This window comes from Psychrobacter phenylpyruvicus DSM 7000 = NBRC 102152 (genome assembly GCF_000685805.1).
In the GTDB taxonomy this organism is placed as follows: Bacteria; Pseudomonadota; Gammaproteobacteria; order Pseudomonadales; family Moraxellaceae; genus Psychrobacter; species Psychrobacter phenylpyruvicus.
On the sequence record NZ_JMKP01000023.1, the window covers coordinates 1 to 47695 of the forward strand.

Genomic DNA, 47695 nt, shown 5'->3' on the forward strand with positions numbered 1-47695 from the left:
TCTGGGGGTGGATATCTCAAGATCGCCTGTGTCGCTGCGTACTGTCTTTTTGGTGTGACCGTTACGTTTGTTTGGCTTATCCGCCTTCTCATGCTTGGGGTAGCCAAGATGTTCTTCCATCTCGGCTTCTAAGGCAGTGTCAATAAATGACTGCATAAGCTGTTTTTGAAATGCTTTGATATCTTCAAAGCTGCCAACGTGTTTGGCCATTTGTTCGGCTAGTTTTTTTAGTTCTGTTTGTTTTGTCATTGCTTATTCTCCTTTACTATGGATTATAAGCAGTTACACAAAGTTTAGGAAAGTCTCGCTTTTTGCTCTCTGCCTTTTTTATCGAACAACTAGTTATTTTCCAACCAATACCTGCCCTCTTGAAAAGCTAATACAGGCCTCACAAAACCAAGAAGTCTTTGAACGCATATAAGGAATATCAGCAGGTACCTCTATTGGACAGCAACTACCACAGTATTGGCAACGTACATCATCAATATAAACATGACAAGTGCTTATAGCTACGAAAAGCTCATTAGGCGAAACATTATATTCCTGACATAGCTTTTTGACATAGGCAATATAACCGCCATTATTATCAAAAGACCAGTAATCCTAACATAGCTGTTTGACAGCTTCACACGTCATAGGACTATAGATAAGTTTCAAGCTCATACCTCTTCTCCTTATCGATAGTCAGTCTGTGGAATAAGCTGATAAAGTCGACTTTGCAACTCTAAAAGCAGCTCATCGGTTATATAATCTTCTTGAGTCTCTAATTGTTTTTGGACCCAGACCCTAAGAGCCGTATGATCGTCAAAACAACTATCCACATCTAAAAAGCGAGCTAGTCCATTATCTTTTTGAATACAATATTCATGTATCAATATATTGGCAAGCCTATTGGCTTCATCACTGAAATAACCTTTTGGTTTGTGATCTGCAAGAAGCTCATCATAATTAATTATTTTCATGGGTCTGCTCCTCGCCTTTCTGGTCAAAATTAACTGACTTATCTTGTTCGGTGGCAACCCTATTTAAGTAATAAAAAGGCCTAAAGTTATTCGTCACATCAGAACCTGTAAATCCAGTGTCGATTGTGTCTATCTTTGCATCTTCCTCTGATTCAGATTCTAAACTTACTTCTACCTCAGTAATGTCGCCAGATATATGATTATCATTAGAGTTTATCTCGTCACTATCTAACTGATTACCATTTATAACTTTTGTGTCGCTATTCGTTGTATGTGGGCTGACAAGCCTCTCCTTACTGGCAAGTAGCAAATTATCTATTGCAGAGCCATCCTGACGGGTAATATCTGGCACATAACGGCTATACACCCTAAATAACATTTCTGTACTACTATGTCCCATTTGCCGTGCTATCCATTCAGGATTTTCACCAGCAGCAAGCCAAAGCGTTGCTGCTGTATGTCTAGTTTGATAAGCCCGTCTGTGTTTAAGACCTAATAACTCAAGAGTTGGCTTCCACACTCTTCGATTAACATTGCGATACTCAAGAGGATTGCCTTGACTATTACAAAAAACAAAATCAGATTTACCATAAGTACGTCTTTTTTGTTCTTGCAGAGCATCATAGACAATTTGCGACATAATGATTTCACGTTGCGATCCAACGGTCTTAGTTGGTCCAAGCTCTCCATCTACAAGAGCCTGTTTAATTGAAATCTCTCTTCTATGAAAATCAACGCAATCCCATGTCAGTCCATCAATCTCACTGGTACGCATTCCTGTAAAGAATCTTATAGTGTAATAAGGCTTAAATTCTTTACGTACAACATTAATAATCCGCCATACTTCATTTAACGTGAAAGGATTAACTGTTGGACGATACTGTTTTAGATTTTTAATATTTTTAAAAGGCATCTCAAACTCGTAGCGTTCTGACGCTTCTTCTAGTATCATACGAAGAGGTATCATGATCTCGTTGATCCGTGTTACCGACAGACTTGATTGGCCATCTTTACCGTAACGAACTTTGGCGAGAGAGCTACGGAAGGCCATCAAGTCTGGCTTCTTTATAACGTGTATTGCTTTATTACCAAAACTGGGTATCAAGTACTTATTAAGAATAATCTTGACCTTTTTTCGATAAGAAGGCCGCCATTCAATCATCTTTTCTTCAAACCAAATATCGGAAAATTCTCTAAAACTTGGATTACGACTGATACAAGCCTCTGACCTATCAGATAACTTCCGCATCTCTTCTGCTTTTTCACTTTTAGGAAAATAGGCAGCATAATCGAATATTCCAAGCGTTATTTCTGCTTCCATCTTTTTAAGTATTTTATCTAGTTTTTTGCGATTAGCAGGGGTATCTGCAAAAGCTGTCTTTTCTCTACAGCGTACCCCCATATATCTAAAATCAACAACTAACTTGCCAAAGCGTGCTCTCATAGTAGCCATAGTTTATCTCCTTAAAATTATTGAAGAGCCATTCCATTAATAGTACTCATTACTGGCTTGCACATATCCTCCTCGATACGCTCCCAAACATACAAAATCTTTCTACCGCCAAACGGACGTATGTAATGAATATTTTCAATTAATACGCTGTCTTTTAGTTGATTACGTATTGTGCGTGGATCGTATTTGATACGTTCTGCAAGCTCATCTGTTGTTAAATATGTATTACTCATAATTTTTACCTTTTTTCAGTTAATAAATACCTGCATTAAGTGCTAGAATGTAAAATGAATTTAAACTTTAAGAAAGTATAAATTCTTCTATTCGAATAATTATTACCTGTTTAATGGTAATAATTACTCTATTTACGTACTATACAATCTTTTTACCCCAATGTAAAGCATTTTTACCCGAAAAGAGGTAATTTTATGATCAAAAATAATTTCCCCGTCATTCTTGCTGAAAAAAGGCTTCGAGTAGCAGATGTCGTGAGAGCAACAGGCATGAGTAAATCAACTCTTCATAAACTATATAATGACGAGTCTTCTAGGATTGATTTCAATACCATAAATCAATTGTGTGAGTTTTTAGATGTCCAGGTAGGTGACTTATTTGTTTATGAGCCAGACTCTAAGGAAGTTGATAAAGGAGAGGTATCGAATGAGGATTAAAAGGGGAGAGTTGGTTAATTTTAACTGAAGTCCAATAACGTTATAACTATTTGATTTTTAATAAAAAAATTATTTATCTGGTCACGTTTTGGTCACGCTTTTTTTGATAGCTACGTATCTAATCTACCAAAATATGAAGTCATATTTGGAAAAACATTTTTATTAATATAATATTTGATTCCAATCTATAAAATAGAAAGGTCGGGGTCAATTTTACGGTTGGAGTTTTACTACTTGGGCACGAAAGGGTCACGTTTTGGTCACGTCTCCATCGACTAAGGTTTTTAATGTTAAGATATGATTAATAAATTCCTTTATACCTGATAGAAAATTCCCTATTAATCTACTGATTTTAAAGACAAAAAAAAGCCTCACTATGAAGTGAGGCTTCTTTAGAATATGGAGCGGGAAACGAGATTCGAACTCGCGACCCCGACCTTGGCAAGGTCGTGCTCTACCAGCTGAGCTATTCCCGCATTTGGTACGTAGTGCTTATTAGCTAGACAATTATAGATTAAAAATACTCTGTGTCAATAGCCGGGTTTTACTAGGGCTATATAATAGCCTTTAAAACAAATTTGGAGCGGGAAACGAGATTCGAACTCGCGACCCCGACCTTGGCAAGGTCGTGCTCTACCAGCTGAGCTATTCCCGCATCGATCGAGTGCATAAGCTAGTATTAATTACTAAAGCTACTGCCTCTTGATAGGTGGGCTATTATAGATTATATTTTTATTCTGTCAACCCCTTTTTTTATATTTTTTTATTAGGGCTGTTGTTTTTTTAATGAGGGCTATTGTTTTAGCCACATTCGCTAATTAACAATGTTTCTTTAACGTATAAAACATATAAATTACAATAAATAGCTGTTTTACTAAGCTGTATTCGCTAAACTTTAGGCCATAATCAGAATTCATACGCCCTAACTCTCTATCTGCCTTAGCAACTATCACAGGGACTTTGATTGAGACAGGGAGGTGACGTAGACCGATCAATGAGGAAAGGAATGAAAAAATTTTTAGTTAAAACTACTTTGGTGGCTTCAGTATCAGCTATGGCATTGACTGGGTGTAGCTCGACCACCAACTCCGGCGTTATTGGCAGTGACAGACAGCAGCTATTATTGGTCTCTAACGATCAAGTTCTGCAGATGTCAGCGCAAAGCTATAATCAGCTGCTTCAACAGGCGCGTAAACAAGGAGTGTTAGACACCAACGCCGCTCAACTGAATCGTCTAAATGGGATTGCCCGTAGACTGATAAACCAAGCAGAGGTTTATCGGGGTGATGCCAAAAACTGGCAATGGGAAGTTCATACCATTAAGTCCAATGAACTAAATGCCTTCGTTTTACCGGGTGGTAAAATCATGTTTTATTCAGGTATTATCGACCGCTTGAATCTAACTGATGCCGAAATTGCCGCTATTATGGGTCACGAAATGGCACACGCTATACGTGAGCACGCCCGCGAGCGCATCTCAAGTCAGTATGCCACTCAGACTGGTATTGGTATTGCCGCTAGCATCTTTGGTCTATCTCAAGGTCAAGCGCAGTTAGCAAACATTGCTGGCGATTTAGGAATTGCCCGCCCCAATAGCCGTACTCAAGAAGCTGAAGCAGATAAGATTGGCTTGGTACTTATGGCCAGAGCAGGCTATGATCCCAATGCTGCGGTTAGCTTATGGAAAAAAATGCAAAATGCCAGCCAAGGTGAGCCACCTCAGTTCTTAAGCACTCACCCTTCTAGCTCTAACCGTATCGCTTCTCTACAAGCTTTAATTCCTGAAGTGATGCCTTACTATAATAAGAGCAAGTAGTAGGTTGTTGCTATTGAAAGACCTGTTATTCAAAAAATCAGCCTGCTGCCTTGCACAGGCTGTTTTTTTATAGCTACGACCTAAGCAGTGACTCAGTGCAAATAAGCCATCTAATTAATGAGCTAAATAACAGTCTAGCTCAGCAGCAATCTCCCTGCTGTTGCAGACGCCCACTAGAGCAAGCCTACTGTTAACTGTTAATATAGAGGTCCCCTTATTTAGTACATTAGCAGTTTAATTAATCAGCTATCTAATTATTTAGCTATCAATAGCAGTCATATCGACCATTAGGAGAAAGGGCATGCAAGTCCATAACGAGATATTAAAGCGCGTCGAAGCTCTTAACCCTACTCACACTGAGTTAGTTAATGAGTCTATCAATCATGCCGGTTATTTTGAGGGCAAAGAAAGCCACTTTAAGTTGACTGTGGTTAGCCCTGAATTTGAGGGAAAAAGACACGTTGCTCGGCATCAACTTATCTATGGGTTAATGAATGAATTAATGACCAGCCAAGGTGGTAGTATTCATGCCTTAGCCATCCACGCTTATAGCCCAGATGAGTGGCAACAACAAGCCCAAACAGTGCCTGCCAGCCCCCTTTGCGCTGGTCAAAACAAAAACTAATAATAAAAATCTCTAAACTTATTGACCAGACAGCTGGCTCGAGGAAACTATGAAACACTTACATATGTTAATGGCGGTAATTACCGTAGTGCTTTTTTTATGGCAAAGCTATTTAGTGATAGCCAAAGGTACTCGCTTGGATAAAAAGGGCAAAATTGCTAGCCATGTGGTCTATACCCTGTTAATTATCTCAGGGGTATTAAACGTCATGCCGCTACTGTCAGCCAATGCCCCACTACAATGGGTGGCTGCCAAAATTATATTACTCATAGCCGCAATAAGTGCTAGTATTAAAGCTTTTAGAGCGACGGCCACACCGGCACAGAGTAAGTCTGGAATTTTTATCGCTTTCATTGCTTACGTGGCAATTTTTATCTTAGCTTTTGTTAAGCCTGGCAACTTTATGTAGCCTAGCAACTCTAAATAGCTGGTAACACCACTCTTAACCAAAAACAGGTAATAATTCTATATATAAGTGAAGCCCCTATTCACTGTATAATCTTAATTAAAGTAATTATGAACTTAGGAGCTCCTATGCCAAAACTTAGCGTAAAATCTTTAATGACTTCTGCTGCAGTGGTTGGTAGCATCCTGGTTGTCAGTGGCTGTGCCAGCACTGGTAATGTCTCACCGCAGTACATTCCCCCAAGCACCTATCAGAACTATAACTGTGCCTCGTTGTCTCAAGAATACCAGCGTATTCAATCCTATATTAATACCGAAAGTAGAAACTACTCAGGATTGACCACAACAGGTATTGGGGTTGGTGTGTCTGCTGGCCGCTGGGGCATCTCTCCCAACATTAATATTGGTGTTGGCAAAAGCACAAATAATAGCGCACGCGATGCCAAGCTATCGCGCCTATTCGGTGAGCGCGATGCAGTGATACAATCAGCGCGTATGAAGCAGTGTGCATTTGCCGCTAAACTAAAAATTTATGGCGAATCTTAGTTATTAAAATCAACAGCTTGACGACCCTTTCAAGTCTAGCTTAGCAACAAGGACCGGCTAAGGAATAAGGCAATAACATCATGAGTCAGCCCACAACACATACAAACCAAACTTTAAATAGCGCCGCAGTTGGCAGTAAGCCGGCTCATTTTAATCGGGCTGATCATCAGCGCGTAGTGATTACCGGTATGGGTGCGGTCACTCCTCTCGGCTTAGACGTGGACACCACTTGGCAATGCTTAATCCAAGGCAAATCTGGTATTAAGCCGATTACCCACTTTGATGCCTCCACCTACCGTGCGCAATTTGCAGGCACCGTAGAAGGCTTTGATGCCAGTCAATTTATGGCGGCCAAAGAAGCCCGACGTTATGATGCCTTTATTCATTATGGAGTGGCTGCTGCTAGTATGGCCCTAAAGCAAGCTGGCTTCATTGAAGAGGTATCGGCTGATCCGGCTCCGGTCCAAAACGTAGACTCGGATCGCTTCGGTGTCATTATCGGAGCAGGTATTGGCGGGCTACAAACTTTAGAAGACAATCGAGATGCCTTAGCCAATCAGGGGATACGCCGCGTCTCTCCTTTTTCACTGCCGGGCTCTATTATTAATATGGCCGCTGGTATGGTGGCCATTAAACATAATTTACGCGGCCCCAATTTAGCGACCGCAACAGCCTGTACTTCTGCCGCTCATGCTATTGGACTAGCAGCTCGTTTAATCGCTTATGGTGACTGTGATGTTATGTTGGCCGGGGGCAGCGAAAAAGGCTCTAGCCCTCTGGGTATGGCAGGCTTTGCTGCCATGGGCGCTTTATCTACTCGCAATGACGACCCCACTCGTGCCAGCCGCCCATTTGACAAAGACCGTGATGGCTTTGTATTAGGAGACGGCTCGGGAGTATTGGTACTAGAAAGCCTAGCCCATGCCAAGGCCCGCGGTGCCACTATCTTAGCGGAGCTAGCAGGCTTTGGTATGAGTGACGATGCGCATCATATTACTGCCCCGCCAACCGACGGTGAAGGCGCCGCCAGAGCGATGGTTATGGCCATTAAAGATGCGGGGATTAACCCTTGTAAAATTGGCTATATCAACGCGCATGGTACCAGCACTCCAGCCGGAGATGTGGCTGAATCCAAAGCCATTGAGGGTATATTTGAGGCGTGCAAAGACCGTCTGTTAGTTAGCTCAACTAAATCTATGACTGGACATTTGTTAGGCGCGGCCGGCGCGATCGAAGCTATTTTTAGTATTCAAGCGTTACTGGATCAGAGAGTACCGCCTACCATCAACCTAGACAATGTCGATGAAGACTGTCATCTAGATTATGTGGCCAATGCAGCCCGTTCAGTGACTAATCTTAACTATACGATGTCTAACAGCTTTGGTTTTGGTGGCACCAATGGCTCTTTGATTTTCGCGCGCTGGGTAGATTAATTGGTCTAATGCGCAAGTTCTACCAAATAAGTTCTATCGCATAATTACTTTTATTTTTTACTATCAAACTCTGCTGGAGACACATTAATATGGCACAAGTTGCGTTCTCACACCAATTCTCTCATCGCTGGAGCAATGCCCCACAAGCGGTTAAAGACGCCTTGCTACAAGAGTTTGAAGACATTATGCAACTGCTTGACGCGGACACTGACTTAGAGAGCTTCGAATTTACAGTACCAGATTTGCATGCTCATATTGACGCTATTAATGCCGAGGTGGCTGCTGAAAAAGAAGCAGCTCGCCTTGAAGCTGAGAAGATAGAGGCGGATCGCTTAGAGGCAGAAAGAGCCGAATTTGAAGCATTAGAGGCGGAGCGCTTATTAAATGAAGAGCAACATACAGAGCAGCAAGCTCAAGCAGAAGAGACTATAGATCTTGATCAACAAGTGGTGCCAGCAGCAGATACCGATCTGGTAGAGGACAGCATAGAGGCAGAAGTGGATAATAACAGTGCTATAGATACTGATACCACTGCCGATACTGAAGAGTCTGATACACAGGCCTCTGACACCACAATTGATACCTCAGAGTCACAGCCTGCGACCGTAGTGGACGAGACTGAAGCAGAAATTTCTGCCTCAGCGTCCTTTGCCTTCGATAATAGCACTCCCAAGGCTGAGCTAGATGCTGACTTCATTAAAGAGCTAGAAAGTCGTATTGATGATTATCTCAGCGAACAGCTGGCCAATATGTCAGAAGACTTAAAGTCTTGGCTGCGTGAGCAAGTGGCCAACCGTTTTGATAACAAATAGCTTTTTAATTAAATAAGTAGCTTTTAATTAGATAAGTAGCATCTGATAACACAAATAGCCCTTAATACTCAGTATGCCCAATTAGCATCTAGCTATTAAATAGCATCAAGCTGTTACAGGCTATTCATGCAGTACTTTATAAATGGTATTGGCCAAGACTTTACCGATACCATTTACTCCCTCCAGCTCTTGCTGCGATGCCCCTAGCAGCTGCTGTAAGCCTCCGAAGTGATTTAACAAGTCACGACGACGCTTCTCACCGAGTCCAGGAATGGCTTCTAATACCGAAGAAGAACGACGTCTATCCCGCTTTTTGCGGTGTGCAGTAATGGCAAAACGGTGCGCCTCATCACGAATATTCATAATTAAATGCAGCGCTTTTGAGTCCATAGGCAAGTCTAACGGCTCATGATCAATGAAGTGTAGCACTTCAAGACCTGCTTTACGCCCCTCGCCCTTGGCTACCCCAATCAGCAACGTATCGTTTAGGATACCCAGCTCAGTTAGCACATTTTTGGCCATATTCAGCTGACCTTTACCGCCATCAATCAATAGAATGTCGGGCAAAGGATGCTTCTTATAACGACGGGTCAAAGCCTGAGCCATGGCCGCATAATCATCGCCGTCTTGTACCCCATGAATGGCGTATTGGCGATAATCCCGCTTACGTGCTCCGCCTTGATCAAATACTACGCAGCTGGCGATAGTCGCCTCACCCATGGTATGCGAAATATCAAAGCACTCAATTCTATCGATATTGGCTTGGGTGACCGGCTGTAGCACTTCTTTTAGCGCCCCAAAGCGCGCGTGTAGCTCTAGGTAGTCGCCAAGTTTGGTTTTCAAGGCATTATTGGCGTTCAATTTCGCCAACTCTAGCCACTCTGCTCGGTGCTCACGCACATTGGTCTTAATCAGTGTCTTACTCTCAAAATGAGTACTTAATGCTTCTTGTAGCGCCTGCTGATCAGGTAGCTCGTGACTGATGATAATCTCTGGTGGCAAGTCATCGGTCACTTGGAAATAAAATGAGGTAATAAACGCCGATAAATTATTGCTAATAGGCTCACTGCTATCAACATCAGGGAAGTAGTTTTTACCACCCAATACCCGCCCACCACTCACCGTCAGCACGTTAACGCAGGTCATTCCCGCTTGACTGGCAATTGAGATAACATCCGCCTCACCTTTCACAGTATAGACCGCTTGCCGTGACTGCACCTCACGCAGCATAGATAATTGATCGCGGTAGAAAGCGGCTTTTTCAAACTCTAGCTCTTCAGCAGCCGCTTCCATTTTGTCAATTAAAGCAGAATGGATATCACTAGAGTCGCCTTTTAAAAAGCGAATGGTGTTTTGTACATCCTCGGCATACTCTTCAGGCGATACCAAACCCACACAGGGCGCTCGACAACGCTTGATCTGATACTCCAGACAAGGACGCTTGCGCTGGCGAAAGAAGGTATTGGTACACTGGCGCATCTGAAACATCTTTTGCATTAAGGTTAAGGTTTCTTTGGCCGCATGTGCTGAAGGAAAGGGGCCAAAGAACTTACCTTTTTGATGCTTAGCTTTACCGCGTCCATACGCCAACCTAGGATAAGGCTGATCGGCTGAGATGAAGACATACAAATACGACTTATCATCACGTAGCAGAACGTTATAAGGCGGGCGGTGCTCTTTAATGAGGTTTTGTTCTAGCAGTAAGGCTTCGGTCTCACTGCGGGTAATAATGGTTTCGATATCATGGATGCGTGAGACTAGCGCCCGAGTTTTGGGGTGATCAATGGTTTTGGCAAAATAGCTATTGACTCGATTTTTTAGCGATTTTGCTTTACCCACATATAAGATATCGCCATTTTTACCCAGCATCTTATACACGCCTGGCAGATTGGGCATGCGCTTAATAAGGTGCTTGAGACGAACTTGTTTATCATCTTCAGCTATCGTTGTCGACTTATTCACCATAACTCACAAAACCAAAAATTATTAAATATACCCCTATTTATGGGGCTTTGAGACCCTTATTGCAAGCATAGTGCTGGTTGAGTCACTTTCCTCGCCCTATATTTTTATAACATTCTCCGGCTATCTATATCCACTGCTGTTTAAATCATTAATTTCAAAAAAAGACACTTATTGTATAGGCTAGTTAAGATTGTGAATATTACTCATAAAAAAAGCCGGCTCTAAGCCGACTTTTCTACTGATAGCTCAAATCTCACTTAATAGCTATCTTATCTGACAACAGAGATTAGTGTCTAAAACTTGACATAAGGGCAGGAATACCTGGCAACATACCAACCATAGCCATTACTACGGTTAGTAGCACAAACATACCGGCCGGGATAATCCAGCGACTCATTTTACTTAGACCCGCACTACGCTCTTTTGAGCCAATCAGACCCATGTTGTCTAATAACATAGTCAGTGACCAACCAAAAGCTGGATTCACAAGCGCTGAAGCGAATACCACGATGGCCGCTGACTGTGTGGTTTTACCTTCACGAGTCATCTCCATGCCTGCTTCAAGTAGAGGAATAAACACCCCCACAATGAGCGCCACACACATCACAGGCTCCCAAATGGCCAAATCCATAGGATAGCCCCAGACAGCTGCAATTATACACAGTAGTGCAGTTAAGATAGCACCAGCAGGGATAGGACGCTTAGCAATAGCCGCTGGAACAATATAAGTTCCCCATGACGAGGTGAAGTTTGCGCCGCCCAGTACAGAGCCCACAACCTGGCGAATTGAAGCACTGGTCATGGTATCGTCAATATCCATAATTACCTTCTCAGTGCGCTTTGGGTAACTGATTTTTTGGAAAACTTGATGCCCTAAGAAGTCTGGTGACCACATAGCCACAGCCAATACCGCAAAGGGTAACACCACCATAAAGCTTTCTAAGTTTGGCAGACCCAGCATCCAACCAGTGTTCTCACCCCACCAATACATAGGGCTCATGTGTGGCATACCTGGCGCTGTTTCAAACGCAAAAGGTGCGCCTAGCAAGTAGGCTGTTGCCCCGCCTAAGAAGCAGCTCAATGGCACTGCTAACCAGCGCTTATTGTAGTTCTCTAAAATGGCGTATAACACAATAGTACCCAAGATCACAATAAAAGCGATGTGTGGCATATTGATGTCTTGCGACCAGTTAAGCAGCTTGGTCACCTGTGAGGTGGTCCCAATAAAGCCCAGATAGAGCAGCAGACCGCCACAGACCCCTTTACTGGTCAACTCTGCCAGCAAGCTCCCCCCTTTACTAATGGCCAATAACATTCCAAATAGACCAATTAATAAACCAAAGGCCATAGGGTGGCCACCGGCCATAACCACAATAGGAATCAGCGGAATTAATGGGCCGTGGGTACCGGCTAAGTTAGCAGTAGGAAGTAGAAAACCGGAGAATAAAATAACGAAGAATGAGACGATCAATAGCTCATAACGCACGTTTTCTAGAATAAAGGCATCGCCTAAATTTAAGGCACCAGCAAAAGTTGCTGCAATAGCACCTACCATAACCACTTTACCAATAGTTGCAGCTAAAGCTGGAATGGCATCTTCATATTCAAAACGATAATCGCGGAATGGGAGGTTGGGTCGCCAGCGCTTAGGCTGCATGATTTGTAGTTCATGATTCAGGTAAGCATCACGATTAGCAAAACTAGAGCTGGGTTTATGCAGCTGCTCATAGCTTCCTGATACAGCAACATTTTCCTCTAGAGGGGCCCCGCCAGAATTAGGCAATGAGTCATTACTCATAGTATCTCCTTATACAATAAATTCTTCCTTGACGACAGGATTGTTTAATAAAACAACATGATTTACAACGGTTGTAATATATATAACTGAGTATTGTAGTCTAACTGGAGAAATAATACGAGCATATTTTACGGCTAACCCTCTGATTTATTTCAATATAGTTTATTATAGGAATTGAAAAACCCTCAATCTTTTCAGACTGAGGGTTTTTCCTGATAACGGTTAGATTACCAGCTCTTTTTGGTATACAACTAATTAATGCTTAACCTAGTATTAGGATTAGCTTAGATGCCTGGTGCAGTTTCAACTGCTTCTGGAACGCCTGCGTCAGTTTTGCTCTGAACACCTTCACGGCGTAAAGATAACTTTTCGCGAATACGTGCAGATTTACCAGAACGCTCACGTAAGTAGTATAGTTTCGCACGACGTACAGCACCACGACGTTTCACTTCGATGCTATGAATAATTGGTGAATGTAATTGGAAAGCACGCTCAACACCGATACCGCTTGAGATTTTACGAACGGTAAATGCAGAGTTAATACCACGGTTACGCTTAGCGATTACCACGCCTTCAAAAGCCTGTAAACGCTCACGCTCACCTTCACGTACTTTTACTTGAACTACTACAGTATCACCAGCAGAGAAGTTAGGACGCTCAAGTAGTTGTGAATTTTCAACTGCTTGTACTAATGGATGTACATTACTCATGAGATTGCTCCTCACATGGGACGGCATAGGCTATAAGTCGCATACCACCCGTTTATAATAATTACCCCTTGACTCAATAAAGAGCCTACAGGAGAAACAGGAATAAGAAATCGGTTTTGACTGCTATCGATATTGAACCAATAGCACTAATGCTCTTAAGGTGACTAGGGTCACTGCAATAAAGATCATTAGTTTGAATCTGTATATAAATAAAATAATAAAGTTAACGCTAAATAAAGCACTGTCAGGTCTATCCCCTGTCTACTTTATTTCTTCTTTAACTTTTTTGAGCAAGCGGGCCTGCTCTGCGTTTGGGGTAAATTGCTGCCACAAGTCAGGGCGTCTTTGCTTGGTACGCTTAACTTGTTGTACAAATCGCCACTTTGCGATATTGGCATGGTGACCAGAAAGTAGCACTTCTGGCACAGTCAAACCTTCAAATTCATGAGGCTTGGTGTAGTGTGGACAATCTAGCAATCCTTCAACAAAGGAGTCTTGCTCAGCGGACTTTGCATCTCCCATCACATCGGGTAATCTGCGAATCACACTGTCCATCAATACCATCGCCGGTAGCTCACCACCAGTCAATACAAAGTCTCCTATTGAGATCTCCATATCAACGTAACGCTGCAATAGTCGCTCATCAATGCCTTCATAACGACCACATAGCAAAATCATTGCATCATATTGACGTAATGCCATCACCGTTTTTTCATTTAATTGATCCCCTTGCGGCGACAAATAAATAACTGGGCAATGGTCTGCATCTGTGGCACAGCCATGTTGGCTGGCTTGCGACTTGGCATAGTCAATGGCTTTGGCCAAAGGTTCTGCCATCATCACCATACCGGGACCGCCACCAAAGGGACGCTCATCTATACGGCGATAATTATCTGTCGTAAAATCTCGAGGATTTATGCACTCGATAGTAACTTGCTTATTTTGGACGGCTCTACCAGTAATGCCAAACTCGCTAACAGCGGTAAACATTTCAGGCAGAATGGTGATGACTGCAAAATACATTAGGTCACCTCCAAATAACGCCAAAATAGTGACAGTTGATTAAAAATAAAAAACGTTAATTTCAATCACAAATCTAAAAGCTTAAGTTGTCTCAAGCTTAAGGTCGGTAATTAAAAATCACGCTCCCAATCTACAATCATCTGCCCAGCAGCCAAATCGACCACATCGACAGTTTGCTTGTGCCAAGGAATCATGCGTGGCTCATCATCAATACTGTCTTTACTAGGCACTACCTTCATGATCGGGTGTGCACCGGTTTCAAACAGCTCTTTGATAGTGCCAAGACATTCCTGTTGCTTATTAATAACACTTAAGCCAACCAAATCAGACCAGTAGTACTCGTCTTCTTCGGTCTCAGGTAAGCTGTCTTTGTCAATCCAAATACTAACGCCATTCATGGTTTCAGCAACATTGCGATCAGGCACTTGCTCAAATTGAGCCACAATACCAGACCCCTGCTTACGCCAGTCTGTAACGGTCAGTGGTTTAAACCCTGTCGCCGTCTTCATCCACCAAGGCGAGTAACTAAAGATAGCTTCTCGTTCCTCAGTTTCACTAAAAACCCACAACCAGCCTTTAATGCCGTATGGCTTTTTTAGCTGTCCTATTTTCATAAGACTCTCAGCGTTTGGTGTTGTCATAAGACTTGCTCAGCCACAATTAATAAAAAAACAATTACTCAAAACTGCAGTGCAATGAGATACTATCCCATTGCAAAACATATTATGTCTTAAGCAGTTTCTTCTTCAGTTGCAGGCTTATAACCTTTAGCTAATGCTTTAACGCGCTCTGAAGGCTGTGCACCTTTTTCGATCCAGGCATTATAAGCATCCATATCTAGACGAAGCTCAGTTTCTTGACCTTTCGCTAGTGGGTTATAAAAACCTAGATTTTCGATGTAACGGCCATCGCGTGAACGACGCTGATCTGCTACAACAACTTGATAGAATGGGCGTTTTTTGGCACCGCCCCGTGCTAAACGAATAACAACCATTTGAGTTCTCTCTTCCGTAGGTATACCAAAAAGGGCATAATTATATCAGAATACTAATGACTTGGAAACCTTTTACTTAATTAAAACTGTAATTCTCATTATACTATAAGCGATATCCCAATGAACAAAGCCTTTACTCGTCCTTTTTTCTCTCGGTTCGGTTCAAGACCGTATTCAAACACTTGGCAGACGACACTTGCCGTGATGCTGATGGTCATAATTAGTGTCGGGGTATCGATCTGGTTTTTTTGGCGAAGTTTGTACTTACCGGAGTTAAAAAACCATGCCCGTTACCTAACCACAGAGCTTAAATTAGTCACTGCAACTCGAGAGCACTGGGGAGAAAATGAAGAAGTTAGACAATGGATTCTTGCTAATAATCATATTGAGGTTGTAGAAGATCCCAATCGTTTTCCTGATGTTTCCGATAAAGCTGTGGTCGGTTTCTTTACTGATGTTATTCAGCAAGAAATCAGCCAACAGCTCGGCCGTGACAGTGTGGTTTACTTTAAGTTTAAACCGACACCACAGCTCTGGGTTCAGGATACAGCATCGCCAGAGTTTTGGATACGTGAACCTGTTATATTTTATGCACAATATAGCCCAAGCACGCTGGTCTTCTTTATATTGGGTATTCCGCTGTTTACCTTACTGACTATTTTACTATTGGTACGTCAATTAAACCGTCCCTTGCGTAAGCTGCAACAAGCGGCCACCAATTATATTCGTTTGGGCACAGCCACTACCCTACCCACCAACTCAGGTACCACTGAGATACGCCGCGTTAACATGGCTTTTAATCGGTTATTTAGTACCTTAAGCCAGGCGCAAAAAGAGCGCACCATTATGCTGGCCGGTATCTCCCATGATCTGCGCACCCCGCTAACTCGGATGCGCTTAACCGCAGAGATGTTGCCTGATGAGTTCTTTCGCGAAGGCCTTATCTACGATATTGAGGATATGGATGCCATCTTAGAGCAGTTTATCTCCTTCATGAAAGACGGCTCCGATGAGGCCGTGAGTCTTACAGACTTGGACAATATCTTTCGCGAAGTGATGGTGCAGTTTGCGCCGTTAGAATTTATTTACCAAACCGATGGGCTACGAGAGGTTGCGGTGCGTCCTTTGTCTATTAAACGCCTCATTATCAACCTAATCGTTAACGCCCAGCGTTATGGCAAACCGCCTATTTATTTAACCGCAACCATCACCCCAACTTTCAACTCACAACAGGTCGATCCTGATGATGAAACTTCCGTCTCTACGCCTGGTATGGTGCGCAAGGCCAAAGAGCAACTTATCATCTGTGTCCGTGATTGTGGTCCTGGGGTAGCCAACGACCATTTAGAACGCATTATGCAGCCTTTTGAGCGTGGTGAATCGGCTCGCACCACCCAAGGTAGTGGACTGGGTTTAGCCATCGTACAACGCATCACAGCGCTACACCATGGTACGGTTGAAGCCATTAACCACCCTGAAGGCGGGCTGCAAGTCTGTATACGAATCCCCTTAGTGTCACAGTCTCATTCTGACCTAGAGAATGAGAATGCAGAGGCTACAGACCAAGATTAGCTTGAAGCGGTAATAAGGTTTATAGCGGTTAGTTAATGTCTGTTACAGCCACAAAAAAGCCCAAGGCAGTCTACCTTGGGCTTTTGCTACTGTATGTAGCCGTTAAACTTTTATGCTAAGGCTCACAGATTAGTGACGGGCCAACTCTCTAACTATTGAAGTGGTGAGTAGCTGCTGATGCACTGAGCGTGAGCTAGTCCTCACTTTCAATAATTTTGCGAGCGCCTTTTTCTTGGGTGAATTGATCTGCAGAAATGGTTTGCGCCAATGGCTTGATTGGCCAGCGCATGGTGAAGCGTGCCCCACCCAGTTTTGGACTTTCATCAACCGACATATTTCCGTTAAACCAGAAGGCAATTCTTGACACAATCGAAAGCCCTAGCCCATAACCCCCTGAAGCACGGGTACGACTATCATCCAAGCGCGCAAAAGGCACAAACACCTTATCTCTATCCTCTTCAGGAATACCTTGGCCATCATCCTCTACACTGACGTACGCTTCGCCTTTGCGTACTCCGGCACTGATGATGATTTTTGACTCAGCGTAGCGTAGCGCGTTACCCGCTAAGTTCTGCACCACGCGGTGTAAGTAACGTCTGTCCGCCACAGCCGTTACCTTCGCTGAAGGTGAAATACCAACGACTTCAATAGGCTTACCTAAAGCATTGGTCTCACGTACAATTTGATCCACCAGCTCTTTTAAGCTAACCGGCTCAAGATCCAGTTTAGGGGAGCCCTCTTCCAGCTTAGCGTAGGTCAGAATCTCATCAATTAAACCATTTAAGGCTTCAATATCTTCGTCAATATAGTCACGCTGCATCTCACGCGATTCTTGATCGTCAGTATCCGCCAACATGTCTACTGCAAATCGAATACGAGCTACAGGGGTTCTTAACTCATGCGATACCGCACGGGTCAGCTCCCGCTGAGATTCAATAAGACGTTTAATATGCTCGGTCATAGCATTAAAGGTAGCCGCCAAACGAGCAATTTCGTCTTGGCCCACTACCTGCACTCGAGTATCTAAATTACCATCACCGACCTCATTGACCCCAGATTGAATCAATTGTAATTTGCGCTCTAGTGGGAAAATTAACGCATAAACCCCCAAACTAATGAGGAACATGCTGATTAATACCACACTAATAATCAGATTAAACGGAAACCATTTAAACAAACTGACCGGACCAATGACCACTGCCATATTTTCTAGTTCGGACGGCGCAATGATTTTAATAGAAGAGTCATCGGAGCGGGTACTGTCCCGAAACAGCATCACCACTTCATCTCTATCTAAACGGCGCAGCTGATCGTCATCCAATTCTAAATCAACAATATTTTCAATACTCAAAGGGAAGGCAAACTGCTTAGAGATTTCATCAAGACGCTGTCTTTTGCTTGGTAAGTCCTTGTAGTAGGACAAATCATTCAGTAGCAATACTGCCATTGCTCGAACTTGCTGTTCGGTAACTTTACTGATGCGTACGGTGATGACGTTATCTTCGCCCTCAATGGGATGAAAAATATCGGCATAAGTAGGCTGGGCCACATAACGAACTACAGTTTTATTCTCTTCTAAACGCTTTAGTTCACTGGCTTTAAAATCAATCTTCGACTGAGGCTGAATACTAAAATTATTGCCAAATAATTGACTGATATCGTTGAGCCAATATTCACGTTGGGTCTGTGATGACTGTCGTTGCAGCCCAGAGCTAACCAGATACAGGGCGCCGGTAGCCACGTTTTCTCGATAGGCTTGAACCCGCTCTTTATTAATAGTGTCTACCAATAGCTGAGCAAAAAGTGCCACAAACAAACAGACCAATAGTAGTCCTGCATAAATACGTAGAAAAATACTGTGTTTTAAGGATGAGAATATTGGCATACGACATCTAATAAGTTTAATTTTTGTTCTAGTTTACCCTAAATTGACCAGTTAACCTACCTATGCAACTGTCCAGAGTCCTGTCTAAATTATATAGCGTTAATCACCCTATATAATTTTATATTTTGTTGTTATGAAAATAAATTTGTAGAAATATCGTCACTAATGTAGTGCTAGTATCAAAATTATAAATAATAAAAAGGTCAGCATAAAGCTGACCTTTTATAAAGAATGAGTAATCAGTGATTCCTCACCTTATAGTTTGTGTGTAAGAAAGAGGGCTTAGCTGCCTTCTTTAACAAACAAATAGCCTTTACTACGAACAGTCTTAATACGTTTTGGATTTTCTGGATCATCACCAATCTTCGGACGAATGCGTGAAATGCGCACGTCAATTGAACGGTCCTGACCATCGTACTCAATACCACGTAAACGCTCGAAGATATCTTCACGAGATAAGATACGACCTGCATTAGAAGCCAATAGCCACAGAAGGTCATATTCAGCGCTAGTAAAGTCAACCAACTCACCGTTTAGAGTAACTGAGCGGCCACCATTATCGATAACCAGCTCACCAAACTCTAGGCGCTGTGGTACTTCTTCAGAAGGAGCGTTTTCAGAGCGGCGTAATAGAGCGCGGATACGAGCCAGTAGTACGCGTGGCTGTGCAGGCTTAGCAACGTAGTCGTCAGCACCCATTTCTAAACCCAATACTTGATCCATGTCTTCTGTACGAGCAGTTAACATCAAGATTGGGCTGTGATAATGAGGACGTACTTCGCGGCAGACCGTTAGACCATCACTACCTGGCAACATCACATCTAGCACAACCAAGTCAGGTTGTTCATTAATGATACGGCGAATGGCACGGTTACCATCCGTCTCAATAGCGACATCCATACCATTCTTAACCAAATAATCTTGGGTTAACATGGCCAGACGCTCATCATCTTCAACGATCAAAATTCGTGGGGTTTGTTCTTCTTCACCTATAGACATTATTATTTCCTCAAAAAAATGAAACCTTAATCAGGATCTTTTTTAACGTGTTCAAGTTGATATATTAATAAACTATTACAAGCTAAGTATATATACATTGAGCCATAATGTAATTAGTAATATACTTAATATTAGCATATAAAAAAACAGCCTAGTATAGGCTGTTTGATTATTTTGATAAGCAGTTAACACATACTCAACAGTTGACGCTGGCTGGCGTAGATTACCTTACGCACGGTTACGATATTTTCTGATCGTTTGTAACTGTGCCACAGACTCTGCAAGTGAAGCCAGTGCAGCGTTTGTCTGTAAAGTTTCAGACTGGTTGACAAGCATTTGTTCTGCTTGTTTACGAGCTTCAATAATTTTCGCTTCGTCTAAGTCATGTGCACGTACTGCAGTGTCTGCAAGTACAGTGACAAGCTTAGGCTGAACTTCTAAGACCCCACCAGAAACATAGATAACTTCTTCACTACCATCTGGTAATTGGATTCTCATTGAGCCCGGCTTCAATAGTGTAATAAGTGGGGTGTGACCCGCTAAAATACCCACTTCACCTTCAATACCCGTCGCAATTAACATACTGATCTCACCAGTATAAATCTCTTCACGAGCACTAACTACTCGGCACTGTAAGGTTGCCATGCGACTCTCCGTTATAAACTCATTAACTTGCTAATTAATATTAACATCAAACTTGGATAGGTGATAATTTAATATCTCGGTAAGCATGACAAAGTTGTCTCCAACTTTGTCATGCTTATTTAACGACTATCTACTTGAGCTGTAGCGATTAAGTTACGCTGCAGACTTCATTTTTTCAGCTTTCGCCACAACTTCATCGATGCTACCCGCCATGTAGAAAGCTTGCTCTGGTAGATCATCGTACTTACCGTCTAAGATATCACGGAAGCTTGAGATGGTGTCACGTAGTGATACGTACTTACCAGGTGCACCGGTGAATACTTCTGCTACGTGGAATGGCTGTGATAAGAAACGCTGGATTTTACGAGCGCGGTATACCACCATCTTATCTTCTTCTGAAAGCTCATCCATACCCAAGATTGCAATGATGTCTTTCAGCTCTTTATAGCGCTGTAGAACTTCCTGAACACCACGAGCTACGTTATAGTGCTCTTCACCGATTACTAGTGGATCAAGCTGACGTGAAGTTGAGTCTAGTGGGTCAATCGCAGGGTAAATACCTTGTGAAGCAATATCACGGCTTAGTACAACTGTCGCGTCTAAGTGAGCGAACGTAGTAGCTGGTGATGGATCCGTCAAGTCATCCGCAGGTACGTATACCGCTTGGATAGAAGTAATAGAACCAGTCTGAGTTGAAGTAATACGCTCTTGTAGTACACCCATCTCTTCCGCTAGTGTTGGCTGATAACCTACTGCTGATGGCATACGACCTAGAAGTGCTGATACTTCAGTACCGGCTAGCGTGTAGCGGTAGATGTTATCAACGAATAATAGAACGTCTTTACCTTTACCGTTTTCATCTTTTTGATCACGGAAGTACTCAGCCATAGTCAGACCGGTTAACGCAACACGTAAACGGTTACCTGGTGGCTCATTCATCTGACCATAAACCATCGCAACTTTTGAGTTGGTGAAGTTTTCAACGTCAACAACACCCGCTTCTTGCATCTCGTGGTAGAAGTCGTTACCTTCACGAGTACGCTCACCCACACCAGCGAATACTGATAAACCTGAGTGCTTAAGAGCGATGTTATTAATCAATTCCATCATGTTTACGGTTTTACCAACACCGGCACCACCGAACAGACCAACTTTACCCCCTTTAGCGAACGGACAAAGTAAGTCAATTACTTTAATACCTGTCTCTAATAGGTCAGTACTGTTAGCTTGCTCATCATATGATGGCGCTTGACGGTGGATTGACCAATGGTCTTCAGAATTAACTGGACCTTGTTCGTCAATTGGACGACCTAAAACGTCCATAATACGACCTAAAGTCGCATCACCTACTGGAACTGTAATTGGGGCACCAGTGTTTGTTACTGGTAAACCACGCTTAAGACCTTCAGTAGATCCCATTGCAATAGTACGTACCACACCATCGCCCAGCTGCTGCTGAACTTCTAGGGTGGTTTCGGTACCATCTACAACTAACGCGTCATAAATTTGAGGCACGTCAGTGCGGTTAAACTCGACGTCAATAACTGCGCCAATAATCTGTACTATACGACCGCTACTCATGGCGTTCTCCTTGAACTTCTAAAAATATAGGTATGTCAATTAGGAAACAGCAGCAGCACCGCCGACAATTTCCGAAATCTCTCGGGTAATTGCCGCTTGACGCAGCTTGTTATAAACTAACTGTAAATCATTAATTAGGTCACCAGCATTATCCGTAGCGGCTTTCATCGCTACCATACGTGCTGACTGCTCTGAAGCAATGTTTTCCATGACCGCTTGATATACGATAGACTCGATATAACGGCCAAGTAAACCATCGACAAGTGTCTTGGCATCAGGCTCGTAGATATAGTCCCAGTTGATTTCCGTGCGGATACCTGAGTCTGAATCAATAGCATCCTGCGGTAATGGAACCAGCTGACTAATCATTGGCTTTTGTGTCATTGCGTTTACAAACTTATTGTAAACCACATAAATGCGATCTAAGTGACCTTTGGCATAATCATCAAGCATGGCTTGAACCGGAGCATTTAATTGCTCAAAGCTAGGATTATCACCATAATCAGTGACTGCTGAAGTAACTTTGCCGCCAAAACTCTTGAAAAAGCTAACGCCTTTAGAGCCGATTACAGCAAACTCAGCTTGCACAGACTGGTCTTGAAATTCTTGAACATGATGCATCAACTGTTTAAACAAGTTGATGTTCAATCCACCAGCCAAACCACGATCAGAAGTCACTAAAATATAGCCTACACGATTTACCTGACGGCTAGTCATATAAGGGTGCTTATAATCTGAAGAGGCGTTTACTAAGTGTGATACCACACGACGCATATTATCAGAATAAGGACGACCCACTTCCATACGCTCTTGAGCACGGCGCATTTTACTGGCGGCTACCATCTGCATCGCACGCGTAATTTTCTGCGTACTTTTAATGCTAGTAACCTTAGCACGAATTTCTTTTAAACTTGCCATAACATTTCCAATTCGGCGGGGTTTAAATGAGGGTTAATCTATTACACACATTTCAAATAGTGCGATTAGCTTCACTAATCGCACCTTTGATTATTTAGAACGTGTGGTTTTGTAGGAACGTTTCCACTGAAGCTTTCAAACGGCCTGCAATATCATCATTGTAATTTGCAGTGTCGTTGATTTCTTTCATAAGATCAGCTTGTTCGTCATACATGTAACGTAGGTAAGCTGCTTCCCAGGCGCCGATTTTTTCAACTGGGATATCAGATAAATAACCTTCGTTAGAAGCATAGATAACTGCGGCTTGTTCAGCAACTGACATTGGAGCATACTGCTTCTGTTTCATCAGTTCAGTCACACGCTCACCGTGTTCTAACTGTTGCTTAGTAGCATCATCTAGGTCAGAGGCGAACTGAGCAAACGCTGCCAACTCACGGTACTGAGCCAATGCGGTACGAATACCACCTGATAGCTTTTTGATGATCTTAGTCTGAGCAGCACCACCAACACGTGATACTGAAATACCAGCGTTAACCGCAGGACGAATACCTGAGTTAAATAAGCTTGATTCTAAGAAGATCTGACCATCTGTAATCGAAATTACGTTGGTTGGTACGAATGCAGATACGTCACCTGCTTGCGTTTCAATAATTGGTAGAGCAGTTAAAGAACCAGTTTTACCTTTTACTTCACCCTTGGTGAACTCTTCAACATATTCTGCGTTTACACGTGAAGCACGCTCTAGTAAACGTGAGTGAAGATAGAAAACGTCACCTGGATAAGCTTCACGACCTGGTGGACGACGTAATAGTAGTGAAATCTGACGATACGCTACGGCTTGTTTTGATAGGTCATCATAAACGATTAATGCGTCTTCACCGCGGTCACGGAAGTATTCACCCATAGTACAACCTGAGTATGGAGCGATATACTGTAGCGCTGCTGGCTCAGAAGCTGAAGCAACAACAACTGTGGTGTATTCTAATGCGCCTGTTTCTTCCAGCTTACGTACTACGTTAGCAATGGTAGAACGTTTCTGACCAATGGCCACGTACACACACTTAATACCAGAATCTTTCTGAGCAATAATAGCGTCAATAGCTAAAGCTGTTTTACCAGTCTGACGGTCACCAATGATAAGCTCACGCTGACCACGACCGATTGGAATCATGGTATCAACTGCTTTATAACCAGTCATTACAGGCTCATCAACTGATTGACGGGCAATAACACCTGGAGCAATTTTTTCTACTTTATCAGTTAGCTGAGCGTTGATAGGGCCTTTACCATCGATAGGGTTACCTAAAGCGTCAACCACGCGGCCTAATAATTCAGGACCTACTGGTACTTCTAAAATACGGCCTGTGCAGTAAGCTTTTTGACCTTCTTGAAGACCTAGGTAATCACCCAAAACAACCGCGCCTACGGAGTCTTGTTCAAGGTTCAATGCCATACCATAGACATCGCCTTCAAACTCAATCATCTCACCGTACATTGCATCTTCAAGACCATGAATCTGTACAATACCGTCAGATACTTTGACAATAGTGCCTTCATTCTTAGCGGTTGCACCTGTATCAAGGTCTTGAATTCGCTGCTTAATCAGTTGACTGATTTCTGCTGGATTCAATTGTTGCATTGCCTTGTTTCCTTTAATTTGTGATTGCCTGCTTACTCGCCGGATATAAAGCTTAAACTCTTCTAAAAATGTGTTGAAGATAAAATATAAATTAAGCTTTTAATGATAATTTATTTTGATTACAGGTTAACTAATAAGCAACATCAACTATCATTATTATTAATAATGCGTTAAGCAGTTAGCTGTGTTTTTAACTGTTTTAATTTTCCACGCACCGAGTCATCAACAAGCTTGTCCCCAATTTTAATGGTGGCACCCGCTAATAAACTAGGATCTACATCTTCATGAAGAATCACAGATGCATTTAGTGATTGTTCTAATCGACTTTGAATCATAGTACGTTGCGCGTCGTCTAACGGATAGGCAGACGTTACGTATACGTTTACTTGCTTAAGTGCTTTCGCGCGATGTAAACGATATTGCTCTAATACCTGTGGTAATAGGCTCAAACGCTCTTGTTCGGCAAGTTGATGCACAAAGTTTTTGATGGGTGTTGTTGCTACTGATAACTGATTAGACGACTGCCCCTGGGTAGAGGTTGCGTGTTCATCATAAATGCTGATTAGTGCTTCAGCTTTTTGGTCAGCAGTAACAGCGGGGTTATCTAGCATTTGCACAAAGGCAGAATCACCGACCACGCTACTTGCGATCAGCAAGAAATCTTCCCACTCACCAATGACTGAGTTTTCATGCGCATAATCAAATGCTGCCTTGGCATAGGGTCTCGCTAGTGTAGATAATTCAGCCATTATGTCCTCTTAGCCACATATTTGATGAAAAACTTTATATAAAACAAACCAGGTATAAGAAGTTGATTAGAGGTAAAGAGCCCTACTATCGCCGGTTTATAAAACCATAATTACTGCCAAAGCAGTTTATTATGAAATTCTATAAAGCTGAAGCTGAGTCACTTCAGCTCATCAACAATAGATATTAAGACTTATAATTTACCGCTTAAAGCTTAGCTGCCAATTCTTCTAACATTTTGGCATGCTGCTGCGCATCAACTTTGTCTTTTAGAATTTGTTCAGCACCTAGTACTGCAAGCTCAGACACTTGGCTGCGTAAACCCTCGCGTGCTTGATTAATTTCAAGATCGATTGACTCACGGGCTTGTTGACGAATACGTTCGCCCTCAATTTCTGCCTGTGCTTTTGCTTCTTCGATAAGCTGGTTAGCGCTTTTATTTGCTTGCTCAATCAGTGCAGCAGCTTTAACTTTTGCTGATGCAAGTTCTTGCTCAACTGATTGTTCAGCATTTGCTAAGTCTGACTTTGCCTTTTCAGCGGCATTAAGACCTTCAGCGATTTTTTGCTGACGCTCTTCAATGGCACCCATTAAGAAAGGCCAAATAAACTTCATGCAAAATAAAACAAATATTGCAAACGCTATGGACTGACCGATTAGGGTTAGATTAATATTCACACGATCACCTCTTTATTAATAAAAATCAGTATCATTGACCATTCGATATCTGATATAGCATTCCAAATAATTGCGAATGGTCAACAGGGGTCACTGATGTTTAAATTAAGCTAGAGGGTTAGCGAATAATAATAACATCGCAATACCAACACCAATCATTGGCACCGCATCAAGAAGACCGGCTACAATGAACATGCGAGTTTGCAATTGTGAGCCTAATTCTGGCTGACGTGCAACACTTTCTAGGAATTTACCGCCTAGTAATGCGAAGCCGATACCTGTAGCTAGCGCGCCTGCGCCGATTAACAATGCTACTGCGATAACTGTGTAACCACCTAATACTGGATCCATTGATGTATCCTCATTTACCTATTGATTGATGAAAAATCTAACTAATTAATGTTCAGTTTGTGATGCTAGTGATAAGTAGATTATCGTCAACATCATGAAAATGAACGCCTGAAGGGTAATAATTAAAATATGGAAAATTGCCCAAGGTACTGATAATGCCCACTGAATCCAGAAAGGTAATAAGGCAATCAATACGAACACCAACTCACCTGCGTACATGTTACCAAATAAACGCAAACCAAGTGAAACAGGTTTTGCAATTAAAGTAACCAACTCTAGGATTAAGTTGACTGGGAATAATAGAATCTTAGCAATTGGGTTTGAAGCACTAAATGGGTGCATGGTTAGTTCACTGATGAAGCCACCAATTCCCTTCTCTTTAATGCTATAGCCAATGATTAAGAAGAATACCGAGAAAGACATCCCTAATGTAGCGTTGGGATCTGTTGTCGATACAATCTTAAAGTAAACATGATGTGGATCATGACCCATAGCAGCACCAATTTTTTGGGCTAATACTGGGATATAGTCGATGGGCATTAAGTCCATCAAGTTCATTAAGAAAATCCACACGAAAATTGTTAATGCTAAAGGTGCGATAAGTTTTGATGTACCGTTGTAAGAATCACGTACGTTTGTGTCCACAAACTCTACAATCATTTCAACTGCAGACTGTAGCTTACCTGGTACCCCAGCAGTCGCACGCTTTGCTACGAACCAAAATAAGGCACAAAATATAATACCAAGTCCAAATGACCAAAGCATAGTATCCAAGTGAATGGCATTAAAGCCCATTCGACCTGCTTCTTCAGCAGTATGGGCAACTTTCCAGCCTTCACCTGGCAAATAGCCAAAGGTCCAGTTGGTTAAATGGTGTGCAATATAATCAGACGAGGATATTTCAGCTGCCATAATCTAAGCTTCTTATAAGTTTGTGTTAACCATTAATTTATTTAGCAAAAAATACTTTGTTACTGAACACTTTACTACTTTTCTTACTTATACTTTGCTAAATAAATTTGGTGCTCAATTATTTCTGCCCTTATATTAATGCAGCAAGGTATAAGTGTAAAGAAAACGTTTATTTTTTTAACACAACCTTTCTGTATTTTTTATAAAATTAGAAATCTACTAAATTTTTTGATAGAACTTGCTGCGTATCATACACTGATTTGCTAGCTTTGTAACAATACTAGTTACAATGACTGATAACAATTATGTTTTTCGATACTGTCGCAATTTTTAATATCTTACTATTGCACTGATATGAGCCCTAAAATAACACGTGCGGGCTTCATAATAAATAGTGGTGAGCTGCTGTGGCTATTTGCAAGCTACTTTAACTATTTTTGCGAATCTGCCAGAGGCTTATAAAGTGTCCTATTTGCATTGCAATAAATCCAAATATGACAGCACCAGCAGAAATGGGTTGTATAGTGATAAACACTAGGGCAAAGCCTAACATAACCACAAACCACTTAATGATCTGACCCAGATACAGTTGGCCTACGATGGCCTGTCTGGCTTGTGCTCCGGTATATCGAAAAGCAAACCAAGCAAAGACACTCTGAGCAAACCAGTTAATAAAAGCCCCTAATGCTATCCCCTTCGGGATGAGTAGGTTGCTTTTAAGCAAAGTCATGTCTAGTAGCCAAGCTGCAACAATAATGATTAATAGACTGCTCGACCTAAGCCGGGCTTGTCGTCTTAACTGCACTCGTTGTAGCTGTTTACGTTCTGACGCTCGTAGGGGCGTATTTGAATGAGTAGTCATGACTTTTCTATAACACAAAACGCCGACTATTATAATGAGGGCTTAGGGGTAAAGCAAGAAAAAAAAGATTCTTTTGTCAAATACTTTTTTTATGCATATCTGTAAGTAATAGTTATTAACTGTATGAGATAAAGTTAACAAGTTATCGAGTACTTACAATAAACCCCCACCCTAGCCATCTACTGATAGCCGGCAATGACGAGAAGCCTAAGATAACAGGCGCTTGCCTCGAAGTCTAGCCAACGAGTCGTCATTACTCAGGTAGAGGTATTGTAACCAATTTTTTGAGCAGCGGTTAGTCGAATCAACACTGTTTAGTCAGATTTATTTAACACAGTTGTTGATATCATTCGCCACAGCCATCCAGCCTGAGATAAAGTCTTTTGCATTACTCATGTCTTCTTGCTGTACGGTGCTGTTAACTGGTTTTAATTTAGCAGTAGCGCCTTTATTGCTGTCAGATTGCAGTACAATACACATGGTGGGCTGTGGACGGTTTTTATTTAACCAATGAAACTGACTGGCTTTTGGCGGTAGATGATGGTCATGAGTCAATGCCCCTGCCAGCTGCAGGTTCAAAGCAGACTCGATATAACCAAAAGCATCATGATACGCCCAATAAGGTCGAGTTTTTTGGCTATTTTTTTGTACCTGAGCAACTGCATCGTCCATCTGTTTTGCAAATTGTTTTACATTAGCAGCATAAACTGCTTTATATTGAGGGTTGGCTCGGCTATAAAGAGAACCTAAAGCACGAGTAATGGCTTTTGCGTTAGCGGGATCTAGCCAGATGTGCGGATCTAAGCTTCCTGCAATGGGCTCCCCTTTTACATCACGTAAGGGCAGACGATCGAAAGCCTTAAATCGGAACAAACTAATATTGTTAGGGCTTTTGCCCACAGAGTTAACCAAATTTGATTCTAACTGATCTCCAAACCAGACCACATAACGACTGTCTTTGACGGTTTTCATGTCGCTTGGACTAAGGCTACCATGATGGCCAACATCCCCTGGTTGTAATAACAGCTTACCAGAGGGTGCCCCTTTGGTAACAGCTTCACTCAGTAGAAACAAAGGGTAATTACTTACCGCAATTTCAGTCTTGTTACGGATATGCTCTGGAATCACTTTCATTCTGGGTCGTGATTTGTCTGCATAGCCTTGAGGTTCTGTATAAGCTTGACTATGCTGATGATCATCATGAGCGTGGTCATGGTGCTCATGGTCACTGTGGTCGTGATGATCTGCAGCACTGGCTAAAGGAGCAGCTGTCATTATTAAAGAGACCGCTAAGCTCCCTACAAATAGACGTTTAAAGGGCAAAAAACTAGCAGAGATGTGCTTAACTGTGGGCATAATATTCTCAGTTGATGCAATTAAACAAAAGCTTTCTTAAATGAAAGGAACGAAATGATTTATAGTAGATATGTTATACTATAACAATTTAAATATTAAGACCTTTTTAAAAAAAATAACACCTTAGTTTGAGGTTATCTATGATTGATGATGCTGTAACCCCCTCTACTGCTTCGACTCAGCCGTGCGAACATCAGGGCGCACACTCACATGATGTTCATAATTTGTCTCCTGAGGAGATTGAACAACGCCTACAAGCGGCGAAGCAAATCTGTACTGACAAGCAGGCTAGGTTTACCCCTTTACGACGTACTGTGTATCAGCTAATTTTGGAATCGGATAAACCTCTAGGCGCTTATGACTTAATTCAAAGCCTACAGCAAGACCGCAAAAAGCATGCAGGAGACAAGGCAAAGATGGTAGCCCCTCCAACCATCTATCGCACTCTTGAGTTTTTATTGGAGCTAGGCTTTATTCATCAGCTGACATCGATCAATGCTTTTGTGCCTTGCTGTCACCCTCGCGATGAGCACAATGCAGTGTTTTTATTATGTAATGACTGTGAGCGTGTTCAGGAATTTAGTGGCTTACCGGTGCAAGAGATTGTCGGCTATGTCAAAAACGAGGTGGGATTTAAGGTTGAGCAAAGTGTAATGGAGCTAAAAGGCCTGTGCCAAACTTGCTCACCGGTAGCTTCTCATATCTCAGAGGACGCTTAACTCATGCCTATAACCCGCGATATCTCCTCAAAGCAAGCCCATCAGATTGACACTGAGTCGACACCGCTAATGACACTTAACCGTGTTGGGTTTGAAGTGAGTGCCCGTGGTCTAAGTAAATCTGATCTTGCCAGCTTAACAGATACGTCAATTACTGATACTTCAACTACTACAACAAAGCCATCCGGATCTAAATTAAGCGGCTGGCTTAGCGGGGCACGTTCGGCAAAAACGGCTGAAAAAAGTCCTGCAGACGCTCAGTCTAGAGTGCTATTAAGCGACATTAGCTTACAGATTTTGCCAAACGAAAAAATCAGCGTTATCGGCCCCAATGGTGCGGGAAAGTCCACCTTGATGAAGCTTATTCTAGGATTAATCCAGCCTACCTCAGGGCAGATTCACCGTCATGCCAATCTGCAACTAGGCTATGTACCCCAGAAGTTCACTGTGCCTGCTATTTTGCCCCTACGGGTACAAGATCTATTAGCGCAAACCAAAAAAAGACTCTCCGCAAGTGAACAAGATTTTTTATATAAGCGCCTATCAATAGTCCCGTTATTAAAAAAACAAGTGATTCATCTGTCAGGCGGTGAAACCCAGCGTATCTTACTGGCTCGTTCGTTATTGTCAAAACCCAACTTACTGATTTTGGACGAGCCTATGCAAGGCTTAGATCCTGAAAGTGAGCGTTGGCTGTATGAATTCATCGACGATTTACCTGACTTTTTACAATGTGCCATGGTTGTGGTGTCACACGACTTACATTGGGTGATGCGTGGTAGTCGCCGAGTAATTTGCCTGAATAAACATATCTGCTGTGAAGGTCAGCCAAGCGATCTTGAAGTATCGCAAGAGTTCAAAAAGCTTTTTGGCCATCAATATGAACAGCCTTATATTCATAAACCGCATGACTGCCAGCATCATGGCCCGCATACCCATTAATTAATGCATTGCCTGTTGCCAGAAGTGGGGGCTGTTTTGCTTTAAAAATTAAAATAGTTGCCTGCAAAAATAGTCACCCTCAATAACAATCGCCTTATTAAAATAACCAATTTTTGTGGAATACCGCTCGTATGCTAGTTGAATGGCTCGATATTATAGCCCCCGCTTGGATTGCCGGCAGTTTGTTGGCCCTATTATCCGCCCCATTAGGCTGTCTGGTCCTGTGGCGACGAATGTCCTTTTTTGCCGATGCCTTAGCACACGGCACTCTATTTGGGGTGGCGCTAGCGGCTTTATGGCAACTACCCTTAGGCATAGGTATCGCTTTGGTGAGTGTGATGGTGGTAATCGCTCTAATGCTTTTAGAAGATGAGCGCTTGCCCAGTGATGCCATATTGGCTGTCGTTTCGGTGTCTATGCTGTGTTTGGGCTTATTAACTTTAACCCATTTGACTCAAATGCAGGCCAACGTCTTAGGTTATCTATTTGGTAATCTATTGGAGGTGAGTTGGGGCGATCTGCCTATCTTGTCTGTCTGTGTCGCACTAGGCATTGCTTTTTTAGTTTATATTTGGCGCCAACAAGTCATTCTAGCAACGCATAGCGACTTAGCTCAGGTCTCTGGAATAAATGCCACTCGGCAGCGTCTATTTTTTATGGGAATATTGGCAGGATTTTGTGCTTTGGCGCTGCAGGCTGTTGGCAGCCTATTAATTAGTGGCTTATTGATTTTACCAGCGCTGACTGCCAGACTTTGGGCTCACTCCCCCAAGCAGATGGTTATTTTTTCGGTTATTTTGGCACAGCTTGCAGTAACTGGTGGAGTTTGGGGCAGTGTTTTATTTGATATCCAAACCGGCTTGGCAATCGTACTGGGCTTAGCCATGGTGTTTTTTATGGCATTTATTGTGTCCCGAGCCAGTTAGTTAATAGTAGCCCAATGCCCCAACCAAAGCCCCCATATTAACAGTGAATTGAAAGGTGCGTTATGTCTATTCCTCAAGGCTCTGTCGATCTCATAAACTATCCTCCGACCCAGATAACCACCGAGGATGGGGTGGTTAATATTCTACAGTTGACCGATCCGCACCTATATTTAGATCCTAATACCCAAACAGCTGGTATCAATAACTATCAGAGTTTTACTGCTTGTCTGCAGCAGGCGCTCAATGAAGATATTCGCTGTGACCTAATTCTATTGAGCGGGGATTTGGTGAACGAGGTTAAGCCTGAGATTTACCAAAAGATTTATCAATTACTAGCACAGACCGGCATAGCCTTTGTTTGCATAGCAGGTAATCACGATGTCACCGACGAGTTAGATACCCATCTGCCTTTCTCTCAACGCCGATTTGTACCCCATAAGCCAAATCCTATGCTACTATCAAATCACTGCCTTGTTTTGAATGAGTGGCGCTTACTATTAATAGACAGTAGTGTTCCTGGCAAAATTTACGGAGCTGTGGGTAACAAAAACCTAAACTGGCTAGCGCAAAACTTAGCAAATAGTCATCATCCTGTCATAATTGCCATGCATCATCACGTGCTACCGATGGACTCCACTTGGATTGATCAGCACATCGCCCAAGATGCTGAAGCTTTTTGGCAACTGGTTGACAATCATTCCACAGTGAAAGCGGTAGTGAGCGGCCATGTACATCAAAACTTTGAATCTCAAAGAGCCGGAGTTAAAGTGTACGCTACCCCCTCTACCTGTTATCAATTTAAGCCAAAGTCTGATGATTTTGCTATTGATGACCAGGCAGTACCCGGCTACCGCTGGTTAAGCTTAGATAAACAAGGCACTATAAAAAGCTGGATAACCAGACTAGCAAATAAAAACGCTTAAAGCGGAGTCTAATTGCCTACAGGCTATTGATAAAACAGGAACAAGACCTTATATAATACTTCTCGCAATAACAAAAAAAATATGATATAAGAGTCAATTATTTAATTTGGCACCCCCTACTAATGGATATAGGAAATTGTCATGAGTCAAAATGCTATTGACGACCTAACAAATTTTAAGCCGTACGAAGTTGGCACAGATGAAGAATATATGTCTGATGCGCAACTTGCTCATTTTGAGAATATTCTTAAAGCATGGAAGCTACAGTTGGCAGGTGATGCTGAAAGCACTAAGACTTACATTCAAGATGAGTCTTCTGCTCTATCAGACACCAACGATAGAGCCACGCAAGAAGAAGAGTTTGCTCTAGCGCTGCGTACTCGTGATCGCGAGCGTAAGTTAATTCGCAAAATCGATAAGTCGTTGGCTGAGATCAGTAACGGCGATTATGGCTTTTGTGAAACTTGTGGCGTTGAGATTGGTTTGCGTCGTTTGGAAGCCCGTCCTACTGCCACTCAGTGTATCGATTGCAAAACGCTAGCAGAAATTAAAGAGCGTCAAAACTGGGGCCACTCATAAGTTTCTATCAGTTATCAGTAACTGTTAGCAACTGCCTCTGTCTATGACGATGTCTAACAATAAACGGCCCACTGCCTGTCCTATTTATAGGCCAGCCGTGGGCCGTTTTGCTCCCTCACCCACTGGCGCCTTACATCTTGGCTCACTGACCACAGCCATTGCCAGCTATTGTCACATCAAATCCCTCAATGGAAGCTGGCTACTGCGTATTGAAGATACTGACTCTCAACGCTGTAGTGCCAAATTCAGCGAACAAATTCTAATAGACTTAGACAATTTAGGCCTGCACTGGGATGGCGAGGTTTGGTATCAAGCCGAGCGTAAAGCTATCTATAATGAGCTATTGTATGAGCAGCTATTACCCTATGTGTATGGTTGCCGCTGCTCGCGCAAAGACTTAGCTGACTATGAAATATACCCTAGGTTTTGTTTGCCAGACCCTAAGGATGCAGCTCACGAGTCCAATAAACTGTACCAAAATCAAAAAATACAGTATTTAACGGAAAAAAAAGTAAGAATTCAATTGCCCAATCAAAGCATAGGATTTATAGACGGTATTCAGGGCATACAGTGGTCCAATCCCCAGCAAAGCTTAGGAGATGTGGTATTACGCCGGGCAGATGGCACCATTAATTATTTCTTGGCAGCCAGTATTGATGATGGTCTCCAAGGCATTACCCATGTCATGCGTGGTTTAGATATTTTGCCCTTAACCACTGCACAGATCTCTATTATGCGTTATCTAAACTTGCCTGCTGTTGAACACTGGTATCACCTTCCTTTGGTAGAAAATCACTGCGGTCAAAAGTTGTCAAAGCAAAACCTAGCCACCCCCATTGATACCCTTAGCTTGCCGAAGTGCCAAAATCTGATCCAAAAGGCGCTAACCTTGCTCAAACAGCCGGCAGTAGAGCTAGATAAGCCAGAGGTTATGCTACAACAAGCCGTCGCACAGTGGCGCTTAGATCCCTTACAGCATCAAAGTGTGCTAGGCAAAGTATAGCCTGCATATAGACCTAACCCATCAAACAAAGCACAAATAACAAGGCCGTATAAAGATTTATACGGCCTTTTTCTAACTTGGTGATTGCCTCATCAGGCTAGTAATGACGACATTGAGCCGTTGGTATTTGTGAGGTTTTCTTATGGATATTTAATAAAATACCGACCATGATTAAGCTAATCAACATAGAGGAGCCCCCATAACTAAAGAAAGGTAGGGTCAACCCTTTAGTAGGCATTAATCCCATATTCATACCAGCGTTAATAACGCCTTGGCCAATGAAGATTACCGCGAAACCAAAGGCAGTATAACTCAAGCGCATTTGGCGGTTTTTTAGGGCTATATAACTAATACGCATGGCGCTAGCAACCACCAAAGCTTCTAAAGCCAATATGGTAATGACGCCTACGAAACCCAACTCTTCAGCAGTAATAGCCAATAAAAAGTCAGTATGAGCTTCGGGTAAATGGGCCAGCTTCTGCACGCTTTCGCCATAACCCACACCGGTCATTTCACCGCGGCCAAAAGCAATTAAGCTGCGAGCTAACTGATAGTCAGAGCCCTGAATGTCATCAAAAGGATCTAAAAAAGAGGTAGCACGGGTCATACGATATTCTTGGAACATTACCGCATAAGCTGCTCCCACTAAGCCGAACAATAGTAAGAACCCAGACTGACTCCAAGGCGCGCCGGCCACAAAAAATATAGCCAAAATGACCCCGATAATGATAACTAGTGATCCAAAGTCAGGCTGGGATAAAAACAGGCCAACCAATACCGTCACCAAGGCACCCATTCGGAAGATCCCCCCGTAACCATGGCGCACCTCTGTCCCTCGGCGTACCACAAAGTCAGCGGTAAACATCACCATTACAAGCTTAGCCAGCTCCGCTACTTGGAAGTTAAAGGGGCCAATCTCAATCCAACGTTTCGAGCCATTAATAGCGTCTCCAAACAGCAGCGTAGCTAACAGCAATGCGATAACTATCAGCAATGCAGAGACCAAAGTGAACATATCATAGAGCCACAAAAGGCGCACTTTATAAGCCATAAACCCAGCTATCAGACCCAAGCCCATATACATTAATTGATGCTCAAAGAAGTAAAGCTGTTTAATGTCATGCATATTGGCAAAGGGAATAGAGGCTGAGGCCACCATGATAAGGCTTAACACCATCAGACAGCTGACGCTGGTTATCAGCACACTTCCTGCTGACGGCATTGAAAGTACGCCGGTACTATTTTGCTTACGTTTGGACAGAGCGTTTGGGGTGTATCCAGATGCATTAGCAGTATCTTTTGCCATAGGGTATCAACTGTACTTAAAACTATTTTTTAATAATTTTGGTTAATAAAATAAATAACAGACCAAATTACGACTTCAATGCAGTGACTAGCTGACAAAAATGGTCACCGCGCTCATTATAGCTACTATACTGATCCAGACTCGCACAGGCAGGAGACAGTAGAACCGCTGCCACTTGTGACAAACTGCTGCTTAGTAACTGCTGAGCTTTGTCCATAGCTTGATCTAAAGTCTGATAACGATGTAGCTGTACTTCATCAGATAAGTCAGCTTGCTTTAGGTGCTCAGCTATCAGCTGACCATCTTCGCCAATCAGCAATACCTGAGTCACATATTTATTGATTAAAGGCGCCAGTTCAGCGAAGTTTTGACCTTTGCCTTGTCCGCCTAATATCAGCATTAACTTGGTTTTGCCATGGCTATTGCTGCTATATACTGAGCCTAAGCCTAAGATAGCTGCCAGTGTCGAACCAACATTGGTTCCTTTGGAGTCATTAAAGTAATCTATGCCTGCCACATTATCCACAAATTGACAGCGGTGTGGCAGTCCTGAAAACTCTTGTAACGTTTGCAGCATACTCTCTATCGCAATACCTGCCAGTTCACCCAAAGCAAGAGCCGCTAAAGCATTCACTAAATTGTGTTTGCCTTTTATCTTTAGCTTATCTGCTGCTATTAATTTTTCGGTACCTTTGGCCAAATAGATACTGCCATCTCCTTCGGTGATCAGCCCATATTCCCCCAAGTCTGGCGCATTTGAGCCAATGCTAAGTCGCGGCGTATTATCCGCAATCAACGGTCTGGATAACGCATCATCACGGTTCACCACAATAGACTGGGCCCCTTGGAAGATACGGTGTTTGGCTTGATGGTAGCCGAGCATATCACCATGACGGTCTAAGTGATCGGGTGACATATTAAGCACTGTGGCTACTTTTGCCCCAAGATCGGTGACGGTTTCTAACTGAAAACTAGACAGCTCTAAAACTGCCAGCTCCATTTGGTCACCCAACTGCTCATCTTCTAATAGACTTAATGCCGGCACCCCAATGTTGCCGCCAACGCCGACCTTGATACCAGCCTCTTTGGCCATCAGACCCAATAAAGTGGTCACGGTGCTTTTGGCATTAGAGCCTGTTATGGCAACGATAGGCGCAGTGCAGGCTTCTTTGAATAATTGGATATCGCTGACGATGGCAATGCCGGCTTGTTTGGCTTGGGCCACAGCGGGCGTGGTTAAAGCCACCCCTGGGCTGATAATAATTCGTTCAGCCTGCATTAGAAGCTCGGCATCAATCTCACCAAAGGCTCGGATTTCGATAGCTGGATTTAACTGCTCCGCCAATTTAGGGCAGGCATTGCCATCAGTAACTGCAACACTATAACCGCGCTTTGCTAGGTAGTTGGCTGTCGCCAAACCTGACTGCCCCATACCGATGACCACTTGTAGCCCACTGCCTTTTTGGATAAGTGCTGATGGCTGATCATCAGACTTGGTATTGCCTTGGTGTTGAGTCTTGGTCTGATAATGGCCCACACTTGATGCCTGTTCAGGCTCAAGGTTAGATGGGGCTTGATTTTGATTGTTATCCTGTAACATATTTTGTGACTTATAAGTCGTAGGATCTACTGAAGAGCTATTGGCACCGGTGAGGGTTGGGTCAGTACTCATGGTCTGTCCTTGTTTCTATATTGTGCTATGATGCACCCATTTTTGTAGTAATATGTAGCCCCTATTTACTTTTACTGCTACTTGCACTAGCTATTCAACCTGATTCGATTGCAGCTTGCTGTCATCGTCACAGAATAGAGCAATGATAAAATAAAAATAGGGAGCTAAGTCATTGCTAGGGGTGGAAGGTGTTTATTCTACCATGAGCCTAGCCTCTATGAACTTAATTTACTTACGTTTCTGTGGTCATATCTTTGTTTTTTGACAAGATGAAGTGGGCTGTGTTTAGAAGCGTTGCCTCATGCTGATATTTACCCATCACTATCATTCCACTATCGCACCCTTGTTGTGATGTGAATAATTTATGACAGTATTTTTCCCGCAAGATCACATTCAGCTTGTGAGCTGTATGGCCTATAGTCTACCGTAAATTTTGGTAGCAGCGTTTACCTTACAGCAGCGGCTACTTTCGTCTGTTTTTTAGTTTCATATCCCTATAAAATACAACTTAACAAATAATCGACCCAAACACTATGCCCAAATCTATGCTTATATCAGTACCTTCCCTAAATACGCTAAAAGACGAGTGGTTTTCAAATGTGCGAGGTGACGTACTTTCAGGATTAGTAGTTGCCTTAGCCCTTATTCCTGAAGCCATTGCTTTCTCCATTATTGCTGGTGTAGACCCCAAAGTTGGACTATATGCCTCCTTCTGTATTGCCGTAGTTATCAGCTTCGTTGGCGGTCGCCCAGGTATGATTTCAGCAGCCACAGGGGCTATGGCTTTGGTCATGGTGACTTTGGTCGCTGATCATGGCCTGCAATATTTGCTTGCCGCTACCTTATTGTGCGGGGTAATTCAGTTTTTTATGGGCGTATTCAAGCTTGGTAACTTGATGCGCTTTGTATCCCGCTCGGTGGTCATCGGCTTTGTTAATGCCCTGGCCATCTTAATTTTTATGGCCCAGCTACCAGAGCTGAACCCAGCTATGGAACGAGTCGGCCTACCAGTATATGCGATGACCGCTGCAGGACTAGCCATTATCTACGGCTTTCCCCTTATCCCTAAGATTGGCAAAATTATTCCCTCTCCGCTAATCTGCATTGTCGGCTTAACCGCAGTCGCTTTATATATGGGCTTGGACATTCGTAATGTGGGCGACATGGGCGAGCTGCCAGATACCCTGCCTATGTTCTTACTGCCTGATGTCCCTCTTAACCTTGAAACCTTATTAATTATCGCTCCTTATTCTATGGCATTGGCAGTAGTAGGCTTGCTAGAGTCGATGATGACCGCCACCATTGTTGATGATTTGACCGATACCCCAAGTGATAAGAATCGAGAGTGTCGTGGTCAAGGTATCGCCAACGTTGCCTCAGGATTCTTCGGCGGTATGGCAGGCTGTGCCATGATTGGTCAGTCCGTTATTAACGTTAAGTCTGGCGGACGCACCCGTCTATCTACCTTTATCGCTGGTGCAGTTTTGCTAATCATGGTGGTGTTCTTAAGTGATTGGGTAAGCCAAATTCCAATGGCAGCACTGGTAGCAGTAATGATTATGGTCTCTATTGGCACCTTTAACTGGGAGTCTATCCGTGAGTTTAAGACTCATCCCATGTCCTTCAACGTGGTGATGTTGGCCACGGTTATTACCACCGTATTCACCCATAACTTAGCGTATGGGGTATTGGTTGGTGTGCTTTTATCCTCGCTATTCTTCGCCAATAAGATTGGTCAGTTCTTAAGCGTGGTCAGTGAACTCGATGATGAAAATAATACCCGCTATTACTATGTCCAAGGGCAGGTTTTCTTTAGTTCAACGACTCAGTTCTTAGACAGCTTTGATACCAAAGAGGCGTTGGATAAAGTGATTATTGACGTAAGCCAAGCCCACTTCTGGGATGTCACTGCTGTAGACACCTTAGATAAGTTGGTGATTCGTTTTCAACGCGAAGGGATTGATGTTAAAGTAATGGGACTAAACAGCGCAAGCCGCACCATTATTGACAAGTTCTCAGTTCACGACCGTCGTGATATCGGCTTATTAGATTAGAGCGCTCCAAATCTCCTCTATGGTCTAATTTATAGCTAAGTACAGCTAATCCCACTCTAGCTTTGCTTGAGTGGGTGGCTTATTTTACGGAAAAGGGATATCTCCCTGTTTGAGTGATTTTTATGAGTAATTTAAGAGCGGATAGTGTGATTGCCAGCCTTGATTGTCCCAACCATGTACAGGCTGTACTTGAGGCCAGCATGTGGGCGGCCAAGAATTTGCAGGCACCCATAGGTCTATTACACGCCGCCCCTACCGTTCAGCACAAAGAGGCCTTGGATTATTCAGGATGCTTAGTCGCCGATGATGGCACGCACTTACTTAATCAGTTAACCTTGGAAGAAAAGGACAGTAATGGCAAGCTGCGTGACCAAGGTCGATTGCTCCTAAAGCAGGCGCATAGTTATTGTAAGCAGCACCAAGGCCGCTATCAGCATCAACTTTATTACTTACATCGCCATGCCTCTATTGCTGAAAGCTTGGATTATGTCGATGAAAGTGCCCAGTTGGTGGTTCTTGGCCATCACGTGACCTGTAAAGACACCTTATCGCAGCTAATACGAGCCAGCCGTTGCCCCGCCTTGGTTACCCATGAAAGCTTTAAAATTCCAAAAACTGCACTTTTTGGTTTTGACAACCGGCCAACCTGCCACGCCTTACTAGATTGGCTATGTAGCACCTCATTAATTAGAAATTTAAGCCTACATGTGGTGATGGTTGGAGAGGATAATGAGCGCAACAAAGAGGCTCTACGTGAAGCCTATGCCCGCTTGACTCAGTCAGGAATTCACTGCAAAAAAGCTCTGATAGCCGGCAATGACGTGACCAATGCCTTGATATCTTATCAGCACCAAAATAAGCTGGACCTATTGATTACCGGGGCTTTTGGTGAGTCTCGTTTGCATGAGCTATTGCATGGCAGCAACACCCGCAAGCTACTTAAAGCCAGTCAGACTCCCTATTTGCTGTATCCAAAAATGTAGCTAATATCGGTAACCAAGTAACCAACAGCTACCTTTAATACCAAAAAATTAAGCCCAGATAACGATGAGCCCAGATAACTTAGTTATCTGGGCTTATCTTTTTAGTTATCAGCTATTTATTGAGCTTATTTGGCTCATCAACTACTTATTTGGTTTTTCTAAACAGATCCAGCTCAATGTCATAGCTTGGCTCTGGCTTCTTGAATAAGTAATTACCATTGCGAATTGATGCTAGAACATCAGCACGCTGACGAACTGCTTCAAAAGGTGTCTCAGCATCCAATACTAAGAAGTTAGCGGGTTTACCTTTTTCTAACCCATACTGATCTTCAACATTTAAAGTCTTAGCACCATTATAGGTAATCAAGTCTAGACAAGTGTCTAACTGTTCAAAAGACATGGTCTGTGCTAAGTGAATACCATTATCTAAGATATTCATCAGGTTACCATTACCTGCAGGATACCAAGGGTCATTGATCGAATCTTGACCGAAACAAACGTTAATACCACTTTCCCAGAACTCTTTAACACGGGTTAATCCACGACGTTTTGGATAAGTGTCTTGACGACCTTGCAAGTAGGCGTTTTCAGTGGGTAGAGAAATAAAGTTCATGCCAGACTGTTCAAACAACTGCATCATCCGAAACGCATAAGCATCATCTGCAGAGCCGAACGAACAGGTGTGGCTAGCGGCAGTACGGCTACCAATGCCTTCGATCATAACCAACGCATTCAACAGCTGTACGTGACGACTCATTGGGTCATCGGTTTCGTCACAATGGATGTCAATTAACTTATCATACTTAACTGCTAATTCTACCGCTTTACGCACAGAATCCTGGCCAAACTCATAAGCCCATTCAAAATGAGGGATACCACCAACACAATCGGCCCCCATTTTCAGTGCTTCTTCAATCAGCTCTTCCCCGCCCTTGTAGGCATACATACCTTCTTGTGGGAAAGCCACAATTTGAATAGTCACATTGTCTTTTAGCTGTTCACGTAACTCTAACATAGCCTTTAGCCCTGTTAGATCAGGATCACACACATCAATGTGAGTACGGATAAACTGCACCCCTTTTGACACTTCCTCTTCAATACCTTTTAGAGCGCGCTCTTTGGCATCTTCTAAAGTTTGTGTCTTTTTCACATTGTGCCAGCGCGCAATACCTTCAAATAAAGTACCTGTATCGTTGCCCGCCCCATCACTTTTACCAGTATAGACATAGTCCAAATGTAGGTGAGCATCGACATATGGGGGTACAACTAGACGTCCTTTTAAATCGATCTCTTCATCGGCACTGGGTAAGTTATTGCCAATGGCTTCAATTACTCCATCTTTAACTAGGATTTCAGTTGCTTGTTGCTGACGGTTATTTTCATCGCCATATACGGTAGCATTTATAAACTTTTTCATTATTTTCTCCTTTTTATTTCATTTTTATACCGCATTTTACACGGCATAATTTTGCTTGCTTTTAATTGGCTTGCTTTTAAAAAGCAGATTTTTCTCACGTCCGATTAAGCTCCTAGTGTCTTTTTGGAAAAGAAGGACAATAAGATGGCAGGGATGAAGCATAGAATAGATAAGTAAACGATACCCATCGCACCAAATTGAGGGAGATAAACTAAGATTAATCCGGCAACCCAAGTAGCAATCATGATTGAAAAGTTAAACACGCTAGACTGTACCGAGGTAGCCACTGCTTTAGCCTCTGTCACTTGTATACTGACGGCAGTTTGCCACATGGTTACTAACGGTCCAAAAGCCAGGCCCCATAGGAAGAAGGCTATGTGTGACCAACCATTACTACCTCCAAACATCACGAATAGCAGCATAGCTAAAGCGCCAGCTCCTAGCATTGAGACAATCAAGCCTCGTAAATGCGCATCAATAACGCGGGCCGATAAAACAACCGAAATAACCGAACCAATACCAAAGATCAATAGCGCCAGACTAATGCCACCTTGGAACTTCAACGTTTCAACCAGTAAGGTGATGTAAGTGTAGGTACTATAGTGAGCTACTACCGATAAAAAGGTCAGTACCAGAACAATCCATACTTGCGGAATTTTTAGTATGGCAATCGGTGAGTTGCCTTGAGTCAGCTTTTCACCAGGAACATTAGGTAAGAATTTGGCTGCTAATAATGCAATCAGTGCACCCAAAGCACCGAGCAGAATAAACTCTGTTCTCCAGCCTAGATGAGTACCAATATAGGTCATAAAAGGCAGACCCAAACTCACCCCAAAAGTATTACCGGCCATGATGATGGTAATGGCTCTCCCTTGTAAATCTTCAGTCACTAAGGCCGCCCCATAAGCAGCAATCATTGGCCACATAATACCCGCACAGATACCACCAAGAATTCGCATAGCCACGATTAAGTAGTAGGAGGAAGTGAGTCCTACCATGATATTAGATAGGGCGAAACCTGCTAGCAAGATGAGTAATAAGGTTTTGCGATTGACCGCCAAAGTCATACTAATAAGGGGGATGGCGAAGATTGCCGAGGCTAGGGCGTAAACGCCTACTAAGAACCCTACTTGGGTTTCCTCAATACCTAGACCTTGAGTCATTTGTGGCAAGATACCCGAGGGGACTAGTTCAGAGAGAATACCAATAAAGGTAACACTGGCCATTAAGCCAAAGATAAACCATGAGATATGGTCTTTTCTGGCCACACCTCCTGTAGAATTTGTAGTCACACTCTTGTCTCCAATTAAATAAGAAGTTTAGATATAAGTCTTATAAGTAAGAAGGGGTGGGCAATTTTTATTATATTAATCTATTAAATTTTTCTTATTAACTTATTGTCAATATCTAATATTACTATTTGAAACTCATCCTTAGCTGAAGTCATAATTTGATAGTACAGCACCATATCCACATCACATGTAATGATTTGATAGTAATTTTAACTATAAGTAACTAAAGTAACCGCTTCGTAATCGCTACTGTCTGACACCTATTCGAGCCTTTTTTATCTGAGTCGGAGCGTGCTATTTATATTTCAGCTTAAACTCTATGAAGTATCACAAATTACTAACCAATGGCTAACCTTCTCTAGTTAAACTTCGTTATAATAATTCGGTTATTGCTTGATATGGTGCACACTCATTTGGTGCACTATAAGTCTAATACGCACTATTTTGATGCATTATTAGCCCTAAAAACGTCTTCCCCCTTCGTTTTTAGTTGGCACAATTCTTGAAACAATGTCATCACAATGGGTTGTATGAACCAGCAATTTATTTCAAACAACTATCAAAATCATTATTAAGGATTTCGTATGAAATTGATTACAGCTGTATTAAAGCCTTTTAAGTTAGATGATGTGCGTGAAGCACTCTCTGAAATTGGCGTGAAGGGTGTTACTGTGACGGAAGTAAAAGGCTTCGGTCGTCAAAAGGGCCACACTGAGCTGTATCGTGGTGCAGAGTATGTGGTGGACTTTTTGCCAAAAGTAAAAGTCGAAGTTGCGGTAACGGATGAGATGGTAGAGCCTGCTATTGAAGCCATTACTCGCATCGCAAGTACCGGTAAGATTGGTGATGGTAAGATCTTCATCTCCCCTCTTGAACAAGTTATCCGTATCCGTACTGGCGAGACGGGTCCAGACGCTATCTAAAAAAGCCACCCCTCATTTTTAGTGCTTAACGCTCAAGAGCTAAATAGCGAGAGCCACTACTAATGAGACGCTACCAATATCCACTTAATTCCAAGGGGGAATCTTAATGGAAAACCAAATCTTTGAACTACAATACGCCTTAGACACCTTTTACTTTTTAATCTGTGGCGCACTTGTTATGTGGATGGCAGCAGGGTTTGCTATGCTTGAAGCAGGTCTTGTACGCTCTAAAAACACCACTGAAATTTTAACCAAAAACCTAGGGCTATTTGCCATTGCTAGCACCATGTATCTGGTATGTGGCTATCACCTTATGTACGGTGGTGGCTTCTTTTTAAGTGGCATTATGGGCAGCGAATCTTTAGTAGCTGATGCCCTAGCCGCTTCTGCCGAAAACGGATTTAATGGTACCGCTGTCTACTCCAATGCAGCTGACTTTTTCTTCCAAGTGGTATTCGTAGCAACCTGTATGTCCATCGTATCAGGGGCTGTGGCTGAGCGCATGAAGCTTTGGGTATTCTTCGCCTTCGCGATAGTTATGACCGGCTTTATCTATCCGATGGAAGGTAGCTGGACTTGGGGCGGTAATGAGGTTCCCCTCATTGGCGCATTAAACTTCACTGACTTTGCAGGCTCTGGTATTGTCCACTTGGCCGGTGCTTCTGCTGCATTAGCAGGGGTTCTATTACTGGGTCCCCGTAAAGGTAAATACGGTAAAAATGGCGAAATTCGTGCTATTCCAGGTGCCAACTTACCACTTGCAGCTTTAGGGACGTTTATCTTATGGCTAGGCTGGTTCGGCTTTAATGGCGGCTCAGTGCTAAAGCTAGGCGATATCGCTAGTGCAAACTCTGTGGCCATAGTTTTCTTAAATACCAATGCTGCGGCAGCTGGTGGTGCAATTGGTGCCTTATTATTAGCCCGCATAATCTTTGGTAAAGCCGATTTAACCATGCTATTAAACGGTGCATTGGCAGGTCTGGTCGCTATTACTGCGGGTCCAGACACCCCAACCCCTTTATTAGCGACTATATTTGGCCTCATCGCTGGTGTTATCGTTGTACTTTCAATCCTAGCTTTAGATAAAATAAAAATTGATGATCCTGTTGGTGCCATCTCAGTTCATGGAGTGTGTGGCTTATTTGGTTTGTTAATTGTGCCTATTACCAATGCTGAAACCACATTCTTAGGACAGCTTGGTGGTGCAGCCGTAATCTTCGTTTGGGTCTTTGTGACCAGCTTGATTGTGTGGGGAATTCTTAAAGCAGTAATGGGTTTACGTATCTCTGAAGAAGAGGAATATGAAGGTGCTGACTTGTCAGAATGTGGTCAAGAGGCCTATCCTGAATTTGTTAACTAATTAATGATTAACAGAGCCTGCTGTTACAGTAAATCAATACAGAAAATAAAAAAGGAGCCTTAGCGCTCCTTTTTTTGGTCTTGAGTTAATCAGCTGGGTTAATCTATTATTGCTATTGCCTATGTGCTACGCCTGTATCCAGCGCACAATACGCTCTTCAAGATCCTCTTCATTGACCTGATTTTCACTAATACAGCGCCCTGCCACGCCCACCCCTGCCTCACGCATTCCTTGCTTGGTCAGCTCAATATCTTGGGTCAATAATAAGTGCCATTGAGGTAAGCCTTCGCCCAAATATAGCCGTTTATAAGCACAGTTGCTTGGTAGCCACATCATATTTGGCAGCTTATCTGCAGTTAAAGACACACACTCAGGCACAAACTGCTGCCTATTGTCGTAGTTTGAGCAATAACCAGTGCTACAATCCAACAGCTTGCATGCCACATCCGTGTATTCCACCTCATAAGGTGAGTCAGGGTCATCCAAGAACTTCTCCAGGCAACAGCCGCCGCAGCCATCACACAAAGCCTCCCACTCGGCTGTGGTCAGCTGCTGTAGGGAATATTTTTCCCAGAAATTTGCTCTTAACTGCTCATCAACCACGATAACTCCTCGCTTTGTCATTTAACTTTGCTATTTTTTTAACTAATTTCTTTATTTTACGCTTTATCTAAAGCTACTGCTAAAATGATAGAAGGCAGACTAATGGATAAAGCCTGGGGAATCAATACAAACCGATAGCAACCTGTAAACCCTGTTCACATTTCTTAAATCGAAACTAAGAGTTATCTTTGTTATGTTATTAGAAGTTCAATTCAAGACCTAGGTCAGACATGGCCTTTAATAAACTATATTTAATAAGAACAACAAACCCATAAATCAATAAGGACATAATCGATGAGTATTAAAACTTACGAAATCAAAACCACAGCTGACTCTGGTATGGAGCTTATTAGTTATGTAGCCCTCCCCGATGATGCAACGGATGAAAACTCAGTACCGGGTATTTTAGTAGCTCCTGAATGGTGGGGTGTGGTTGAGCATCCTCGCGAAGTCACTGAACGCTTTGCTCGTGCAGGATTTGCTGCAGTTGCTATGGATGTGTATGGTGAAGGTAAATTGACTAGCGACGCGGCACAAGCCAACGAGTGGATGACGCAAATGTTAGACGATCAAGATAGGCTAATGACCCGTTGCCGCGCAATCTTAGATGATTTTGCTGATCAGCTGCCTGTGGATCGTGAGCGTCTAGGTATTGCAGGCTATTGTTTTGGCGGTAAGATTGCTTTAGATATGGCCCGTGAAGGTATGCCTGTTAAAGCTGTTGCTACTTTCCACGGTAACCTATCTCCTAAACAGCCAGCTGAAAAAGGTAAGTTCACTGCTGAAGTTCTGGTTGCACACGGGCGCGACGACAGCATGGTCTCTATGGAAGATGTTGAAAGCTTTAAACAAGAAATGGACAAGGCAGGGGTTAACTACACGGTTGATGTTTATGACAATGCCAAACACGGCTTCACCAACCCAAATGCTGACAAACGTGCAGCGGATAACGGTGTTGACTTAGGTTATAACGAAACAGCCGCCAATGAGAGTTGGAATAAAATGATTAAGTTTATGCGTGACACACTGTAATAGCTGCAACTATCGATCAGTAATTGGCAACAGTTTATTGATACAGTAAGCCTTTAAGCTCAACACAGCTTAAAGGCTTTTTTTATGTCTATTAGATAAAAGCTTTCATTGAAACAGTCACTTTAAATGTAATATATTTAGTTTAACTTATCATAGCTGTAAGTAATCCCTTACTTGTGTTTTTAATCGAATAAGGTCATTATCACTCTAATTTTTATCAAACTTGGTGGCTCGAATGTTGGTTGTTTTTTTAATAGTAGCTCTAGCCCTATTGCTGTACATAAATTACCCCACTCTCAACACTTTATTAGCAATTCAAACTGAAGAGGCGGGGTACCAAGTTTTTTATTAAAAAGAAAAAAGAAATTATGCGCCAGAATCTTACGCGTTAAACGATGAGACAAATGCCATAAATCTCTAGCACGTACTTTCTGTATATTAAAGCAGTCAGACAATTGACCAATAACAGTCTCAATATTACGTCGATAACGCATCAATCGATTAACATCAGACTTAGGTCTATTATCTGTCATATTGCGTCTTAGCGGTGTTTGCAAATCAATACCCTTTGATGCAAAGTGCTGTGTTAACTCAGGGCGGATA

At 42.7% G+C, this 47695-nt stretch carries 46 protein-coding genes, 2 tRNA genes and 1 pseudogene; 19 read left to right on the forward strand and 30 right to left on the reverse strand.

The genetic code is table 11. From position 1 onward, the window contains the following. The 4 genes and pseudogenes from G561_RS0109360 to G561_RS0109375 all read right to left on the reverse strand — a co-directional run. A partial coding sequence (locus G561_RS0109360; RefSeq protein WP_028859324.1) for a transposase occupies positions 1–249 on the reverse strand: 249 nt, incomplete at its 3' end. Between the two features lie 425 nt (positions 250–674). Continuing rightward, complete coding sequence (locus tag G561_RS0109365; protein WP_028859325.1) at positions 675–962, reverse strand: hypothetical protein; 288 nt, start codon at positions 960–962, stop codon at positions 675–677. A gap of 304 nt (positions 963–1266) precedes the next feature. Continuing rightward, positions 1267–2415: pseudogene (locus G561_RS14385) on the reverse strand (Arm DNA-binding domain-containing protein); the annotation flags it as partial. A 17-nt stretch (positions 2416–2432) separates the two neighbouring features. Next, positions 2433–2648: a hypothetical protein gene (locus tag G561_RS0109375; protein WP_028859326.1), complete on the reverse strand. Its 216-nt coding sequence runs from the start codon at positions 2646–2648 to the stop codon at positions 2433–2435. 195 nt (positions 2649–2843) lie between these two features. On the opposite strand from G561_RS0109375, the gene G561_RS0109380 reads away from it, so the two are divergent. Further along, on the forward strand, positions 2844–3086 hold the full coding sequence (locus G561_RS0109380; protein ID WP_028859327.1) for a helix-turn-helix domain-containing protein: 243 nt from the start codon (positions 2844–2846) through the stop codon (positions 3084–3086). 400 nt (positions 3087–3486) lie between these two features. Here the strand turns inward: G561_RS0109380 and G561_RS0109385 are convergent. Both G561_RS0109385 and G561_RS0109390 read right to left on the reverse strand, forming a co-directional pair. Further along, a tRNA-Gly gene (locus G561_RS0109385) sits at positions 3487–3562 on the reverse strand. 103 nt (positions 3563–3665) lie between these two features. Next, positions 3666–3741, reverse strand: a tRNA-Gly gene (locus G561_RS0109390). Between the two features lie 351 nt (positions 3742–4092). Here G561_RS0109390 and G561_RS0109395 point away from each other — a divergent pair. The 6 genes from G561_RS0109395 (at position 4093) to G561_RS0109420 (ending at position 8723) form a co-directional block, all read left to right on the forward strand. Continuing rightward, on the forward strand, positions 4093–4902 hold the full coding sequence (locus G561_RS0109395) for a M48 family metallopeptidase (RefSeq protein WP_037032105.1): 810 nt from the start codon (positions 4093–4095) through the stop codon (positions 4900–4902). A 301-nt stretch (positions 4903–5203) separates the two neighbouring features. Next, positions 5204–5527 (forward strand): BolA family protein, encoded by a 324-nt coding sequence (locus tag G561_RS0109400; RefSeq protein WP_028859329.1) that lies wholly within the window; start codon positions 5204–5206, stop codon positions 5525–5527. 49 nt (positions 5528–5576) lie between these two features. After that, positions 5577–5936 (forward strand): SirB2 family protein, encoded by a 360-nt coding sequence (locus tag G561_RS0109405; protein ID WP_028859330.1) that lies wholly within the window; start codon positions 5577–5579, stop codon positions 5934–5936. A gap of 125 nt (positions 5937–6061) precedes the next feature. Next, positions 6062–6478, forward strand: a complete 417-nt coding sequence (locus G561_RS0109410) for a hypothetical protein (RefSeq protein ID WP_028859331.1) — start codon at positions 6062–6064, stop codon at positions 6476–6478. Between the two features lie 80 nt (positions 6479–6558). Continuing rightward, positions 6559–7911, forward strand: a complete 1353-nt coding sequence (gene fabF, locus G561_RS0109415; protein WP_028859332.1) for a beta-ketoacyl-ACP synthase II — start codon at positions 6559–6561, stop codon at positions 7909–7911. An 89-nt stretch (positions 7912–8000) separates the two neighbouring features. Continuing rightward, positions 8001–8723, forward strand: coding sequence for a hypothetical protein (locus tag G561_RS0109420; protein WP_028859333.1), 723 nt, complete (start codon positions 8001–8003; stop codon positions 8721–8723). Between the two features lie 120 nt (positions 8724–8843). Here G561_RS0109420 and uvrC read toward each other — a convergent pair whose 3' ends face one another. The 6 genes from uvrC to rpsP form a co-directional block, all read right to left on the reverse strand. Next, a complete protein-coding gene (gene uvrC / locus G561_RS0109425) occupies positions 8844–10688 on the reverse strand; it encodes an excinuclease ABC subunit UvrC (protein WP_028859334.1) in 1845 nt (614 codons plus the stop codon). Positions 10689–10974: 286 nt separating this feature from the next. Next, positions 10975–12486: a DUF3360 family protein gene (locus G561_RS0109430; RefSeq protein WP_028859335.1), complete on the reverse strand. Its 1512-nt coding sequence runs from the start codon at positions 12484–12486 to the stop codon at positions 10975–10977. 284 nt (positions 12487–12770) lie between these two features. Continuing rightward, the gene (gene rplS / locus G561_RS0109435; RefSeq protein WP_028859336.1) at positions 12771–13196 is read right to left on the reverse strand and encodes a 50S ribosomal protein L19; all 426 of its coding nucleotides are present in this window, start codon (positions 13194–13196) and stop codon (positions 12771–12773) included. A gap of 261 nt (positions 13197–13457) precedes the next feature. Continuing rightward, positions 13458–14219, reverse strand: a complete 762-nt coding sequence (gene trmD, locus G561_RS0109440; protein ID WP_028859337.1) for a tRNA (guanosine(37)-N1)-methyltransferase TrmD — start codon at positions 14217–14219, stop codon at positions 13458–13460. A gap of 110 nt (positions 14220–14329) precedes the next feature. Next, positions 14330–14860, reverse strand: a complete 531-nt coding sequence (rimM, locus tag G561_RS0109445) for a ribosome maturation factor RimM (RefSeq protein WP_028859338.1) — start codon at positions 14858–14860, stop codon at positions 14330–14332. 89 nt (positions 14861–14949) lie between these two features. After that, the gene (rpsP, locus tag G561_RS0109450; protein WP_028859339.1) at positions 14950–15213 is read right to left on the reverse strand and encodes a 30S ribosomal protein S16; all 264 of its coding nucleotides are present in this window, start codon (positions 15211–15213) and stop codon (positions 14950–14952) included. A 120-nt stretch (positions 15214–15333) separates the two neighbouring features. Between rpsP and G561_RS0109455 the strand changes: the two genes are divergently transcribed. Further along, positions 15334–16785 (forward strand): ATP-binding protein, encoded by a 1452-nt coding sequence (locus G561_RS0109455; protein ID WP_028859340.1) that lies wholly within the window; start codon positions 15334–15336, stop codon positions 16783–16785. Between the two features lie 193 nt (positions 16786–16978). Here G561_RS0109455 and G561_RS0109460 read toward each other — a convergent pair whose 3' ends face one another. The 12 genes from G561_RS0109460 to G561_RS14390 form a co-directional block, all read right to left on the reverse strand. Continuing rightward, complete coding sequence (locus G561_RS0109460; protein ID WP_028859341.1) at positions 16979–18670, reverse strand: ATP-binding protein; 1692 nt, start codon at positions 18668–18670, stop codon at positions 16979–16981. Between the two features lie 282 nt (positions 18671–18952). After that, a complete protein-coding gene (locus tag G561_RS0109465; protein WP_373277695.1) occupies positions 18953–19669 on the reverse strand; it encodes a response regulator in 717 nt (238 codons plus the stop codon). A 228-nt stretch (positions 19670–19897) separates the two neighbouring features. Continuing rightward, on the reverse strand, positions 19898–20314 hold the full coding sequence (locus G561_RS0109470; protein WP_028859343.1) for a F0F1 ATP synthase subunit epsilon: 417 nt from the start codon (positions 20312–20314) through the stop codon (positions 19898–19900). A 153-nt stretch (positions 20315–20467) separates the two neighbouring features. After that, complete coding sequence (gene atpD, locus G561_RS0109475; RefSeq protein WP_028859344.1) at positions 20468–21895, reverse strand: F0F1 ATP synthase subunit beta; 1428 nt, start codon at positions 21893–21895, stop codon at positions 20468–20470. Positions 21896–21934: 39 nt separating this feature from the next. After that, positions 21935–22813 carry a F0F1 ATP synthase subunit gamma gene (gene atpG / locus G561_RS0109480; RefSeq protein WP_028859345.1) on the reverse strand — a complete coding sequence of 293 codons (879 nt, stop codon included), beginning with the start codon at positions 22811–22813 and terminating at the stop codon, positions 21935–21937. 94 nt (positions 22814–22907) lie between these two features. Continuing rightward, on the reverse strand, positions 22908–24452 hold the full coding sequence (atpA, locus tag G561_RS0109485) for a F0F1 ATP synthase subunit alpha (protein ID WP_028859346.1): 1545 nt from the start codon (positions 24450–24452) through the stop codon (positions 22908–22910). Between the two features lie 170 nt (positions 24453–24622). Continuing rightward, entirely contained in the window at positions 24623–25201 is a 579-nt protein-coding gene (locus G561_RS0109490) for a F0F1 ATP synthase subunit delta (RefSeq protein ID WP_028859347.1), read from the reverse strand. Positions 25202–25406: 205 nt separating this feature from the next. After that, positions 25407–25877, reverse strand: a complete 471-nt coding sequence (locus G561_RS0109495) for a F0F1 ATP synthase subunit B (RefSeq protein ID WP_028859348.1) — start codon at positions 25875–25877, stop codon at positions 25407–25409. Between the two features lie 105 nt (positions 25878–25982). Then, positions 25983–26228, reverse strand: coding sequence for a F0F1 ATP synthase subunit C (gene atpE / locus G561_RS0109500; RefSeq protein WP_028859349.1), 246 nt, complete (start codon positions 26226–26228; stop codon positions 25983–25985). A gap of 45 nt (positions 26229–26273) precedes the next feature. Further along, positions 26274–27140: a F0F1 ATP synthase subunit A gene (gene atpB / locus G561_RS0109505; protein WP_028859350.1), complete on the reverse strand. Its 867-nt coding sequence runs from the start codon at positions 27138–27140 to the stop codon at positions 26274–26276. A 427-nt stretch (positions 27141–27567) separates the two neighbouring features. Continuing rightward, a complete protein-coding gene (locus G561_RS0109510) occupies positions 27568–28002 on the reverse strand; it encodes an ATP synthase subunit I (protein ID WP_028859351.1) in 435 nt (144 codons plus the stop codon). A gap of 324 nt (positions 28003–28326) precedes the next feature. Further along, positions 28327–29358: a metal ABC transporter substrate-binding protein gene (locus G561_RS14390; RefSeq protein WP_227674004.1), complete on the reverse strand. Its 1032-nt coding sequence runs from the start codon at positions 29356–29358 to the stop codon at positions 28327–28329. Positions 29359–29498: 140 nt separating this feature from the next. Here G561_RS14390 and G561_RS14395 point away from each other — a divergent pair, with 140 nt between their 5' ends. The 6 genes from G561_RS14395 to gluQRS all read left to right on the forward strand — a co-directional run bounded on the left by G561_RS14395 (position 29499) and on the right by gluQRS (position 34450). Continuing rightward, positions 29499–30077 (forward strand): Fur family transcriptional regulator, encoded by a 579-nt coding sequence (locus G561_RS14395; protein ID WP_081794432.1) that lies wholly within the window; start codon positions 29499–29501, stop codon positions 30075–30077. 267 nt (positions 30078–30344) lie between these two features. Then, positions 30345–31019 carry a metal ABC transporter ATP-binding protein gene (locus G561_RS14400; protein WP_167667702.1) on the forward strand — a complete coding sequence of 225 codons (675 nt, stop codon included), beginning with the start codon at positions 30345–30347 and terminating at the stop codon, positions 31017–31019. Between the two features lie 131 nt (positions 31020–31150). Then, positions 31151–31945: a metal ABC transporter permease gene (locus tag G561_RS0109535; RefSeq protein ID WP_028859352.1), complete on the forward strand. Its 795-nt coding sequence runs from the start codon at positions 31151–31153 to the stop codon at positions 31943–31945. A gap of 62 nt (positions 31946–32007) precedes the next feature. Next, on the forward strand, positions 32008–32868 hold the full coding sequence (locus G561_RS0109540; protein ID WP_037032108.1) for a metallophosphoesterase: 861 nt from the start codon (positions 32008–32010) through the stop codon (positions 32866–32868). Positions 32869–33009: 141 nt separating this feature from the next. Beyond that, on the forward strand, positions 33010–33447 hold the full coding sequence (gene dksA, locus G561_RS0109545) for an RNA polymerase-binding protein DksA (protein ID WP_028859354.1): 438 nt from the start codon (positions 33010–33012) through the stop codon (positions 33445–33447). Positions 33448–33490: 43 nt separating this feature from the next. Next, entirely contained in the window at positions 33491–34450 is a 960-nt protein-coding gene (gene gluQRS, locus G561_RS0109550; protein WP_051584485.1) for a tRNA glutamyl-Q(34) synthetase GluQRS, read from the forward strand. A gap of 97 nt (positions 34451–34547) precedes the next feature. Here gluQRS and ftsW read toward each other — a convergent pair whose 3' ends face one another. Continuing rightward, positions 34548–35756 (reverse strand): putative lipid II flippase FtsW, encoded by a 1209-nt coding sequence (gene ftsW / locus G561_RS0109555; protein ID WP_028859356.1) that lies wholly within the window; start codon positions 35754–35756, stop codon positions 34548–34550. A 67-nt stretch (positions 35757–35823) separates the two neighbouring features. Beyond that, the gene (murD, locus tag G561_RS0109560; RefSeq protein ID WP_218564890.1) at positions 35824–37188 is read right to left on the reverse strand and encodes a UDP-N-acetylmuramoyl-L-alanine--D-glutamate ligase; all 1365 of its coding nucleotides are present in this window, start codon (positions 37186–37188) and stop codon (positions 35824–35826) included. Positions 37189–37973: 785 nt separating this feature from the next. Here murD and G561_RS0109565 point away from each other — a divergent pair. Further along, entirely contained in the window at positions 37974–39482 is a 1509-nt protein-coding gene (locus G561_RS0109565) for a SulP family inorganic anion transporter (RefSeq protein WP_037032109.1), read from the forward strand. A 122-nt stretch (positions 39483–39604) separates the two neighbouring features. Then, the gene (locus G561_RS0109570; protein WP_028859359.1) at positions 39605–40465 is read left to right on the forward strand and encodes a universal stress protein; all 861 of its coding nucleotides are present in this window, start codon (positions 39605–39607) and stop codon (positions 40463–40465) included. 145 nt (positions 40466–40610) lie between these two features. On the opposite strand, the gene G561_RS0109575 is transcribed toward G561_RS0109570, so the two are convergent. Further along, positions 40611–41882, reverse strand: a complete 1272-nt coding sequence (locus G561_RS0109575; protein WP_172462163.1) for an amidohydrolase family protein — start codon at positions 41880–41882, stop codon at positions 40611–40613. 104 nt (positions 41883–41986) lie between these two features. Continuing rightward, on the reverse strand, positions 41987–43174 hold the full coding sequence (locus G561_RS0109580; RefSeq protein ID WP_228707625.1) for an MFS transporter: 1188 nt from the start codon (positions 43172–43174) through the stop codon (positions 41987–41989). 584 nt (positions 43175–43758) lie between these two features. Here G561_RS0109580 and G561_RS0109585 point away from each other — a divergent pair. Both G561_RS0109585 and G561_RS0109590 read left to right on the forward strand, forming a co-directional pair. Then, entirely contained in the window at positions 43759–44097 is a 339-nt protein-coding gene (locus G561_RS0109585; protein ID WP_007394533.1) for a P-II family nitrogen regulator, read from the forward strand. Between the two features lie 106 nt (positions 44098–44203). Further along, positions 44204–45457, forward strand: a complete 1254-nt coding sequence (locus G561_RS0109590) for an ammonium transporter (RefSeq protein WP_028859362.1) — start codon at positions 44204–44206, stop codon at positions 45455–45457. Between the two features lie 126 nt (positions 45458–45583). Here the strand turns inward: G561_RS0109590 and G561_RS0109595 are convergent, their stop codons facing one another. Continuing rightward, on the reverse strand, positions 45584–46081 hold the full coding sequence (locus tag G561_RS0109595) for a YcgN family cysteine cluster protein (RefSeq protein WP_373277688.1): 498 nt from the start codon (positions 46079–46081) through the stop codon (positions 45584–45586). A gap of 273 nt (positions 46082–46354) precedes the next feature. On the opposite strand from G561_RS0109595, the gene G561_RS0109600 reads away from it, so the two are divergent. Continuing rightward, positions 46355–47092 (forward strand): dienelactone hydrolase family protein, encoded by a 738-nt coding sequence (locus G561_RS0109600; protein ID WP_028859364.1) that lies wholly within the window; start codon positions 46355–46357, stop codon positions 47090–47092. Between the two features lie 296 nt (positions 47093–47388). Here G561_RS0109600 and G561_RS0109605 read toward each other — a convergent pair. Then, on the reverse strand, positions 47389–47695 hold a 307-nt coding region (locus G561_RS0109605), incomplete at its 5' end, for a transposase (protein ID WP_028859365.1).

Bases quoted from the DNA above. Each gene is read 5' to 3' on its own strand.
- G561_RS0109365 (WP_028859325.1), bottom strand. From the start codon at position 962: ATGAAAATAATTAATTATGATGAGCTTCTTGCAGATCACAAACCAAAA.
- G561_RS0109375 (WP_028859326.1), bottom strand. From the start codon at position 2,648: ATGAGTAATACATATTTAACAACAGATGAGCTTGCAGAACGTATCAAA.
- G561_RS0109380 (WP_028859327.1), top strand. From the start codon at position 2,844: ATGATCAAAAATAATTTCCCCGTCATTCTTGCTGAAAAAAGGCTTCGA.
- G561_RS0109395 (WP_037032105.1), top strand. From the start codon at position 4,093: ATGAAAAAATTTTTAGTTAAAACTACTTTGGTGGCTTCAGTATCAGCT.
- G561_RS0109400 (WP_028859329.1), top strand. From the start codon at position 5,204: ATGCAAGTCCATAACGAGATATTAAAGCGCGTCGAAGCTCTTAACCCT.
- G561_RS0109405 (WP_028859330.1), top strand. From the start codon at position 5,577: ATGAAACACTTACATATGTTAATGGCGGTAATTACCGTAGTGCTTTTT.
- G561_RS0109410 (WP_028859331.1), top strand. From the start codon at position 6,062: ATGCCAAAACTTAGCGTAAAATCTTTAATGACTTCTGCTGCAGTGGTT.
- fabF (WP_028859332.1), top strand. From the start codon at position 6,559: ATGAGTCAGCCCACAACACATACAAACCAAACTTTAAATAGCGCCGCA.
- G561_RS0109420 (WP_028859333.1), top strand. From the start codon at position 8,001: ATGGCACAAGTTGCGTTCTCACACCAATTCTCTCATCGCTGGAGCAAT.
- uvrC (WP_028859334.1), bottom strand. From the start codon at position 10,688: ATGGTGAATAAGTCGACAACGATAGCTGAAGATGATAAACAAGTTCGT.
- G561_RS0109430 (WP_028859335.1), bottom strand. From the start codon at position 12,486: ATGAGTAATGACTCATTGCCTAATTCTGGCGGGGCCCCTCTAGAGGAA.
- rplS (WP_028859336.1), bottom strand. From the start codon at position 13,196: ATGAGTAATGTACATCCATTAGTACAAGCAGTTGAAAATTCACAACTA.
- trmD (WP_028859337.1), bottom strand. From the start codon at position 14,219: ATGTATTTTGCAGTCATCACCATTCTGCCTGAAATGTTTACCGCTGTT.
- rimM (WP_028859338.1), bottom strand. From the start codon at position 14,860: ATGACAACACCAAACGCTGAGAGTCTTATGAAAATAGGACAGCTAAAA.
- rpsP (WP_028859339.1), bottom strand. From the start codon at position 15,213: ATGGTTGTTATTCGTTTAGCACGGGGCGGTGCCAAAAAACGCCCATTC.
- G561_RS0109455 (WP_028859340.1), top strand. From the start codon at position 15,334: ATGAACAAAGCCTTTACTCGTCCTTTTTTCTCTCGGTTCGGTTCAAGA.
- G561_RS0109460 (WP_028859341.1), bottom strand. From the start codon at position 18,670: ATGCCAATATTCTCATCCTTAAAACACAGTATTTTTCTACGTATTTAT.
- G561_RS0109465 (WP_373277695.1), bottom strand. From the start codon at position 19,669: ATGTCTATAGGTGAAGAAGAACAAACCCCACGAATTTTGATCGTTGAA.
- G561_RS0109470 (WP_028859343.1), bottom strand. From the start codon at position 20,314: ATGGCAACCTTACAGTGCCGAGTAGTTAGTGCTCGTGAAGAGATTTAT.
- atpD (WP_028859344.1), bottom strand. From the start codon at position 21,895: ATGAGTAGCGGTCGTATAGTACAGATTATTGGCGCAGTTATTGACGTC.
- atpG (WP_028859345.1), bottom strand. From the start codon at position 22,813: ATGGCAAGTTTAAAAGAAATTCGTGCTAAGGTTACTAGCATTAAAAGT.
- atpA (WP_028859346.1), bottom strand. From the start codon at position 24,452: ATGCAACAATTGAATCCAGCAGAAATCAGTCAACTGATTAAGCAGCGA.
- G561_RS0109490 (WP_028859347.1), bottom strand. From the start codon at position 25,201: ATGGCTGAATTATCTACACTAGCGAGACCCTATGCCAAGGCAGCATTT.
- atpE (WP_028859349.1), bottom strand. From the start codon at position 26,228: ATGGATCCAGTATTAGGTGGTTACACAGTTATCGCAGTAGCATTGTTA.
- atpB (WP_028859350.1), bottom strand. From the start codon at position 27,140: ATGGCAGCTGAAATATCCTCGTCTGATTATATTGCACACCATTTAACC.
- G561_RS0109510 (WP_028859351.1), bottom strand. From the start codon at position 28,002: ATGACTACTCATTCAAATACGCCCCTACGAGCGTCAGAACGTAAACAG.
- G561_RS14390 (WP_227674004.1), bottom strand. From the start codon at position 29,358: ATGCCCACAGTTAAGCACATCTCTGCTAGTTTTTTGCCCTTTAAACGT.
- G561_RS14395 (WP_081794432.1), top strand. From the start codon at position 29,499: ATGATTGATGATGCTGTAACCCCCTCTACTGCTTCGACTCAGCCGTGC.
- G561_RS0109535 (WP_028859352.1), top strand. From the start codon at position 31,151: ATGCTAGTTGAATGGCTCGATATTATAGCCCCCGCTTGGATTGCCGGC.
- G561_RS0109540 (WP_037032108.1), top strand. From the start codon at position 32,008: ATGTCTATTCCTCAAGGCTCTGTCGATCTCATAAACTATCCTCCGACC.
- dksA (WP_028859354.1), top strand. From the start codon at position 33,010: ATGAGTCAAAATGCTATTGACGACCTAACAAATTTTAAGCCGTACGAA.
- gluQRS (WP_051584485.1), top strand. From the start codon at position 33,491: ATGACGATGTCTAACAATAAACGGCCCACTGCCTGTCCTATTTATAGG.
- ftsW (WP_028859356.1), bottom strand. From the start codon at position 35,756: ATGGCAAAAGATACTGCTAATGCATCTGGATACACCCCAAACGCTCTG.
- murD (WP_218564890.1), bottom strand. From the start codon at position 37,188: ATGGGGCAGTCAGGTTTGGCGACAGCCAACTACCTAGCAAAGCGCGGT.
- G561_RS0109565 (WP_037032109.1), top strand. From the start codon at position 37,974: ATGCTTATATCAGTACCTTCCCTAAATACGCTAAAAGACGAGTGGTTT.
- G561_RS0109570 (WP_028859359.1), top strand. From the start codon at position 39,605: ATGAGTAATTTAAGAGCGGATAGTGTGATTGCCAGCCTTGATTGTCCC.
- G561_RS0109575 (WP_172462163.1), bottom strand. From the start codon at position 41,882: ATGAAAAAGTTTATAAATGCTACCGTATATGGCGATGAAAATAACCGT.
- G561_RS0109585 (WP_007394533.1), top strand. From the start codon at position 43,759: ATGAAATTGATTACAGCTGTATTAAAGCCTTTTAAGTTAGATGATGTG.
- G561_RS0109590 (WP_028859362.1), top strand. From the start codon at position 44,204: ATGGAAAACCAAATCTTTGAACTACAATACGCCTTAGACACCTTTTAC.
- G561_RS0109595 (WP_373277688.1), bottom strand. From the start codon at position 46,081: ATGACAAAGCGAGGAGTTATCGTGGTTGATGAGCAGTTAAGAGCAAAT.
- G561_RS0109600 (WP_028859364.1), top strand. From the start codon at position 46,355: ATGAGTATTAAAACTTACGAAATCAAAACCACAGCTGACTCTGGTATG.